Annotated in this window: 59 protein-coding genes and 1 tRNA gene (1 of these 60 running past the window's edge); 22 read left to right on the top strand and 38 right to left on the bottom strand. The window is 37.2% G+C overall.

What is annotated here, in order from left to right:
- The 6 genes from LCM02_RS08130 to LCM02_RS08105 all read left to right on the top strand — a co-directional run.
- Positions 1-321 carry the 3' portion of a M23 family metallopeptidase gene (locus tag LCM02_RS08130; protein ID WP_224927868.1) on the top strand. 651 nt of this gene lie to the left of the window's left edge, so the window shows 321 of its 972 coding nt (coding positions 652-972); its start codon lies off the left edge, out of view; the stop codon is at positions 319-321.
- Positions 321-650: a MerR family transcriptional regulator gene (locus tag LCM02_RS08125; protein ID WP_224927866.1), complete on the top strand. Its 330-nt coding sequence runs from the start codon at positions 321-323 to the stop codon at positions 648-650. The genes LCM02_RS08130 and LCM02_RS08125 overlap by 1 nt, the downstream gene beginning before the upstream one ends.
- Positions 651-665: 15 nt before the next feature.
- Positions 666-1,256: a LemA family protein gene (locus LCM02_RS08120; RefSeq protein WP_224927864.1), complete on the top strand. Its 591-nt coding sequence runs from the start codon at positions 666-668 to the stop codon at positions 1,254-1,256.
- Positions 1,257-1,333: 77 nt separating this feature from the next.
- Entirely contained in the window at positions 1,334-1,771 is a 438-nt protein-coding gene (locus LCM02_RS08115; RefSeq protein WP_224927861.1) for a TPM domain-containing protein, read from the top strand.
- A 64-nt stretch (positions 1,772-1,835) separates the two neighbouring features.
- Positions 1,836-2,888, top strand: coding sequence for a 2Fe-2S iron-sulfur cluster-binding protein (locus tag LCM02_RS08110; protein ID WP_224927859.1), 1,053 nt, complete (start codon positions 1,836-1,838; stop codon positions 2,886-2,888).
- A gap of 27 nt (positions 2,889-2,915) precedes the next feature.
- On the top strand, positions 2,916-3,593 hold the full coding sequence (locus LCM02_RS08105) for a LysE family translocator (protein ID WP_224927856.1): 678 nt from the start codon (positions 2,916-2,918) through the stop codon (positions 3,591-3,593).
- On the opposite strand, the gene LCM02_RS08100 is transcribed toward LCM02_RS08105, so the two are convergent.
- From LCM02_RS08100 to LCM02_RS08075, 6 genes are all read right to left on the bottom strand, one after another.
- Positions 3,590-4,471 (bottom strand): tetratricopeptide repeat protein, encoded by an 882-nt coding sequence (locus LCM02_RS08100; RefSeq protein WP_224927854.1) that lies wholly within the window; start codon positions 4,469-4,471, stop codon positions 3,590-3,592. The two genes, LCM02_RS08105 and LCM02_RS08100, sit on opposite strands and share 4 nt — an antisense overlap.
- A 24-nt stretch (positions 4,472-4,495) precedes the next feature.
- A complete protein-coding gene (gene dut, locus LCM02_RS08095) occupies positions 4,496-4,936 on the bottom strand; it encodes a dUTP diphosphatase (protein ID WP_224927852.1) in 441 nt (146 codons plus the stop codon).
- Entirely contained in the window at positions 4,924-6,378 is a 1,455-nt protein-coding gene (locus tag LCM02_RS08090; RefSeq protein WP_224927849.1) for a lipopolysaccharide biosynthesis protein, read from the bottom strand. Before LCM02_RS08090 ends, dut begins: the two co-directional genes overlap by 13 nt.
- A 135-nt stretch (positions 6,379-6,513) precedes the next feature.
- Positions 6,514-6,774, bottom strand: a complete 261-nt coding sequence (gene rpmA, locus LCM02_RS08085) for a 50S ribosomal protein L27 (protein WP_224927848.1) — start codon at positions 6,772-6,774, stop codon at positions 6,514-6,516.
- A gap of 24 nt (positions 6,775-6,798) precedes the next feature.
- On the bottom strand, positions 6,799-7,305 hold the full coding sequence (gene rplU / locus LCM02_RS08080) for a 50S ribosomal protein L21 (RefSeq protein ID WP_224927846.1): 507 nt from the start codon (positions 7,303-7,305) through the stop codon (positions 6,799-6,801).
- Between the two features lie 144 nt (positions 7,306-7,449).
- Complete coding sequence (locus LCM02_RS08075; protein WP_224927845.1) at positions 7,450-8,319, bottom strand: DMT family transporter; 870 nt, start codon at positions 8,317-8,319, stop codon at positions 7,450-7,452.
- 67 nt (positions 8,320-8,386) lie between these two features.
- Here LCM02_RS08075 and LCM02_RS08070 point away from each other — a divergent pair, with 67 nt between their 5' ends.
- From LCM02_RS08070 to LCM02_RS08055, 4 genes are all read left to right on the top strand, one after another.
- Positions 8,387-8,779 (top strand): heavy-metal-associated domain-containing protein, encoded by a 393-nt coding sequence (locus tag LCM02_RS08070; protein WP_224927844.1) that lies wholly within the window; start codon positions 8,387-8,389, stop codon positions 8,777-8,779.
- An 80-nt stretch (positions 8,780-8,859) separates the two neighbouring features.
- Positions 8,860-9,585, top strand: coding sequence for a lipid-binding SYLF domain-containing protein (locus tag LCM02_RS08065; RefSeq protein WP_224927843.1), 726 nt, complete (start codon positions 8,860-8,862; stop codon positions 9,583-9,585).
- Between the two features lie 139 nt (positions 9,586-9,724).
- The gene (locus LCM02_RS08060) at positions 9,725-10,399 is read left to right on the top strand and encodes a hypothetical protein (RefSeq protein ID WP_224927842.1); all 675 of its coding nucleotides are present in this window, start codon (positions 9,725-9,727) and stop codon (positions 10,397-10,399) included.
- A gap of 177 nt (positions 10,400-10,576) precedes the next feature.
- Positions 10,577-10,909 carry a hypothetical protein gene (locus LCM02_RS08055; protein ID WP_224927841.1) on the top strand — a complete coding sequence of 111 codons (333 nt, stop codon included), beginning with the start codon at positions 10,577-10,579 and terminating at the stop codon, positions 10,907-10,909.
- 25 nt (positions 10,910-10,934) lie between these two features.
- Here LCM02_RS08055 and LCM02_RS08050 read toward each other — a convergent pair whose 3' ends face one another.
- Genes LCM02_RS08050 through mutY form a run of 5 tightly spaced genes read right to left on the bottom strand, consistent with a single transcriptional unit; the run spans position 10,935 to position 15,482 of the window.
- On the bottom strand, positions 10,935-12,017 hold the full coding sequence (locus LCM02_RS08050; RefSeq protein WP_224927840.1) for a COX15/CtaA family protein: 1,083 nt from the start codon (positions 12,015-12,017) through the stop codon (positions 10,935-10,937).
- A 17-nt stretch (positions 12,018-12,034) separates the two neighbouring features.
- Positions 12,035-12,601, bottom strand: coding sequence for a gliding motility lipoprotein GldD (gene gldD / locus LCM02_RS08045; RefSeq protein ID WP_224927839.1), 567 nt, complete (start codon positions 12,599-12,601; stop codon positions 12,035-12,037).
- Positions 12,598-13,908 carry a gliding motility-associated protein GldE gene (gene gldE, locus LCM02_RS08040; protein WP_224927838.1) on the bottom strand — a complete coding sequence of 437 codons (1,311 nt, stop codon included), beginning with the start codon at positions 13,906-13,908 and terminating at the stop codon, positions 12,598-12,600. The genes gldD and gldE overlap by 4 nt, the downstream gene beginning before the upstream one ends.
- A gap of 33 nt (positions 13,909-13,941) precedes the next feature.
- Positions 13,942-14,379, bottom strand: a complete 438-nt coding sequence (locus tag LCM02_RS08035; RefSeq protein ID WP_224927837.1) for a single-stranded DNA-binding protein — start codon at positions 14,377-14,379, stop codon at positions 13,942-13,944.
- A 41-nt stretch (positions 14,380-14,420) separates the two neighbouring features.
- Complete coding sequence (mutY, locus tag LCM02_RS08030; RefSeq protein ID WP_224927836.1) at positions 14,421-15,482, bottom strand: A/G-specific adenine glycosylase; 1,062 nt, start codon at positions 15,480-15,482, stop codon at positions 14,421-14,423.
- 121 nt (positions 15,483-15,603) lie between these two features.
- Between mutY and LCM02_RS08025 the strand changes: the two genes are divergently transcribed.
- Both LCM02_RS08025 and LCM02_RS08020 read left to right on the top strand, forming a co-directional pair.
- Entirely contained in the window at positions 15,604-15,894 is a 291-nt protein-coding gene (locus tag LCM02_RS08025; RefSeq protein ID WP_224927835.1) for an HU family DNA-binding protein, read from the top strand.
- Positions 15,895-16,188: 294 nt separating this feature from the next.
- A complete protein-coding gene (locus LCM02_RS08020) occupies positions 16,189-17,727 on the top strand; it encodes an Rne/Rng family ribonuclease (RefSeq protein ID WP_224927834.1) in 1,539 nt (512 codons plus the stop codon).
- A gap of 45 nt (positions 17,728-17,772) precedes the next feature.
- Here LCM02_RS08020 and LCM02_RS08015 read toward each other — a convergent pair whose 3' ends face one another.
- Positions 17,773-21,396, bottom strand: a complete 3,624-nt coding sequence (locus LCM02_RS08015) for a lamin tail domain-containing protein (RefSeq protein WP_224927833.1) — start codon at positions 21,394-21,396, stop codon at positions 17,773-17,775.
- A gap of 66 nt (positions 21,397-21,462) precedes the next feature.
- Between LCM02_RS08015 and LCM02_RS08010 the strand changes: the two genes are divergently transcribed.
- The 3 genes from LCM02_RS08010 to LCM02_RS08000 all read left to right on the top strand — a co-directional run bounded on the left by LCM02_RS08010 (position 21,463) and on the right by LCM02_RS08000 (position 22,542).
- The gene (locus LCM02_RS08010) at positions 21,463-21,957 is read left to right on the top strand and encodes a regulatory protein RecX (protein ID WP_224927832.1); all 495 of its coding nucleotides are present in this window, start codon (positions 21,463-21,465) and stop codon (positions 21,955-21,957) included.
- A gap of 53 nt (positions 21,958-22,010) precedes the next feature.
- Positions 22,011-22,457 carry a GatB/YqeY domain-containing protein gene (locus LCM02_RS08005; RefSeq protein ID WP_224927831.1) on the top strand — a complete coding sequence of 149 codons (447 nt, stop codon included), beginning with the start codon at positions 22,011-22,013 and terminating at the stop codon, positions 22,455-22,457.
- A gap of 11 nt (positions 22,458-22,468) precedes the next feature.
- A tRNA-Arg gene (locus LCM02_RS08000) sits at positions 22,469-22,542 on the top strand.
- Positions 22,543-23,824: 1,282 nt separating this feature from the next.
- On the opposite strand, the gene LCM02_RS07995 is transcribed toward LCM02_RS08000, so the two are convergent.
- The 5 genes from LCM02_RS07995 to LCM02_RS07975 form a co-directional block, all read right to left on the bottom strand.
- A complete protein-coding gene (locus tag LCM02_RS07995; RefSeq protein WP_224927830.1) occupies positions 23,825-24,787 on the bottom strand; it encodes a hypothetical protein in 963 nt (320 codons plus the stop codon).
- A 4-nt stretch (positions 24,788-24,791) separates the two neighbouring features.
- On the bottom strand, positions 24,792-26,240 hold the full coding sequence (locus LCM02_RS07990; RefSeq protein ID WP_224927829.1) for an MBOAT family O-acyltransferase: 1,449 nt from the start codon (positions 26,238-26,240) through the stop codon (positions 24,792-24,794).
- A gap of 468 nt (positions 26,241-26,708) precedes the next feature.
- A complete protein-coding gene (locus LCM02_RS07985; RefSeq protein WP_224927828.1) occupies positions 26,709-27,470 on the bottom strand; it encodes a hypothetical protein in 762 nt (253 codons plus the stop codon).
- A gap of 76 nt (positions 27,471-27,546) precedes the next feature.
- A complete protein-coding gene (locus LCM02_RS07980; RefSeq protein WP_224927827.1) occupies positions 27,547-28,458 on the bottom strand; it encodes a hypothetical protein in 912 nt (303 codons plus the stop codon).
- A 182-nt stretch (positions 28,459-28,640) separates the two neighbouring features.
- Complete coding sequence (locus tag LCM02_RS07975) at positions 28,641-29,504, bottom strand: sialate O-acetylesterase (protein ID WP_224927826.1); 864 nt, start codon at positions 29,502-29,504, stop codon at positions 28,641-28,643.
- Positions 29,505-30,048: 544 nt separating this feature from the next.
- Between LCM02_RS07975 and LCM02_RS07970 the strand changes: the two genes are divergently transcribed.
- The 4 genes from LCM02_RS07970 (at position 30,049) to LCM02_RS07955 (ending at position 33,624) form a co-directional block, all read left to right on the top strand.
- On the top strand, positions 30,049-31,200 hold the full coding sequence (locus LCM02_RS07970) for a putative porin (protein WP_224927825.1): 1,152 nt from the start codon (positions 30,049-30,051) through the stop codon (positions 31,198-31,200).
- 67 nt (positions 31,201-31,267) lie between these two features.
- The gene (locus tag LCM02_RS07965) at positions 31,268-32,557 is read left to right on the top strand and encodes a neutral/alkaline non-lysosomal ceramidase N-terminal domain-containing protein (protein ID WP_224927824.1); all 1,290 of its coding nucleotides are present in this window, start codon (positions 31,268-31,270) and stop codon (positions 32,555-32,557) included.
- Between the two features lie 23 nt (positions 32,558-32,580).
- On the top strand, positions 32,581-33,081 hold the full coding sequence (locus tag LCM02_RS07960) for a cupin domain-containing protein (RefSeq protein WP_224927823.1): 501 nt from the start codon (positions 32,581-32,583) through the stop codon (positions 33,079-33,081).
- 126 nt (positions 33,082-33,207) lie between these two features.
- Positions 33,208-33,624, top strand: coding sequence for a CBS domain-containing protein (locus LCM02_RS07955; protein ID WP_224927822.1), 417 nt, complete (start codon positions 33,208-33,210; stop codon positions 33,622-33,624).
- Here the strand turns inward: LCM02_RS07955 and LCM02_RS07950 are convergent.
- On the bottom strand, positions 33,603-34,562 hold the full coding sequence (locus LCM02_RS07950) for a 2-hydroxyacid dehydrogenase (RefSeq protein WP_224927821.1): 960 nt from the start codon (positions 34,560-34,562) through the stop codon (positions 33,603-33,605). The two genes, LCM02_RS07955 and LCM02_RS07950, sit on opposite strands and share 22 nt — an antisense overlap.
- A 73-nt stretch (positions 34,563-34,635) precedes the next feature.
- Between LCM02_RS07950 and LCM02_RS07945 the strand changes: the two genes are divergently transcribed.
- Positions 34,636-37,206, top strand: a complete 2,571-nt coding sequence (locus tag LCM02_RS07945) for a M14 family zinc carboxypeptidase (protein ID WP_224927820.1) — start codon at positions 34,636-34,638, stop codon at positions 37,204-37,206.
- A 92-nt stretch (positions 37,207-37,298) separates the two neighbouring features.
- Here the strand turns inward: LCM02_RS07945 and atpG are convergent, their stop codons facing one another.
- From atpG to pheS, 15 genes are all read right to left on the bottom strand, one after another.
- A complete protein-coding gene (gene atpG, locus LCM02_RS07940) occupies positions 37,299-38,159 on the bottom strand; it encodes an ATP synthase F1 subunit gamma (RefSeq protein ID WP_224927819.1) in 861 nt (286 codons plus the stop codon).
- 56 nt (positions 38,160-38,215) lie between these two features.
- Positions 38,216-39,793 (bottom strand): F0F1 ATP synthase subunit alpha, encoded by a 1,578-nt coding sequence (atpA, locus tag LCM02_RS07935; protein ID WP_224927818.1) that lies wholly within the window; start codon positions 39,791-39,793, stop codon positions 38,216-38,218.
- A gap of 21 nt (positions 39,794-39,814) precedes the next feature.
- On the bottom strand, positions 39,815-40,372 hold the full coding sequence (gene atpH / locus LCM02_RS07930) for an ATP synthase F1 subunit delta (RefSeq protein WP_224927817.1): 558 nt from the start codon (positions 40,370-40,372) through the stop codon (positions 39,815-39,817).
- Position 40,373: 1 nt separating this feature from the next.
- A complete protein-coding gene (locus tag LCM02_RS07925) occupies positions 40,374-40,874 on the bottom strand; it encodes a F0F1 ATP synthase subunit B (protein WP_224927816.1) in 501 nt (166 codons plus the stop codon).
- Positions 40,875-40,953: 79 nt separating this feature from the next.
- Complete coding sequence (gene atpE / locus LCM02_RS07920) at positions 40,954-41,145, bottom strand: ATP synthase F0 subunit C (RefSeq protein WP_142784445.1); 192 nt, start codon at positions 41,143-41,145, stop codon at positions 40,954-40,956.
- A gap of 34 nt (positions 41,146-41,179) precedes the next feature.
- Complete coding sequence (gene atpB / locus LCM02_RS07915) at positions 41,180-42,262, bottom strand: F0F1 ATP synthase subunit A (RefSeq protein ID WP_224927815.1); 1,083 nt, start codon at positions 42,260-42,262, stop codon at positions 41,180-41,182.
- A 75-nt stretch (positions 42,263-42,337) separates the two neighbouring features.
- On the bottom strand, positions 42,338-42,715 hold the full coding sequence (locus LCM02_RS07910; RefSeq protein WP_224927814.1) for a DUF6168 family protein: 378 nt from the start codon (positions 42,713-42,715) through the stop codon (positions 42,338-42,340).
- Between the two features lie 5 nt (positions 42,716-42,720).
- Complete coding sequence (locus LCM02_RS07905) at positions 42,721-42,939, bottom strand: AtpZ/AtpI family protein (RefSeq protein WP_224927813.1); 219 nt, start codon at positions 42,937-42,939, stop codon at positions 42,721-42,723.
- Positions 42,908-43,306 carry a bactofilin family protein gene (locus tag LCM02_RS07900; protein WP_224927812.1) on the bottom strand — a complete coding sequence of 133 codons (399 nt, stop codon included), beginning with the start codon at positions 43,304-43,306 and terminating at the stop codon, positions 42,908-42,910. Before LCM02_RS07900 ends, LCM02_RS07905 begins: the two co-directional genes overlap by 32 nt.
- A gap of 12 nt (positions 43,307-43,318) precedes the next feature.
- Complete coding sequence (gene porW / locus LCM02_RS07895; protein ID WP_224927811.1) at positions 43,319-45,529, bottom strand: type IX secretion system periplasmic lipoprotein PorW/SprE; 2,211 nt, start codon at positions 45,527-45,529, stop codon at positions 43,319-43,321.
- Positions 45,530-45,698: 169 nt separating this feature from the next.
- On the bottom strand, positions 45,699-46,394 hold the full coding sequence (locus LCM02_RS07890; RefSeq protein ID WP_224927810.1) for an ABC transporter ATP-binding protein: 696 nt from the start codon (positions 46,392-46,394) through the stop codon (positions 45,699-45,701).
- Between the two features lie 6 nt (positions 46,395-46,400).
- Positions 46,401-47,879 carry a DUF5687 family protein gene (locus LCM02_RS07885; protein WP_224927809.1) on the bottom strand — a complete coding sequence of 493 codons (1,479 nt, stop codon included), beginning with the start codon at positions 47,877-47,879 and terminating at the stop codon, positions 46,401-46,403.
- Between the two features lie 59 nt (positions 47,880-47,938).
- Positions 47,939-49,111, bottom strand: coding sequence for an AIR synthase related protein (locus LCM02_RS07880; RefSeq protein ID WP_224927808.1), 1,173 nt, complete (start codon positions 49,109-49,111; stop codon positions 47,939-47,941).
- A gap of 2 nt (positions 49,112-49,113) precedes the next feature.
- Positions 49,114-49,563: an aspartyl protease family protein gene (locus LCM02_RS07875; RefSeq protein WP_224927807.1), complete on the bottom strand. Its 450-nt coding sequence runs from the start codon at positions 49,561-49,563 to the stop codon at positions 49,114-49,116.
- Between the two features lie 3 nt (positions 49,564-49,566).
- The gene (gene pheS, locus LCM02_RS07870; protein WP_224927806.1) at positions 49,567-50,586 is read right to left on the bottom strand and encodes a phenylalanine--tRNA ligase subunit alpha; all 1,020 of its coding nucleotides are present in this window, start codon (positions 50,584-50,586) and stop codon (positions 49,567-49,569) included.
- 217 nt (positions 50,587-50,803) lie between these two features.
- Between pheS and gdhA the strand changes: the two genes are divergently transcribed.
- Positions 50,804-52,147, top strand: a complete 1,344-nt coding sequence (gdhA, locus tag LCM02_RS07865) for an NADP-specific glutamate dehydrogenase (RefSeq protein WP_224927805.1) — start codon at positions 50,804-50,806, stop codon at positions 52,145-52,147.
- Between the two features lie 69 nt (positions 52,148-52,216).
- On the opposite strand, the gene LCM02_RS07860 is transcribed toward gdhA, so the two are convergent.
- A complete protein-coding gene (locus LCM02_RS07860) occupies positions 52,217-52,639 on the bottom strand; it encodes a c-type cytochrome (RefSeq protein WP_224927804.1) in 423 nt (140 codons plus the stop codon).
- A 146-nt stretch (positions 52,640-52,785) separates the two neighbouring features.
- Between LCM02_RS07860 and prfA the strand changes: the two genes are divergently transcribed.
- Positions 52,786-53,862, top strand: a complete 1,077-nt coding sequence (gene prfA / locus LCM02_RS07855) for a peptide chain release factor 1 (protein WP_224927803.1) — start codon at positions 52,786-52,788, stop codon at positions 53,860-53,862.
- Between the two features lie 100 nt (positions 53,863-53,962).
- On the opposite strand, the gene rplT is transcribed toward prfA, so the two are convergent.
- From rplT to thrS, 4 genes are all read right to left on the bottom strand, one after another.
- Positions 53,963-54,307 (bottom strand): 50S ribosomal protein L20, encoded by a 345-nt coding sequence (gene rplT, locus LCM02_RS07850; protein WP_224927802.1) that lies wholly within the window; start codon positions 54,305-54,307, stop codon positions 53,963-53,965.
- 96 nt (positions 54,308-54,403) lie between these two features.
- The gene (gene rpmI, locus LCM02_RS07845) at positions 54,404-54,601 is read right to left on the bottom strand and encodes a 50S ribosomal protein L35 (RefSeq protein WP_224927801.1); all 198 of its coding nucleotides are present in this window, start codon (positions 54,599-54,601) and stop codon (positions 54,404-54,406) included.
- A 44-nt stretch (positions 54,602-54,645) separates the two neighbouring features.
- Positions 54,646-55,149 (bottom strand): translation initiation factor IF-3, encoded by a 504-nt coding sequence (infC, locus tag LCM02_RS07840; RefSeq protein ID WP_224930191.1) that lies wholly within the window; start codon positions 55,147-55,149, stop codon positions 54,646-54,648.
- Between the two features lie 94 nt (positions 55,150-55,243).
- Positions 55,244-57,184, bottom strand: coding sequence for a threonine--tRNA ligase (thrS, locus tag LCM02_RS07835; RefSeq protein WP_224927800.1), 1,941 nt, complete (start codon positions 57,182-57,184; stop codon positions 55,244-55,246).
- Positions 57,185-57,671 lie beyond the last annotated feature (487 nt).

The raw sequence follows: 57,671 nt of genomic DNA, 5'->3' as shown, positions 1-57,671 counted from the left end.
GGAAACGGAAAAGTGATACGTGCTGATGCCGGATCATCTGGTTTTGGGAAGCATATAAGGATCGATCATGGATTTGGCTATGTTACGCTTTATGCTCACTTGTCAAAATACAATGTGAAAAGAGGGCAGAAGGTAAAGAGAGGTGACCTGATTGGTTATGTGGGAAGTACGGGACGTTCCCAGGCTCCTCATTTGCATTATGAAGTGAGGTATAATAAGAATCAGGTAAATCCGATTAATTTTTATTACGGAGACCTTTCTCCCGAAGAATTTCAGGAAATGTTAAAAATGGCCTCACAGGAAGGACAATCACTAGACTAATGCATATAGACCTACCAGACAAACGATATTATAAAATTGGAGAAGTGGCAAAAGCCTTTGGGGTTAATACCTCTTTGATACGATTTTGGGAGAACGAGTTTGATGTTTTAAAACCCAAAAAGAACAAAAAGGGAAACCGCCTGTTTACTCCTGAAGATCTTCAAAATCTGAAACTGATTTATTTCCTGGTGAAAGAGAAGGGATTTACCCTGGAAGGAGCAAAGAATAAATTGAAGGAAAATCCTGAGGAGGTATTTTCCAAACATAAAATCATTCAGAGGCTTGAAGAGGTCAAGAATGAATTAATTGCTATTAAAAATCAACTTTAATCTAAATATATTATTATGAAAAAATGGCTTCCCATAATTGTAATCGCCGTTATTATCATTGGAATATTCCGATGGGGTGTAGGTTTGAACAATACTATGGTGGAAAAGCAGGAAACTGCGAAGACCCAGTGGGCAAATGTTGAGAGTGCCTATCAAAGAAGGTCGGATTTGATTCCAAATTTGGTAAACACCGTAAAGGGATATGCAGATTTTGAAAAAGAAACCCTTGAAGGTGTGATTCAGGCCAGGGCAAATGCGACGAAAACAACAATTGATCCCACGAATATTACCCCTGAACAAATGGCGGCTTTTCAGGAATCTCAGAATAATCTGTCAGGTGCTTTGAGCCGATTGATGGTGGTTGTTGAAAGATACCCCGACCTTAAGGCAAATCAAAATTTTCTTGAACTCCAGAGTCAGCTTGAGGGAACTGAAAACAGAATCAATGTAGAACGAAACAGATTCAATCAGGTAGCCAAAGATTATAATGTTTATATAAGGAAATTTCCGGCAACAGTTGTTGCAGGGTTTTTGAATTTTGACCCAATGGCCTTGTTTCAGGCGGCACCTGGAAGCGAGCAGGCACCTACGGTTGACTTTAATTAACAGAATACAAAATCACATAAGGTCAAAGCCAGTTTTTGGCCTTTTTTAGTACCTTAATGTTTTAGTACCCAGATGTTATGGAAGTAGAAGAATTTTTAACGTCGGCCCAGGAAAATGAAGTAATCGAGGCTATTCGTGAAGCTGAGAAAAATACATCGGGAGAAATACGTGTACATTTTGAAAACGGACCCGATCACGATGCTTTGAAAAGAGCTCAAATTATCTTTCATGAATTGGGGATGGATCAGACTAAATTCAAAAACGGTGTTTTATTCTATGTAGCAGTTGATGACCATAAATTTGCCGTAATAGGAGACAGGGGAATTGACGAGGTAGTTCCGGATGATTTCTGGGAAAGTATAAGGGATGAGGTGATCTCAGAATTTGTCAGGGGAGAATATGCCAAGGGCCTGGTCATGGGTATTCTTCATGCCGGTGAAAAATTGAAGGAATTCTTTCCGGTATCTGATGAGGATAAAAACGAGTTGCCAGACGATATTTCAAAGAATCATTAATGATTAATTAGGCCCTTTAAACACAATCATTTTTGTATTTTTGCAAGAACTTTAATTTACTTAAATGTCAATATTCCATAAACTCCGCGTAAAGGAGGTAAGAAGGGAAACTTCAGATGCTGTTTCTGTAGCTTTTGAAGTCCCAAATGAGTTAGAAAATGAATTCAAGTTTATTCCCGGTCAATATATTACAGTTCAAAAGGACTTAGAAGGTAACCTTCTAAGAAGGGCTTATTCCATTTGTTCCTCTCCAAATAGTTCAGAATTAAGAGTTGCCATTAAGGAAGTGGAAAAAGGAAGGTTTTCTCAGTTTGCGAATAAGAGGCTTAAGGAGGGAGATCTCCTTGATGTTGCCGGCCCAGAAGGACGATTTGTTTTAGAGGCGCAACCCGAGGAAAAACGAGATTATCTTGCTGTTGCCGCAGGCAGCGGAATTACACCTGTCATTTCCATGATAAAATCGGTGCTGGAGGATGAGGGAGACAGCAGGTTTGTTTTGCTTTACGGCAGTAAATCAGGCGATAAAACTATTTTTAAGAAGGAGCTTGACGCCTTGGCTTCTCGCTATGAAAAACGCCTTAAAATCATATATGTTTACAGTCAGATTATAAGCGATAAGGCATTGTTCGGAAGAATTGACGGCACTATGATCAAGGAATTACTGAAAGGAGAATTTTCAGAATATAAATTTGACAATTATTTTATTTGTGGCCCTGAAGAGATGATAGATGCAGTTAAGTTGACATTGATTCAGCTGGGTGTAAATGAAGATGATGTAAAATTTGAATTATTCACAAGTACTTCGCACAAAAAGGAAATTAACAAGTCGCTTGACGGGAATGCTGAAATCACTGTGATTCTTGATGATGAGGAAACCACATTTCAAATGAGAAAGGATGAATTGATTCTGGACGCTGCATTGGTTAAAGGCCTTGATGCACCTTATTCCTGTCAGGGAGGAGTTTGCAGCAGCTGCCTTGCTAAGGTAATTGAAGGATCGGCGGTTATGGAACGAAACACCATTCTTGACCAGGATGAGATCGATGAAGGATTGATCCTTACTTGTCAGGCTCATCCAACTTCATCTCAAATAAAAATTGATTACGACGACGTTTAGATCGATATAATTGAATTAGATTTAACTATGTTCAATGAATATGTCAATGCGGTATTACTGGGTTTCGGACTCGCTTTTATGGTGGGGCCGGTCTTTTTTACGTTGATCGAAACCAGTATCACAAAGGGGATGAGAGCGGCAATCACCTTTGACATAGGAGTAATTCTTGCCGATATTATGTTTATTATAGTCTCCTATTTTGGCAGTATTACCATTTTAGAGCGAATTCAGGATGATCCGAGAATATTTATGGTTGGAGGATTGGCCCTGGTGAGTTACGGGCTCTATACCATCTTTTACAGAAAGACAAAGAAGATAGTTACCGATGAAGAACTGGTTGTTGTAGAATCCAATAATTACCTCACCCTTTTTCTTAAAGGATTTTTTTTGAATACGATTAACTTTGGTGTACTTGCTTTCTGGCTCGCCATAGTAATTGCCGTAAGTTCTAATTTTCAAATGGATACTGGAAGAGTATTCAAGTATTTCGTCCTGGTTATACTGACCTTTTTAATTACTGATTTTTTTAAGATCCTTGCCGCGAAGCAATTAAAGGCAAAACTCACCCCCGTGGTATTGAGAAAGATACGTCATGCACTTGGGGTGTTTTTTATCATCTTTGGAATTATTCTGGCTGCAAAGAGATATATTCCTGAAAAGACGATGGATAAAATAGACGATGTGATCGAAAAGGTAAGGTCTTAATTACTCTGCACCTTTAAATTGTACTTGTCGGCTACCTTGTGAAAAATATCAAGTTTGTTCTGATTTTTCAGATCCTTGTACATGTAACCAATTTTCTTTGCGGCATCCGCACGATAAGGTGAATTCTGATTGGTGTAAATTGTATATGCCCTTATCAGGTTGTCAAGTCCGGCTTCTTCCTGGTCCTGGGTGTAAAGGATCAATCCTAAGCCATAGTACCCCTCCGGATCGTCCGTGTAGATCTCAATAAATTTTTCATAATACACAACGGCCTTTTCATACTGCTGATTCAGATTGTAAGTTATTGCAATATTGAGCAAAGGAAGTCTTCCCTCAGGATAAATTTCAAGAGATTTCAGGTAAGCGTTGATCGCCTGCTCGTATTGTTTGTTTTTTCTGTAGCTGATACCGAGATTGTCCCAGGCAAAAGCGAACATAGGATCAATATCAACCGCTTTTGAAAATTTTAATATAGCATTCTCTGTGTCTCCCTGGTTTATGTATTCCATTCCATCATCATAGGCAAGTTGGGCCAGGACGTTATTTGAAGAAGCATATTTGAATTTCTTGTTCTCTGTAAAAGCAAGTTCTTTTAGGGGTTTACAATGCTGAACAAGATAATTTTCAACCATTTTGTAGTTGACTGCTTTTGATGAACTTGTATTATCTTTTGACTCATTTGTTGATGCTGTATTGGCATTTTCCAAAGAATTTGTGATACAGTCTTTGATCCTGTCATTTTTATCTTCAGAAGACAGTTCAATTTTTGCGATGCAGTCACAGGCACCGTTTACTGAAGTTAAAAGCTCTTCATTGTTTTGTTCCTGGGCATATCCGAGCCAGACAGAGAACAGAAAGATATATTTAATAATTTTCAAAAGCAGAATATTTAAGTCCAAATTTTAAATTCCAGTACTGCCGAAGCCACCGGATCCACGTTCGGTCTCATCTAAAACGTTTACTTCATCCCATTTAGTATGTGCATACCTTGCAATTATCATCTGAGCAATTCTGTCACCGTCGTTAATCGTGAAGTTTTCATTGGATAAATTGACCAAAATCACCCCTATTTCACCTCTGTAATCTGCATCGATTGTCCCTGGAGCGTTCAGGACGCTTATACCAAATTTAGCTGCCAGACCACTTCGAGGCCTTATCTGGGCCTCGAACCCGGGAGGCAATGCAATGTATAATCCTGTTTTGACGATATGCCGGTCCAGGGGTTTCAATACTACGGCTTCATTTAAAACCGCCCTGAGGTCCATACCCGCAGAAGCATTGGTTTCATAAGCCGGGGTAGGATGATTAGATTTATTGATGATTTTAATGGTTACGTTTTCCATATCTTTTTTATTTCAGTTTTTTGGGTCAGGATGATTCCGGTCAGAAAGATCAGAACAATTGCTACAGATGCAAGATAGTTGGCTCTAAAGTAATAAAATGAAATAAAACTTCCTGCTGCTGCCGAGATCAACGAGAAAAAATTAATTGATAAATTATAGGGTATGCGATAATATTTTCTACCATACAGGTAGCTTAATAAAGCCACCAGAATATAGGTTGCCAGCGTTGCCCAGGCCGAGGCCATATATCCGTACTTGGGGATGAAAACGATATTTAAACCAATGGTAAGTGCTGCTCCCAGTACAGAAAAGAACATTCCGTACCTTGTTCTGTCCGTGAGCTTAAACCAAACAGACAGATTGTAATAGATGCCCAGAAATAGGTTTGCCAGCAGAATGACCGGGACGATTTCCAGGGCTGAGAAATATACTGACCTTCCTAAAAGTAACTGGGCAAAAAGGTCAATAAAACAAACGATGATCACCATAAACAGAGATCCGAAAACCACAAACCAGTTCATGATTCTTGAATAGGTGATTTTTGCATCTGATTTTTCGGCCTGATTGAAAAAGAAGGGTTCGGCCCCCATCTTAAAGGCCATGATATAAAGGGACATAAAAACACCAAGTTTATAACAGGCGGCATAGACCCCCATTTGTTCTTTCCCCAGATACCGTGTAAGGAGTAATTTATCCAGATTTTCATTGGTAACATAGGCAAGGCCGCTGATCATGATTGGTAATCCATAGCCCAGCATTTTGTATAACAAAGCTCTGTCATAATTAAGTTTGAACTTGAAAACGAGTGGGAAAAGCAATAGAAATGTGATCACGCTTCCCAATAAGTTGGCCATAAAAATATAGAGTACAAGAGGCTGTTCATAAAAGCGGTCTGCTAAAAAACCCGGGACATAGTTACCATATTCCAGAGCGTTTGGAACGTAAAGAAGGAAATAAAGGTTAAATATGGCAAAAATGACAACGTTCAAAACCTTGTAAAAAGTAAACTTTATGGGCCGGTTTGTCACTCTTAAATAGGCAAATGGAATTACCAGAAGCGTGTCGAAGGTGGTTACAAGAATCAGGATCTGCAATGCCAGAGGACTCGTGAAACCCATATGAACCGAAAGCTCGTTACTGTAAAATAAGGCGAGGGACATAAAAGCCAGCGTCGTTCCGAGTAAGGTCAAAAAAGCGGTTGAGATGACTTTTCCTTTTTCCTTTTCGCCGGTGAAAAACCTAAAAAATGCTGTTTCCATACCATAGGTCAGCAATGCATTTAAATAAGCGGCATAAACAAAATAGATCGTGCTGTCTGCATAACTTGAAGAAATAAGGGTATGGGTATGAAGTTTTACAAGTACAATATTTATGGCTCTGGGTAAAACGGCGGCAATTCCGTAAATTATGGTATCCCTAAAAAACCTTTTTAATGTGCTCAACGTGTACTTGATTGAAAATCTTCAAACAAAAATATAATTTATGGCATATAAATGAAGATTTAAGGGTAAAATCTTTTAAAACAAAAAAGCCCTTGCATCTGCAAGGGCTTTTCAATGATTTATTCTCTGTATATACTAAGCTTCGATTGGTTCAATCGATACGTAAGACCTATTATCTTTCTTCTTAGTAAATTTAACGATTCCATCTACCTGTGCGTGAAGTGTATGGTCTTTACCCATATATACATTTTCACCAGGATGATGTGTTGTGCCTCTTTGACGTACTAGAATGTTACCAGCTAATGCGCCTTGACCACCAAAGATTTTTACTCCTAATCGTTTCGATTCTGATTCTCTACCGTTCTTAGAACTACCTACACCTTTTTTATGAGCCATGATCTACTATTTTTACTGGGTTAATTATTTTTTTGGGCTTTCCTTTTTAGCTGCAGGTTTCTTGGCTGCAGTCTTTTTTGCAGCGGCCTTTGGAGCGGCTTTTGCAGGAGCCTTAGTTTCTTTTTTAGCAGCTGGTTTTTTAGCAGCAGCTTCCTTTTTGGCAGCAGGTGCTTTTTCAGCTTTGGCTTCGTCTTTTTTAGCAGCAGCCTTTTTAGCTGGAGCCTTTACTGAAATACCATCAATCTGGATCTCAGATAAAAACTGACGATGACCATTTTTCTTTTTAAATCCTTTTCTTCTTTTCTTTTTGAAAACGATTACTTTATCACCCTTTAGGTGCTTCAATACCTTTGCAGTAACCACTGCATCTTTTATAACCGGGGCGCCAATGGTAACTTTTCCATCATTCATTAAAAGAACTTTGTCAAAAGAAACTTTTGATCCTTCTTTTTCTTCCAAACGATGAACAAAAACCTTTTGGTCTTTAGCAACTTTAAATTGCTGCCCTGCTATCTCTACAATTGCGTACATGATAAATGTTTTTGCTTTTTAATTTTAAATACTGCCCTTTTCATTTAGGCGGGTGCAAATATACATCTTTTTATTAAATAGGAAAAACTTTTTAAATTCATTATTTGAAGAAAAACAAAGGACAATCCTCTGGTTCTGAGCTTGTCATTTTCCTTTATTGGTGAGATAAACTCCAAATAAGATTATTAATCCTGCGATAATCTGACCCGGAAAAAGTCTTTCCCCGTCCAAAACTCCCCAAAAAATAGCTACAATTGGTATTAAATAGGTAACTGAACTTGAAAAAATAGGAGAGGATATGTGAATAAGCCTGTTAAACAGTGTTTTTGCCATTGCCGTTCCAAAAACAGACAATAAAATCAGGTAGCCAAGTGAACTTTTTGCCTGCATAATATAGGACGCTTTGAAGAAATCAGTGAACCAAAGCACAACTATTGCCGGGATAAAAATCACTACAAAATTTCCTGTTACAATGGTCAGGGCTGACAATTCACTCAAATGCTTTTTGATAATATTTACGTTGAACGCATATCCCAAAGAAGCAACAACTATGGTTAAAGCATAAAGGTAATTTTGATCCGGGTTGAGCTCGGCTCCTTTTAAAATAAGGAACAAAGCACCCAGCAAACCTATTATTACCCCGAGAAATTGTTTTCTTAAAAAGCTGAACCCAAAAAATACTGCTCCTACCAGGAGTGTATTAAGAGGAGTAAGAGAATTTAATATAGATACGATAGAACTGTCAATGTTTTCCACGGCATAGGCAAAAAGGAAAACCGGGAAAAATGTACCCAGAAGAGCTGTTAAAACAATATAGACCCATTCCTTTCGGCTTATTTGTTTAATTTTTTTCAAAGCGATAAGAAAAAGTGCCAATGCAGAGAAAATAATACGCAGGGCTCCAACCTGAACAGGGCTGAGATCTATTAATGCAAGTTTCATCAAAATAAAGGAACTCCCCCATATAAGAGACAGAACAATTAAGATAAACCAGCGCGACTGTTTGCTATTCATGGATCAATAGTTCTGATTGAAAATAATATCCGTATTTTTGTCTGATAATTTTTAAAAATCAGAGGTGGTGAAATTACACATTAAATATTTGTCTGTTGCCTTGTTTTTATTGTTTTTTATGGCATGTGATTCATCTAAGAAGCAAGGTCAGGATATCAGGGAAGAAGTCAAGAGTGAGGAAATTGCCGAAAATATTCAGGAGGTCAAAGTTGATATAAAAGGAATGACATGTGAAATTGGTTGTGCTCGATTGATTCAGTCTAAATTGTACAAAGCAGATGGAATTAGTTACGCAAAAGTATCATTTGAGGATAGTTCAGGGGTAGTTCGATTTGATCAGAACAAAATTGACAGCAAAAAAATAAAGGACATAATAGAAGGAACTGCCGGAGGAGAGATATATTCGGTAACTGGGATACAGGAAATTTCAATGGAAAGTCCTGTTGAAGACGCTCAGTAAATAATAAATGAATTGAGTTGCATTTCCGTGTTAAATGTCATTTCTTTGTAAATATACTTAACCTTTAAAGAATTAAAATTATGAAATTATCGAGAATATTTTTTACTCTCTTAGTTGTAATGGCAATCAGTTTTTCATGTAAATCTGAAAAGAAAGAAGCAGGTGAGGCTGCTGATACGGCTGTAGAAGAAACTACTGAGGCGGCGGAAGAGGTTTCCGAAGCAACGGAAGAAGAAACAACCGAGGATGCTGAGGCTGGTGAAGAAGCTACTGAGGAAGTAGCAGAAGAAGCGGTTGAGGAAGCTACAGCGGAAGAAAAGAAAATCACCGTTGTTTTTCCAAAAGACACAAAACTTCAAAATGAGGTGAAGGATGCAATGAAGGAATTGACTGCTGGTAATCCGGAAATGGAAAAACATTTTCATGATGCTTATGCCTTTGCGGTTTTCCCAAAAATTACAAAAGGAGGCCTTGGCATTGGTGGTGCAGGTGGACATGGACTGGTTTTTGACAATAAAACCGTAATTGGACAGTCTAATCTGGCACAGGCAACCTTTGGACTTCAGGCAGGTGGCCAGCAGTACATGGAAGTGATCTTTTTTGAGGATCAGCCAGCCTTGGATAGATTTACCGGTGGTAAGGTGAAGTTTTCAGGACAGGCCTCTGCTGTTGCCCTTAAAGATGGTGCCTCTGTTGATATCGATTATCAGGACGGGGTAGCTATTTTCACCAAAACAATTGGAGGATTTATGGCTGAAGCTTCTGTTGGTGGCCAGACATTTAAATACAAGCCGGGAATTAACTAATTCATCCTGAGAAGAATAAAAAAAAGCGCCTTTTGGGCGCTTTTTTTATTTGTTCATTTAATTTTTAACAATTCAATTCGCTTTTTGTTAAAGAAAGGTTTATTTTTGTTTGTATAGTTAACTAAATCGTTTTATTACAATGAAAATTTTAAAATTATTATTCGTATTTGCTTTGGTGAGTATGATATCGATTTCTTGCAAGGAATCTAAAAAAGAGGAAACTCAGGATGATGCTTCAACAGAAGTAACAGAAGAAAGTTCAGATGCTTCGGCTGAAACTGGCGAAGCTGCCAGCTATGATTCTGAAGAATCAGAAGATGATGCCGCTGCCGCTGGAGCCGCTGCCGCAGGAGCTGCTGCCGCTGCAGAAGGATCCGAAGGAGAAGCGGAAGCTGTGGAATCAGTAGAAGCGGAGACTAAAGACCTTGAGCCAGTTGCCGTTCCGGAAGGAGTAATTGCCGAAGAACTGGCTGATACACCCGTTATCTATCCTGGATGTGCCGCATCAACAACTGATGAGATCAGGGCCTGTACCAAAGAGAGTTTTATTGCTTATTTAAAAAGTGAATTTAATCACGACATTGCTAAAGAGGCCGGTTTGAAACGCGGAGATTATCAGATTGGGGTTGTTCTTCATGTGAATAAAGCTGGTAGAGTATTTTCTCTTAGGGTAACGGCTCCAAAAAAGGCTTTGGAAACTGAAATGGTAAGAGTAATAAATAGTACTCCAAAAGTTACTCCGGCAACCCATAAGGGAGAGCCTGTTGGAGTTAGTGCTAAGTTTCTTGTAGATTTTAGAGTTGAAAAACTTTAGGAGTAAGAAATTTAGAAACCCATGTCTGTAAACAATGGGTTTATATATCTTCTAAAAAAAAACCTGATTCTATATCAGGTTTTTTTCATTTAGTCCCTAATTATTTACATTTCTTCAGAATTTCTTCAAATTTGTTTCTTTATCTTGCGCCTTAATATTAACTTAAAATTAACAACTATGAAATTGATCAAAGGATTTTTTGTAATAGCAGTTCTAGCTATTTTAACTGTTTCATGTGACCAGACAAAAAAAGAACAAGCAACTGAAGCTGCTGAGCAAGCTGTTGAGGCAGTAGAAGAGGCTGCTGATAAAACTGCGGAAGCGGTAGAAGAGGCTGCGGATGCTGCAGAAGCAACTGCTGAAGAGGCTGAAAAAGTAATCGATTCAGCTGCTGCTGAAGCTGAAAAAGTTGTTGACTCTGCTAAAGCCATGGCTGACTCATCAATGAAAAAATGCGAAGGTAAATGTTCAAAGGAAGGTAAGTCCTGTGACAAGAGCTGTCAGGCTTAAACCATTTTTTGCATAAAATATAAAGCTACCCTTGTGGTAGCTTTTTTTTGCTCCAAATCGAAATTTTCTTTCTCAACGAATAATAAAGAAACAAAAGGCTGATCACATAAAGCAGCCCTACCAGCTGGTGCAAGGTCCCGTAAACGAGTGGAATTCCGGTTTTTATTTTTAAAAGAGTCATTATTCCTAAAAAAACCTGAAAAACAACAAGAACGTAGGATACGGTGAGCCATTTGATGGCACTTGTATGCACATGATTCCTTTTTTTATGATAGTAATATACAGTAAGTGCCAGGATAATATAGGCGAGTATCCGATGAACAAACTGAACTAGTGCAGGTGCAAAAGAAAAGGTATCATAATTGGTCATATTATCCCAGGTCCAGTTGCTGGCGTCAAGAAGGACAGCCGGAATAAAGGTTCCGTTCATTGAGGGCCATGTGGCATAGTATAATCCCGCTCTCATACCCGCCATTAGGCCTGCAAATACCAATTGTACAGTGGTGAAGGCCAATAGGATCATTACAAATTTTGTATGACCTTTTTTAGGCTTATTTTCCATAAGATAAACATCGGCAATGCATTTGACCATGGCACCAATAGTGGCTATGGCCAAAAGGAAATGAAGTGTTAATTTATAGGCATTAACCCAGGGTCGATCCACTAATCCGCTCATTACCATAATCCATCCCGCTGATGCGGTTAACCCGGCAAGAACCACTACAAGAAGGAGCCTCTTAACCAGAAAGGTGTCAATCTGCTTTCTGATCAGAAACACGACAAATGGAATCAAAAAGATAATTCCCAGAGCCCTTACCCAAAGCCTGTGAAAATACTCCCAGAAATAGATAAATTTAAACTGCTTTAAAGTAAAGTCAGAGTTTAGTTTATGGAACTGGGGTGTTTGCTTGTATAGCTCAAATGCTTCCAGCCAATCCGCTTTGTTCAGAGGCGGAATTACCCCTGTGATAATATCCCAACTTGTTATTGATAATCCTGAGCCGGTTAATCGAGTAATGCCACCAAGTATGACCTGTCCAATTAACATAATCAGGCCGGTCAAAAGCCAGAATCTGATCGTCTTTGTATATAAATATTGTTTTTTCAAGATAAACAGGATTTAAATTATTTGTTCTTCCATTGCATTGATTCGATCATTCTCATAATATCCTGTCGCAAATAATTTATTGCGGGTTTAATTGAATCATAATTGGGCTGAACGTTGAAGTAAACAGCTCCGGTAATAAAATTATCTGTGCTGTCAGTCACATGAAACTGGATAGGTGACGCAGCATTACCGGTTACCTCAAAAACTGCGCCATATACTCGTTTTTCTTCATTGGAATAGGGTATTGAACTAATGCCGTCGGCTTTTATGGTATGATTAAAAGTCAGTTTTTCCGCTTCTATCAATAATTCTTTTAAATTTCCTTCCACCGGCCTGTAAGTCATGTTTACAGATGCTTTTAGATCCGGATAATCAAGATTCGCCCAGCATTTATTGTTAATTCGTATTTTAGAATTCGTAGAAATTTCAAAAATATAGGGACAATCACTGTTGATCTCTTTGTATTCTGGTGTTGGATACTCCAATCTCAATTGGGCTTTGGGCTTCGGCAGGACTTCATCCTTGCAGGATGCTAAAAGCATTAAAAGCAGGAATAATACGGCACTCTGTCTTAACAATTTCATTTTATTGTTTTTTTTATCATAGGTAATGTGACCTTCACCTGTTTGATACGTTTTTTGTCAATTGCTTCTATGGTAAACTCGTATCTTTTATAGGTAATATGGTCGTTTTTTTTAGGAAACTTTCCGGTAATTTCCAAAATCAAACCGGCTATGGTTTCTGCCTCGAATTTCTGATCTTCAAAAAGGGTTTCGTCAATTTGTAAAACTTTATAGAAATCCTTTAATGTGGTTTTTGCTTCAAAAACATAGTTATAATCATCTAGTTTTGAATAGGACAGGTCGTTTTGATCAAATTCATCGGAAATGTCACCTACAATCTCTTCGATAATATCTTCAAGCGTAATAAGTCCTGAAGTTCCCCCATATTCATCTACCACAATCGCCATGTGGTTTTTCATTTCCTGAAACTCTTTTAAGAGATCGTCCAGCTTTTTATTTTCCGGGACAAAGAAGGCTTCACGTATGATCTTTCTCCACTGAAAAGTCTTTTTGTTAATATGTGGAATCAGATCCTTAGTATAAAGAATTCCGACAATACTGTCAATATTTTCATCATAAACAGGGATCCTCGAATGCCCTTTTTTAATTATTTTTTCTGTGACATCATTGAATTCTTCATCAGATGCCAAAGCAAAAATATCCATTCTTGGACACATGATCTGAGAGGTTTCAGTGTTTCCGAAATTGACAATACCCTGAAGAATTTTTTTCTCCTCTTTTGTAGTGGCCCCTTTCGAAGTCAACTCCAAAGCCTGTGATAAAACTTCAACGGAAATGTCTGAATTTTTTTTCCTCAATTTATTTTCAACCAGATTGGTGAGGTTTAGCATTGGATTACTCACAAAGGTAAGCATAGACCTAAGTGCTAACATTGGTTTAGCCATAAAAGATGCAAAGCCAAAGGAATTTCTTGTGGCATAGATCTTTGGGAGTACCTCACCAAATAACAAAATTAAAAATGTCACAACAACAATTTCAATCAGGAACTTTACAAGGGGAGAGGTGAGTCCCTGAAAATAATAATCACCCACATAGGTAAACAGCAGGATGAATAATATGTTGATGAAATTATTTGAAATAAGAATTGTGGCCAGAAGCTTCTTGGGATCTTCCAGTAATTGTTTTATATGATTGATATTGGAATCATCATCTTTGTCAAGATCGGATTTTGATAAGGAGAAAAAGGCTACTTCTGTCCCCGAAATTACAGCAGAAAGAATCAGTAAAATCAATAGTGCCAAAAGGCCAAGAGAGGCTTGCCAGTCAAAATCAAATGCCGAGAAGAAACTTGCGGGTTCAGGATCCAAAGAGTGATGGTTTAATTCATACTTTAACTAAGATCAAAATGGCAGATCATCCGAAGTATCGTTTACAGCACTAATACCTGGAGTCGTTTCTGCTTGAGGATCATGTGATGTAGCTGTCGTAGGGTTTGAAAGATCCTTTTTCGTTGTTAAAAAGGTCATGTCAACAGCGTGAATTTCTGTAGTATATCTTTTTGCTCCTTCCTGCTCCCACTGACGCGTTTTAATTTTACCTTCAACATAAACCCTGTCGCCTTTACTAAGAAATTTTTCACAAAGTTCAGCAAGTTTATTTCTTACAACAACATTATGCCATTCTGTCGTTGTAACCTTTTCTCCTGTTTGCCTGTTGCTGTAGGACTCATTTGTAGCAACGGGAAACCTGCCAATGCAGTTTCCACCTTCAAAATAATGCATTTTTACTTCATCACCCAAATGCCCGATAAGCATCACTTTATTCAATGAGTTTGCCATAAGATTCTAATAAGGATCAAAGATAATCAAAATGAAGAAATTCATGGATTAAGGCCTTTATATTTATCAACAAAATTCTGAATCAGAACCGGGAGGGCATAGTCATTGAGCTGCTCCCAGGACATGCCGTTTTCCATGATACTTTCGCTGTGAACGATCCAGAAAGTAGTGTAAAGCGTTTGATGTGACAATTTATGGACCACTGGAATCTGATTAAACTTTTTGATGTGAAAAGTGCCTGTAAAATTGAATTCTTTTTCAATGAAAGTTAGAAGATCTGAGGTATCATAAAGTTCTTCTGAGGTTTCCAAAAGGGGGAACTCAAACAAATTTTGCCAGATATCTTTATGAATTCGCTGTCTTATAAAGGTGTTTTCATTCTTGTCATTCAACACAAGAAAGTTAAAGAATCTGCTTTTTATTTTTAATGCCTTTTTCTTTACCGGCAATTCATCCACTCTGCCGGTTCTTAAGGCTTCACATCTGTTGTTGAACACGCAGCTGCTACAACTAGGGCTTTTAGGAGTACAAACCACAGCACCAAATTCCATAAGGGCCTGATTGTGGGTTCCCGGATCTTCCAGATTAAGCAACTCCTGTGCGAGTATTTTGAACTCTTTGACACCTTTGGATTCATTGATCGGCGTATCAATTCCAAAAACACGAGACAAAACACGATAAACATTTCCATCCACAACCGCATGCCCTTTATCAAAGGCCATTGAAGCTATGGCGGAGGCTGTATAATCGCCAATTCCTTTGAGTTTGATGAGGCTTTTATAATTGTCGGGAAATTTTCCATTATAAGCTGCAACAATTTCCCGGGCAGTTGAATGAAGATTCCTCGCTCTGGAATAATATCCAAGACCCTGCCACATTTTCAAAATTGTCTTTTCATCCGAATCTGCCAGAGCAAAAACATCTTTAAATTTGTCTGCAAATTTTTCATAATATGAGGTTCCTTGGGCGATACGAGTCTGTTGCAGGATTATTTCGGATAACCATATAAGATAGGGGTCCTTTGTTTTTCTCCACGGCAAATCACGTTTATTGATTAAATACCACATTATTAATGCGTTAGAAAATTTTTCATTTTGCCTCATTTTGCAATAGTACAATTTTTTTATCTAATTAAATTTTAATCATTTAGCTTTCCGAAATTGATTTATTGTATTATATTTGCCGACTCAAATAAGGAATTAAATAACGTATAAATAATTTAAAATGACAAAAGCAGAGATCGTAGCTAACATTTCAGAAAAATCTGGTATTGAAAAAGCTGATGTTTTAAGAGTGGTAGAGGATTTTATGGTAGAAGTAAAGGACTCATTGAACCAGGGAGAAAATGTTTATTTAAGAGGTTTTGGTAGTTTTATTGTGAAAGAAAGAGCTGAGAAAACTGGAAGAAATATTTCAAAGAATACGACGATTAAAATACCTGCTCACAACATTCCTGCGTTCAAACCTGCAAAAGTTTTTGTAGAGAGCGTTAAAAAAAGTGTAGCAGTCAAATAATAAAAATCTTATAATTCAGTTTATTATGCCAAGTGGTAAAAAAAGAAAACGCAGCAAAATTTCGACCCATAAGCGGAAGAAAAGAAGCAGACAAAATAGACATAAGAAGAAAAAGTAACAAATAGGTGAGCAATCACCTATTTGTTTTAAATTTTCAGTTTAGTACGTTCATTGACATAAAATTTGCTTAGGCAAATATGAGGTTATCAAGAATAACCACAACTATTTATTAATCAATCTATCCATTTGATGGTTTAATGATCATGGATGAGATAGATGCAAAAATATAACAGAGTGAAAACAGAATTAATAATAAGATCGAATTCCTCTGATATAGATTTTGCCTTATTAAGAGATGGAAAACTTGTTGAGTTACATAAGGAAACTTTAGACAATAATTTCTCGGTAGGAGACATTTTCTTGTCAAAAGTTAAGAAAACATTATCCGGCCTGAATGCAGCTTTCGTAAATGTAGGAAGTGAAAAAGATGCCTTTCTGCATTATCATGATTTAGGCCCACAATTATCATCTTTAAAAAAATATACTCATCAGGTAAGTACTGGTAAAAGAAAAGATTTTACCCTAAAAGGGTTTCGTTTTGAGAAAGATATTGACAAGCATGGCAAAATTGATGATGTCATAAAGGCTGGTCAAAACTTATTGGTTCAGGTAGTAAAAGAACCAATTTCTACCAAAGGACCCAGGATAAGTTCTGAATTATCCATTGCCGGTAGATATTTAGTACTGGTTCCCTTTTCTGATCGTGTTTCTGTGTCACAGAAAATAACGAACAACAAGGAAAAAGAACGATTAAAAAGGTTGGCTCAAAGTATAAAGCCAAAAGGATTCGGAGTAATTTTAAGAACAGTTGCACAAGGGATAAAAGTAGCAGAACTGGACAGAGATTTACAGTATTCGATACAGAGATGGGTCAATATGTGCAAACAGATACCAAGTGCAGAGGCTCCTCAAAAAGTATTATCCGAATTGAACAGAGCTTCATCAATTCTTAGAGACGTTTTCAATGAGTCTTTCACAAGTATAATTACAAATGATTTATCTCTTCATCAGGAGATACTTGATTATCTGGAAAGAATTGCACCGGAAAAAAAATCAATAGCGAAGCACTACAAATCGAGAGTGCCAATATTTGATTACTACGGTATTGAAAAACAAATAAAATCGGCTTTTGGAAAAACTGTTTCAATGCGTAAAGGAGCGTATTTGGTCATTGAGCATACTGAAGCATTGCACGTGATTGATGTAAACTCAGGAAACAGATCAAACAAAGCCAACTCTCAAGCAGATACGGCACTTGAGGTGAATCTGATTGCGGCCAGCGAAATTGCTAGACAGCTTCAGTTGAGAGACATGGGTGGTATCATTGTCGTAGATTTTATAGATATGCATATCGCTGATCACAGAAAAAAGCTTTATGATCATCTGAGGAAAGAAATGAGTAACAGCAGAACCAAACACAAGGTGTTGCCACCAAGTAAATTTGGTTTAGTTCAAATTACTCGACAGCGAGTACGTCCAGAGAGAAATATCAAAACGAAAGAAGAGAATCCAAACAAGAATGGAGAAGTAGAAGCTCCGATAGTTTTAATAGATCGAATAGAGTCCAAATTGGTTAAGATCATGGAAGAAGATAGAACAGGAATTGCATTACATGTGCATTCATTTGTAGCTTCCCATCTTACAAAAGGGATAAATTCAATCCAGATGAAATGGTTCTTGAAGTATAAGAAATGGATCAAAATAGTACCAAGAGATGCATTTCCGTATTTAAAATATGAATTTGTCGATCAGAACGATAAAATAATAAGGTAAGAATATATCATTAAGCCCCGCAGAAGCGGGGCTTTTTTTTTGCCCTCATGGCAGGATTTTTTTGACGATCAAACTGGAATCCTCCAACAGAACACGAATAATATAGATCGCACGTTCAGGAAATCCATACCACGGGATGCGGGCTGTTTTATCCCCAATTTTTGAACCGGTCAGTTTCCGGCCGTTAAGATCATATACCTCAACACTTGCAATATTTCTTTCGGATAATGTGTCAAGCCATAGTGCATTGTCAAAAATCCTCCAAAAAAGATCATCGGATCTAGAAAGTTGAACTGTTGTTTCATCCTCGAGGCTATGGTCCTTGCTTATAAATAACTTAAAACGATCATTGTATTTACCTGGTTTTGACAATTCAAAATGATACTTTCCCTTCCTCAGATCTTTTTTTAAATTAAGGTACTCGTCAATGAGTATTAAACGGTAGTTTGAAAGCCCGTCCGTAACTTTTTCCAAACCTATTTCCAGAAAAACAGGCTCCTCAGCTCTGATCTCGAGCCCAAGCTGTACAAATTTGTTACCCTGTAATGGAGGAAGGCCCTGAATAGCCAGTTGAAGATCTTTGGAAAGAGTGTAGAAATTCACATGGTTCCCGGACTTCATTCTTAATCCGTCATACATTTGATCTATTCCAACGGTTGCCCCATTTATAAAGCCGATCAATAACTGACTGAAAGCACCAAGATTGTTAGAGAGGTTTAACCAGATTTTCTTTTCTTCGACGGGAATTTTATCCTTGTTGGGTTTAAAGAAATTATCGGTTCCGGCCGTCGTTCGCATCTCATTCTTAAAAACCGCTTCACCTTCATTGAGTGCCTGGATAAAAAACCCCTGGCAACTACTAATATATTTTGAAGGTATTTTTCCATTTTCATTGGCCTTTATACCACCTGTTCCCAGGGTAAACATGGCATAGTCATCGGCAGAGTATTTCATGGAATTTGTATCGGAGTCTAAAGCGGCGGGTGTGTCATGGGTCCAGAAATAAACGGTTTTGCCCAATATTTCATTATTTGTTTCATTGTTTAGAAATTCTTCAATATCAACCGAAGACGGATAGGGGTTGCCCATAAGGGTCCATTGGGGTTTATCACCAAATGTATTTCTATTGATTTCCGTTCTGACCTTAATGATTCCGTTATTCACCTTTCCGTCAAAAACCGCATATTGATAATTATCAAACGCTTTACCCAACGGAGCCATTACCGTATAACCAATACCGGCCTCCATAACACCAAGCTTGTTCTGCCAGGAATCTTGATTATCGTCGATCCCGTCATCATTCAAATCTTCAAACAGAGATGCGGAAAATGTATAAAAAGAGTTTTTGGGCGAGTTATAGAAAACATCTTCAAGTTTGTTTCCCTCAACCGGACTTGACCAGAAGGTATAGTCATATGGCTCTAAATATGTACTCTTTTTATGAATTAGAATTTCACCGTTTTTTTCGATTCTACCATGATCATCTTTGTTGACAAGAGAAGCATTATTCTCTATTTCAAGTGATCCGTCAACGATGAGGTCTTTTTCAACGACCAGGCTGTTCCCGCTTGCTATCAGCATTCTGGCACCCTCCTCAATTTTCAAGGAACAGACCTCTAAACTTCCTTCTGTAAGGCTGGAGTAATCAGATTCAATAAACACGGCCTTACTGGCATCGGGAATTCCATTGGTCCAACCTCCTTCCCTCCATGAAGTTGTTCCCGGGTCATGAATACCAATTCGTAAATTTGATCCTGCCAGGGCCGTGTCAATTTCTTCCAGTGTATGTATTTCCCATTCTGATAACAGGAAACCTGTATTTGCTGTGGAAGCCCTGCAACCGTATTTTCTGACCATAGACAAGTCTTTACCCCATTCTTCTGCCAGGCCGATAATATCCACTTTATCTCTCCAGCATTTTTCTGAGCCTGAAGTTGAAATCACTATAATGTCATCTCCTGAAAAACTACACACATTCGTTTTTATTTCATCTCCGTTAAGGGCGTAATCGGGAGTGTTTACGTTTAAAGAGGCACAATATTTAATGGATGCTCCAGGTAGAATTGATGGAATTGGAATTTTGCTGCTTGGTTTTCTGTCAACAGGGCTAAAGGCATCGTTGTTTCGAAACAATGCCAGGTAGTATAGGTTTTCAGGGCTGCTTTTGTTGCTGATATTGGAAATTTCCACCCATTTATTATTTGATTCACCTTCATAATATTGTGATATGATCAAAGGGCTTGAAACCGAACCTGTCGTTTCTCCGATTATAAGAAATTCAAAAGGATTTTCCGAGGAATCAGAATTCAGGATATTAACCACTGCCTCATGAAAACCGATTTGAGTTGGAAAATAATTAATAAAAAGCTGAAGGCTGTCATTTACAGGAATAACTGCCGGACTGTTGAAATTTGTATCAAAGTTGACTTCATCAGGTCCGGTTATTTCAATTGAATTAATCGTCAAAGCATCATTTCCCTCATTCTTTATATAAAACTCTTTTTGAACTTTCTCATCAAAAGATTGAGGAAATGCTCCAAAGTAAGTTTGATCCAGAATTGAAGTTTTATTGTTACCATCTGGAATTGATAATCCGTTTCCGGATACTTTTATTTCAGGTATAGGGCCCTCGCAGACACTTGTGTGAAGATCCAGATCGCCTGTTTCTTCCATGGGATATACATCCCATTCCAAGGGGTCAAACTGGCTGTTTGGAGAACGAATAGTTGATTTCCTTCTCAAGGTGATATCCTTTCCAAAATAAGCAGAATCGCCAATCTTGCCAATGGCGTCTATTGCTATTTGATTCTTTCCAAGAACGATCTTATCATCACCGTTAAAATCCATTACAGAACTATTGGAACTGAGATCTGATGTTAATCCCAAGTTTTCTGTGTAGTCTTCAATTAAAAAAGTCTCACCTGAAGCTAACATACCTGATAATGATAAGACAGAGGATGGATTCAAGTTTTTACCGGTGTATTTTGAGAGCTTGTAAGAAGACAGGTCAATAACTGAATCACTTGAATTGTAAATTTCTATAAAATTATTTCTATGCAGGCGAGAAGAGCTTCCCTCTGCATATTCGGATATCAACAGTTCGTTGCAAAGTTCAACAGGATCTCCTGTAACAACCAGGTTGTCCAGCCCTCCAAGATCAGAGCCATTTTGTTTGACACTGATCCTAATTTTCACGGACTTAACAGTATTCGGAACAGGAAGCTCCAGTGTTGTCCATGGCCTGCTTAAATTATCCTGGCCATCTGCAAAGAGAACCTCTTCCTGGATTTCGCCATCAAACCATAATTGATATTTCATGTCATCGCCTTTATCATAGCCTGCAACCAAATAGTCGAACCTAATTTTTACCTGTCGATATTGCCTGATATCTATGGCTTCGAATTCCATGTATTCAAAATCGGAAGAACCACAATTCCCATTTAAGTCTTTGATCCCCCAGAACTGATTTCCATGACTGGGTTGAATGGTGTCCAGTTGAGTATGGTAATTCCAGCTGTCATTGTCTGCGGTGCAAGGCGGGGTGCTAAAGCTTATTACTGACCAGTTATCTCCGGAAATTTCAAAGCTGTTTCTGGCAATCAATGTTGACTGAGCCATAGTCTGAATCATATATAGTAGAATATAAAGACATAAATAGTACCTGAGCATGTTATAGCAGATTAGTTTTGGAAAAATTAACTGATGCGAGTACTTTTGGAATGTACTATTTAATACATGAAACAGAAGAAGTCAACATATACTCTGGAAGAAGCCAAGAGGTCGCTTGAAAAATATTGTGTCTATCAGGATCGATGTCATAAAGATATTGAGCGCAAATTGATGGATATGAGAATGATTCCGGAGGCAAGAGAGTTGATTCTACTCCACCTGATGCAGCACGATTTTTTAAATGAAGAAAGATTTGCCAGAAGTTTTGCTCGAGGCAAGTTCAAAATAAAAAAATGGGGATATGTAAGAATTACAAACGAATTAAAGATTCGCGAAATATCCAGTTACAATATTAAAGCCGCTTTAAGTGAGATCGATAAATCAGAATATGAAGAAACCCTTAGAGATTTAGGCAAAAGAAAGTTTAACAGTACTTCTGAGCCAGTTGTGCTGAAGAAGAGAAAAAAAGTGGCGGATTACCTTTTGAGAAGAGGTTTTGAGAGCCCAAAGGTCTATGCTTTGATCCGGGAGCTCGAATTGGAAAATAATTCGTCAAAGTAGCTAATTTAGGCTGAATGTTTTTAGTATATTTGTTGCCCTAAAAATGAATTAGTATGAGTGTACAGGCCCAGGTTATGGAACAGATGAAGGCTGCTATGAAATCGAAAGATACTGTGGCGCTGGAGGCATTAAGAGCATTAAAATCTGCTTTTCTTTTGGCTAACACAAGTGGAAGCAACGTGGATCTTTCATCGGAGGATGAGATCAAAATTGTTCAGAAACTAGTGAAGCAAAGAAAAGACAGTGCTGCTATTTTTCAGGAACAAGACAGGAATGACCTTGCTGAACCTGAACTCGCCCAGGCAAAAATATTGGAGCAGTTTCTTCCGGAACAAATAAATGAAGAAGAATTGACTTCTGCGATCAATGAAATTATTTCTCAGACCGGAGCCAGCTCAATGAGGGATATGGGAAAAGTTATGGGAATAGCTTCCAAACAACTTGCTGGAAAGGCTGATGGCAAAGCGATTTCTACAATCGTAAAACAACTACTCAGCTAATCATATTTACAGGCCCCGTAGTTCAACTGAATAGAATATCAGATTTCGGCTCTGAGGGTTGCAGGTTTGAATCCTGCCGGGGTCACTAAGAAAAGAAAGCTCAGCGGAATGCTGGGCTTTTTGTTTGGTGCTGAGTCAATTTTAAATTGAACGATAACAATAAACAAAAAGCCCATTCGACGAAGGAGAGCGATTTCTTTTCGGAATTCGGAGCATTTAAGGATCATGTGAATAATCCTCGGATTACTCCTGAAGATTTTTATATCCACAGCTTAATTTTTTGATTTTGCGGCGCATTGAATTTCGAATCATAGCTTTGTCAGGATGCCACAGGCAATCCTGTTTTAGCTTGGACCGAACTCATTCTTTTTGAGACAGCAGGATATTTCAATAATAAAACTTTCAAAAAAACGTTTATAAAGTGCTATGGATTAATTAGTTAATGATTAATCCCCTCAATTTAGCTTTTTAAATTGAAAGCGGCCCCGTGTTTTTTGACATGGGGTTTTTTATTAATTAATTATCACTATCTTTGCGCAGCTTATTCGTTTTCTGAGGGGATGATGAAATGAGCGCATACTAAACAAATTCCAATTTATGAACCCGTTTGATGAAAATCATTCGGGTTTTCCTTTACCATAACCCAGCTTGCTATTTTCCGTATCCACTGCTCACTTCTGAGAAGATAACGGAATGAATATCTCGATAAATAATCTATCCCTTTCGGAAGTGATTTGATACCGTTCCCCTTAATGAGTAAAGTGAATTAACCACTGGCTATATTAGTTATCAAACTTACCATATGCTCCCCTTTTTCCTTAAAATAAGCTGGGCTAGCTTAGAATAATAAGTTCTTCAAATACTTTCGATATACCTGGGGATATAGTTCTTATGGCTGTAGTAGTACTCATTCCGCTTTAGATCAATAATTGGCATGAATTTGTAAAATAAAACAAACATAAATAAGTTTCTTTGAGGAAATCAGAACGGATTTATTAAGCGATACACTGAATTCAAATTTCAATGTTAGATTAGATAAAAATCAAAAAGAAATTGATTGTTTAAACGAAAAAAAATAAAGATCAACAAATCAAGAGCAATAAGTTTTTAGAATGTTGTTCTTTCAATTTTCATTCCAGTTGTTAATAAATAGGTAATGAGTATCCCATGAACTTTAAGGGTAATTTTTCGTTTGCTTATTTGAAGTATTTAACAGTTTTACCTTCTGAAATTAAAGTTTGTCTGATTCTTCTGAAGATTTATCATTGGTTTTAGGTTTCTTGAAAGACATTATAAAAAATTAACTCAAGTTCTGAATATTGAAGTATTGAGCAGTAAATATTGGTAGTCGCCACAAAAAAGAGCTATTACCGTTTCAGCCTTTGATGTGAATTCGTGTTTAATAGATCACAAAGAAGAGAATCTAATTTAATTGAAAATATTTTAGCCCCTTTTGGATTTAGATGGTCCGGATCCAGAAACATCTCAGATTGATATTCATATGTTTCCTCAAAATTCCAGATATAAACATTTTCGTAATTATGATACGATTGCAGAAATTTGTCTTTTCTTCCTAATTTATCAAATAACATTTCATCATTATATGTGTAATGTTTTGGTGGCGAAAGGAAGATAACTGATATGTTATTTTTTAAACATTGCGTAACCATCTTCTTCAATTTCATCGTGTTCTCTAAATAGTATTGATCTGATACTCTTTTATGCTTATTTTCCAAGTAGTTATTTGCTAATCTTTTAATCTGTAAGCTATCGTACATGACACCCTCAAACATATTGTCCGACTTTGGACCGTCTGTAATAAAACCATATTCATTATATCGCCCAAACTGTTGATTTTTTATTGGTAGAATGAATCTTTTTATATATTGACGAGGATTCACTGCTAACAAAAAATTATCTATTAAGGGAGGCTGCTTATCATAATTGTTAATGCCATAATATATATGGAAAAGATGATTTTTATTCCAATTCCTATCTCTATAATCTTCTAAATTGTGGTAACCAAGTTCTAAAATCACAAACTTCAAATTTGGGATCAATTCTAAATATTTTTCCATCAAAATCAAGTCTATATTGATTGCACTACCTCCGTGGGCTAATGGAGCAGTTTTAAAACTAAGGTACTTTGGATTAACGGCTCTCCAATTATGAGAAGAACCCAGAATCATTACTTCAATATTCTCTTTATTTTTCTTTATATAATCAGCTTTTGCTTTAAACGTGTTATTTCGAACGGTAAGTTCGACTATTACAAATAGGAGAGCCACTGGAAAAAAAAAAGAAATTGCTCTAAACAGGAACTTTTTCATAGCATTAAAATTGAAAATAAATAAATTGTTGTTCATTCCCGCTAAACCAAAATATTGCAATCATTATGGCATAATACATCGCGTATCTTATAGGGCGTTTCCACCTAATCCCTAAATTCTGGATTGCAAATTGTTGTTCTCGACCGACCCATTCAATTAAAACGAAGATAAAAGTTATAAAAATGGTAATTAAGAATTTTCTCATTTCTGATAATTTTGGAATTTCAAATAGAGATGGAGATAAAATCTCTGAAATATAGCTGAAAGCGTGATCTACATTTTCTGCTCTAAAAAATATCCATGCAATTAGGGTCAACCCAAAAGTCATCAGCATCAAAGAAAGTTCTTTTAGGCTTGGAAATAACTTTCCTTGGGCTACTATTTCTAGATTGTTTCGGTTCTTGTTGGTCAATAATAACGGCATAAAGTATATTGCATTTAATACGCCCCAAATAATAAAAGTCCAATTTGCTCCATGCCAGAAACCACTTACGATAAAAATGATAAATGTGTTTCTAACTTTCATCCAGGTTCCACCTCTGCTGCCACCTAAAGGAATGTACAAGTAATCTCGAAACCATGTGGAAAGTGAAATATGCCATCGTCTCCAAAATTCGGCAATATCTCTTGAAAAATAAGGAAAGTTGAAGTTTCGCATTAAATCAAATCCAAAAAGCCTAGAAGTTCCGATTGCGATGTCTGAATACCCTGAAAAATCTCCGTAAATTTGAAATGAAAAGAATAAAGCCCCTAAGATAAGAGTGCTACCGTTCATATCTGCCGAGTTATTAAAAATTTGATTTGCGTATTCAGCACAATTGTCTGCAATTACTATTTTCTTGAATAATCCCCAAAGTATTTGACGCATTCCGTCAACAGCTTTTGAATAATCGAAAATTCGTTTTTTGTAAAATTGAGGAAGTAAATGTGTCGCCCTTTCAATTGGTCCGGCAACCAATTGAGGAAAGAAACTCACAAATGCTGAGAATGCTATAAAGTCCTTTGTCGGCTCAAGTTTTCTTTTGTAAACGTCAATCGTGTAACTTAAGGTCTGGAAAGTATAAAAGCTTATCCCGACAGGCAAAATGATATTTAGAGAATTACCTTGAATTTCTTGCCCAAAAAATAAAAATGCAGTTATAAAGTTGTCAAGGAAGAAATTGTAGTATTTGAAAAAACCCAAAAATCCAAGATTGACCAAAATACTCGACCATAATAAAGCTTTTCTTTTAATTTTATTTTCTTCATTTCTCAGTTTTTGTCCAACGGTGTAATCAACTATTGTACTGAACAAAATCAATGAAAGAAATCTCCAATCCCACCAACCGTAAAACAAGTAACTTGCTGCAACAATGAGTAAGTTTTGCAGTTTCAAGTTTTTGTTTGTAACAAACCAATAGAGAATAAAAACGATTGGTAAGAAAATCGCAAAATCAATAGAGTTAAAAAGCATTTATTCTTTTATTTATTATGTTAACTTATTACACTCATTTTGACTAATTGCAATTTAAATTTTTTAACTTGATTCACATCAGTTACTTAAAAGATTGGAGCGCATCACCACGAACCTCTCCAATAAAGACTGGCTTTGAAAAATTCTCATCTTTTCTTTAAGTTGTTTATAAGTTCTATTCATTTCTTTACACAACCCAATATCAATAGTTAATACATTTCTGAATTCAATATTACTAAATTATCTTTTTTCCATATACCAAAACCTTAGAAATTTTGGAATAATTTGATATGTGTTTTTCATGTAATTTTTAATAGCTGTAGCGGAACGGTCGGAAGTATCAATTCGCAGCAAACTATGGTGCTAACTCTTTCTCAAGTTATAACGATTTTAGTTTCAGAACTGAAGCTAAAATAAACACTTCTGCCTCAATGTTTTAAGGACGAATTTTAGTTGCTGTAATCCATATTATCTGATTTTTTTGTAAATCATTCTTGCATATCTGTAAAAATATGATTGCTTTAGAGGCCTTATAATCTTATAAATTCTATAACGACGTAATGCACGTTTACTAAATCGATATATCAATCCTTCTTCTATAGTGTAAATACAAGGATTGCATACTCCACAAGGGGCGTTATTTTTTGGGTGATGACAGAACCAAGTCATATTCATAATATCAAGTAGTCCCATACTTTCCGCCCATAATTTCATTTTCAATTTACTAGAATCCAATATTGGGAATCGATAATTCCCAAAAACCTTGATTAGGTCTTCGGATGACTTTTCTTTGTCCAACACATAAAATCGAAAATATAATTCATCATGTGTTTTTTTTATTTCACCATATTTTTTAATAATTGAAAATGCTTTATCTTCTTGATGAATAGTTAATTCTAAATTTTCAACAGTCTTTGCAAATCTTGCTAACCATTCATATTGACTACCATAGAAATCAGATTTCAATATATTGACATAAGAATTTGTTATTTCTTTGTCCTTAGCAATGTCTGAAACATATATGGTAACGAGTTTTAAAAGGTTACATTTTGTCCGAGGATGATTCCTAATCTGTTCTGTAATTGTTTCAATGGCTTTTAGCTCAAGTCCTTCTGACTTTCTATTGTCTTTAAGATAATAGGGTTGAATTGTGACTTTTTTATCTATTAGGCTTAAGACTCTGTATGTTGAATCCCATCCACCAGTCCAGAGAATGTTAATTATTCGCATATATTTTTCTTGCTTATTAAGGATTAACTGATTTTGTTCGAATTTTAAGATTAGTCAACTCAAAAATAGTTGATGTTTAATTAATTTTGTTCAAACAGTATTCAGTATAATATTTTGATCCTTCTTTGCTAAAATGAGAATAATCTATAAATAAACTATCTTCCCAAAAAGTGAACTTAGGGTTGATGAATAACTGGTTCCTTTTATTCAATATCGATTTAATTTTATTTATATGAGTCCCTAAAAGATTTAATGCCTGATCATCTAAATTTAAGTAATAATTTTTCCGAAAGGGGTTTTGGATAAAAACTAGCTTAATATTTTTTTTCATACAATATTGAGAAATACTATCAAGATAATTATATTGATTTATATTTAGCTGAAGATTCTTGATGTCAATACCTTCCCAGCGTTTGGGATCTATATTAAAATTACTTTTTTGAAGGTTTATTCCGCCACAATCATCAAATGTTAAACTCGTATAGTTCAGGGTATCCTTCTTTTTGAGGAAATAATCTTTTGATTCTTTAATTAAATATTTTAAATTAATATTTCTATAAACTAAATTTCCATTTTCAAATAAATAGTTTTCGACCAAGTTATAATCTATTGATTTGGAATTATTTTTGAAATCCATGTATCCACTGTTAATTATTATTATCCTTGGTTTGTAATGACTGTCAAAGATTTTTATTAATCTAAAATCTTCTTCGATATTCTGGCCCCACGAAGAAATATTCAGAAATTTATTATCAAATTTATTTTTCAATGTTTCAGTATGTAAATTATTCAAACTCATTGAAGACCCTATGGCTAAAACATCTATTTCGCTTTGTAAATGGTTTTCTTTAATAAAGAGTATTTTGGCATTGAAAGATAAACTTGATGATAATTTTGGGGGAGGGTATCCAAAACGAACAATAAAAATAATTGGAACGATAATAAAAGGAAGAGAAATCATGGTTAATTTGGATATAAATTTCTTCATGTTTAGATCGTCCTTGAATTGAAATTAATTAACTTTCTGGTCATTCAACCAGATCACGATATTAGTATTATAATTTTCTTAAATAGTCCTCAAAATATTTACCGTATTTCGTCTATGGCTCTTACATTATTTAGAATCTTCAAAAACGAAGAATTAAATAATTGAGTTTTTTTCATATTTTTTTATTTCAAATTATTGTTTATTAATGATTCGACCCACAAATCTGAAAACATATCATATCCGAGCATTGAGAAATGACAACGATCAGGAAGACGGTATTTTTTATCACTTAGCAAATCTGTGTTGGGGCCTTCGTAGACGTTTTCAAAGTCTCGAATAATTTTATTCTGTTTTTTAATTAATTCATCATCATGAGAAGATGGATCTCCACAAAAACTAACTCTTGATAAATAAATAGGAATATCAACACCATTCTTTTTTAATTCACTTAATAATTTGACAAATTCATTATAATAATTGTCGTTTCCCGCATTATTGTTGTTATTAGATTCCCCTTGATGGAATAAAATACCATCAACTCTTCCAAACTCTCTCATTTGATATTCGAAGTTTTCTATAAGATATTTTAAATTTGCACCACTATTAAGCTCTTCTATTTTAGCCGAACCCATTCCGCAGCTGGAGAAAATAACTTTGTCATGAACTCCTTTGTTAATCAGCTTATCACCAACCATTCCCCAAACGGAGCCACTATTTCCTGTGCCGCCTAAAGCTGGGTCTTCATAAATATAAGTAATTCCTTTAAAAAATTGATAAACTTGATTCTTCACTACATAACCTATTTGGCCATGGTTTGTAGAGTTTGATTGCCCATATGTCAAATAAATACCTGTGTTTTTCGTGATGTCAATTGCTTTAGCATCATATAATGAAATGTCATAATTTCTTTTATACGGAGTTGTTGAACTGTTAAATTTTGATTTGATAAGATAAACAAAATTAAAGGGGAAATGTTTATAGTATCCAGTTGATATTCCAAAGAAAAATATAATTAACAGTATAATTAAAAATTCAAACTTTTTCATATCCTAAAATTACAATTATAATGGTTTCTTCAGTAATATTTTTATCAATTTTTAGAATCAAAATTCTATTATTACGGCTTCACCGAGTATCTTAAAAAGAATCTTGGTCAGAAACCAATCAAGTGGCTTGAATTAATTTGTTAACGATGACATGAGATAGCCCGATATATTATTCTCACCCGAAGAGATATGGTAGTATGGAAATATAGGCTATCTTTTGCCGACTACAATTATAAACAGAGTTTCAGGAATGCCTTTTATTCAATATATAAAGGGAAATATTTTTTTGACCCTGAAAGAAATATGCTTGAAAGGGTCTTTGGTTACAGTATTGCATTTAAAGGAGATAAGAATGAAATTCCTTGGATTCTACTATGACTTACTCATTGAGAAAAGCTGAGAAAATTAAGCAGCAATGATCTTATAGGGGTTCTTGGCGAGGTTTACATACATTTTTAAGTAGGTTGAACGAATGATTTTAATCATATGCATTGTTTGTTAATTCAATTATGTTTGCAATCATTTACTATATGAGTTGAACTTTTTGAAAAGATACGCATCCCGATCCATTCTCTTCCTGCTGTTTGCTGTGATGTATTCAGGAGCTTCCTTTGCCCAGGAAGAAAGCAAACAAAAAAAGCTCACATTTCAGGCGGATGCCCGGATAAGGGGAGAACAAGACTGGAATTCACGGAAATCGGATGGAACGTATCGTGATGACAGGTTTCGGGTTCGATTTAGAGTTCGGGCGGGCATGAAGTATAAACCCAGGGACTGGGCTGAATTTGGAATACGGTTACGAACCGGCTATCCCGAAAAACAGCAGGACCCGCATTTGACAATTGGTGATGGTTACCATGAATTTGAATCTGTACCCGTAGGATTTGATAAACTTTTTTTTAGAATGCAGTACTTTCGATACGATTTCTGGATCGGAAGAAATACCTTCCCATTTGAAAAGAAGCATGAGCTTTTCTGGGGTGATAATGTCTGGCTCGATGGATTTTATCTGGGTGCATCATTTGACTATGAAGATACAAAATGGATAGATTCAGTAAAATACAGTGGAGGCCTTTTTACAATCATTAATAATTTTTCGACCTTCAGTAGTGAAAGTTTTATTGGTATGCTCCGAGTTTCTTCCAAACATTTGGACAGCAGATTGAGTGTTTTTCCCTCTTTTTATTACTTTTCTCAAATGCCGGACATTCCGGATGGTAACGAAAACTATCGATTTAATTATGCCATTTTTCACATCGGAGCAGAGTATCTTATGCAAGAACCAAGATTGACTTTTGGCCTCGATATTTATCAAAATTTGAAGAACTATCAAAATGATGAAAACATTCCTGACTTCCTTAAGGATCAGAAATCAGGTATAGTGGGACATATTGTATGGGGCAGACTCAGGAAAAAGGGAGATTTTTCAACGGGAGTTTATTTAACCTATCTTGAAAGGTATTCCGCTGTAGATTTTTTTGCTCAGAATGACTGGACGAGGTGGGATTACAGCGGTCAGGGATCTCGAGATGGGAGGCTTACTAATTTTAAAGGAATCGAACTCGTTGCGGCATATAAGATTTCTAAGCGTTTCCAGTTAAAAATGCGTTACTTCAAAGTTGAACAGTTGCTGCCTTATGGATCGGCCCTTGAGACAGGAGACAGAATACGGCTTGATCTGGACTTTAAATGGTAGTTCAATTCTTCAAAATTTTAATTAACTTCGACCCTCACTAGATTATAAATTGTTTTAATTGAAATTCATGATACGATATCTCGGGATTAAAATATTTGGTGCAGCCGTGATTATTTTTTTGGGATTGCTGCTGGGATGCGATGCAAAAGTAAAGGATACCGATACAGCTAAGAGTGAATTTTGGGCGGGAGCATCTTCTGAGTCTATTAACCCGGATGTAGGGATGTTTATAGCGGGAGACAAACCCAACAGGCGTTTTACGGGGATTCATGATTCTTTATATGCTAAAGCGGTTGTTGTAAGAAAGGATAATGAAATATTAGCTTTAGTAACCTTGGATTGCATAGGGTTGCTCTATCCTGATACCCAGAGGATCAGGAAAAAAACTCTTGAAATAATCAATGATACTTTAATTAAGCCTGAACGGATCATCGTAACCTCAAACCATGTACATTCAGGGCCGGATGTGGTTGGTATCTGGGGTCCTAATCAGCTGGAAAGCGGAGTGGACTCTGTATATATGAATAGAATGATCGAGGCTACCGCTATGCAGGTGAAAAAGGCATTCGAATCGATGAAGCCGGCCAATATATTTTCAGCCTCCGGAGAATTTGGGGAGGAATGGGTCAGTAATATTTGTGAACCTGAGGAAATAGACAGGGCTCTTGAGGTTATTCAATTTTCTGATATTTCAGGGCGGAGCATTGCTACATTGACCAATTTCGCCTGTCATCCCACATTTTATGATGCTGTACAGAATGAGGTATCTGCCGATTATGTTGGTGCTTATTACGAGGATTTGTCGAAATCTATGGAAGGAGAACATATGTTTTTTCAAGGAGCTATAGGAGGATGGGTGCAGCCTCTTAAGGAAGATCAGTCATTTGAAGTTGGCCAAAAGAGGGGAGAAGAATTATCCAAAGAGGTTCAGCGTTTACTGAAAGAAAAACAAGAACTTGTACATAATGATATCGATTTTAGAAATGAAGTTTTTGAATTACCGGTTTCAAATCCGGGTTGGGCTCAGTTATCGGCGGCAGGAGTTATTAAAAGAGATATTTCTTCAACGACCAAAACCGAAATGGCCTGGTTTAAAATTGGTGAGGCCCAGTTTATAACCCACCCGGGTGAAACACCTCCTGCCTTTTCGTTTGCCTCGAAGAATTTTATGGATAAAGGGCCTAAGTTTGTCATTGGTTTAGGGCTTGATGCCATGGGATATATATTAAAGCCCGAATATTTTGATCCTGAATCCAGTTTGCCTCATGCTGAATATTTAACCAGAATGTCCCCGGGAAGGGAAGCAGGCCCTTTGATTCTGGAAAAAATTGAAAAGTTAATAGCTCAACCTGAATAATTCAATTACTCAGTAATTTCAAGATGAACAGTATAGAAAACATTTTAAGGGAATTAGAGCTTTTACCTCATCCTGAGGGTGGATTTTATAAAGAAACCTACAGGAGTGATAATAGTATTGAACCATATGCACTACCCGGCTCTTATAAAAGTAGTAGAAATTTTTGCACCGCTATTTATTTTTTGCTTACCTCGGACAATTTTTCTGCTTTTCATAAGATCAAACAAGACGAAATCTGGCATTTTTATGGCGGCTCAGCAATATCCTTGCACATCATTACCAAAGAAGGTGCTTATGAGAAGCATTTGATTGGTGCAGATATCAGCAAAGGAGAGGTGCCTCAATTTGTTGTTAAAGGGGGAGACTGGTTTGCTTCTGAAATAGAGGCCAGAGACAGTTTTGGCCTTGCAGGTTGTACGGTTTCTCCAGGTTTTGATTTTGAGGATTTCGAAATGGCTGACAGACAGGATCTCATTGAAAGATATCCTGATCACGCAAGGATTATTACGAAACTTACACGCTGAACTAACCATTCATTGAATTCTAATAGAAGTCTTGTTTTATCACCCAAATTTGATTGGGTATGATTTAAATCATTTTATTTCTGACAGATTTTTAGGTACTTTATCATAGATTAAAGGCCATGTAGGATGAAAAAAAATGAACCGATTTCAAGTATTATGACCAGGGAGGTTGTTACTTTGAGTTTAGAGGATTCGCTTTATTCAGCGGAGAAGAGAATGAAAACCAATCATATCAGGCATATGCCTGTAGTTGAAAACGATAAACTGATCGGACTGATCAGCCTTTCCGATTTACAGCGTATCAGTTTTATTGATGCCTACGGAAAGGAAGGTACTGAAGATACACCCATATATAACATGCTTGACATCAAAGACCTGATGATCAAGGAACCTTTAACTGCAAGTCCTCAAACCACTATTCTTGAGGTTTCTAAACTGTTGGCCAGTAAAGAATTTCACTCTTTACCGGTTGTAGAAGAAGAAAAACTGGTGGGAATAATTACCACTACGGATCTTTTGCATTATTTCATTGAATTGTGCTGATCCAACATGGCGGCAACTTTGTGGAGAATGGTTTCTGCCAGTTTAATTTTTGATTCTACTGTCCATCCGGCCACGTGAGGACTTAAAAGTACCTTATCCGAAGATATCAAATATTGGAAATCCTCGGGTAAGGTACTTTCATTTGAAAAGAAGTTTTCAAATGAGGCTTTTTCGTATTCGAGAACATCCAGACAGGCTCCAAGAACCTTTCCCGATTTAATGGCGCTAACCAGGTCTTTGGTTACAACAGCTGAACCCCGGGCCGTGTTTATCAAATAAATATTTTTCTCAAACTGATTTAAAAATGTGGCATTGATCATTTGCCTGGTAAGTTCTGTCTGAGGAGTGTGCAGACTCAGGACTTCTGTTTTTAAAAATAATTCCTCAAGATCTACCTGCCGGGCATTTTCATCTCCTACGTCAGGTTTTATATCGTAGCAAATGACCTCACAGTCAAATCCCCTGAGTTTTTTGGCAAATGCCTTTCCCATATTACCATATCCAATAAGTCCTATTGTTTTGCCCTCGAGTTCGATTCCGCGGTTATCTTCTCGCAACCAGATGCCTTTTCGTATTTCGCTATCCGCTTTTTTTAGTTTATTAAAAAGGGCAAGGATCATGCCTAAAGCATGTTCGCCAACGGCATTTCTGTTTCCTTCAGGAGCTGCCAGTAAAGAGATTCCTTTGCTTTTTGCGAATTCAATATCTATATTTTCAAGACCTGCTCCCACCCGGCCTATGAATTTGAGTGAGGTGGCCTTTTTTAGAAATTTTTCATCAATTGAAAAGCGGCTTCTTATGATCAATCCATGGTATTGATGGATTTTACTTTCTATTTCAGATTTAACAGAATTGTAATCTTCATGACATTCAAACCCCAACTGTTTTAAGCCATCGATGAGGCAAGGATGATTCGTATCTACAAAAAGTACCTTCATGGTCAACTCAGATTTTTTACAAAAATATACGAACCCGTTTATTAAAAGATGCTTAATTTTAAAAAAAATAGAGATGAGAATGAATTTGTACAACTATGTTTTAGTAGTTTTCCTTTTTATGACAAGCTTCGCCGGGGCTCAGGATTATTATTTTGAAGAATTTCAGCCATTTGATAAAAGTATCCCCAGTCCTGAAGAGTTTTTAGGCTATCCCATTGGAGAGTATCACACAAGACACGATCTTGTTGTTGCCTATATGTACACGCTGGCTGAACTTTCTGATAAGGCCGCTGTTTATGTTTATGGAAAAACCCATGAAAACAGAAAGCTGCTATTACTTCAGGTGAGTGAAGCAGGACATATCAACAATCTTGAAGATCTGAAAAGGAAACACCTGGAAGTTGTTGATCCTTCGACTAAAGTTACGAACCTTAAAGACCTTCCGTTGTTTGTCAATCTTGCCTACGGCGTTCATGGAAATGAACCTTCAAGTACAGAAGCAGCCATGCTTATGGCTTATACCCTGGTGGCCTCTGAAAACGAGGAGGTTAAAAATATGCGCAAGGAAACAGTTGTTTTTCTGGACCCAACCATTAACCCTGACGGAAGAGACAGGCATAGCAATTGGGCAAATAGTTATAAAGGTTCACCTTTAATTGCCGATAAGTTTGATATAGAGCATAACGAAGCATGGCCAAGGGGAAGGACAAATCACTATTTGTTTGACCTTAACAGAGACCTTTTGCTGGGAGTTAATCCTGAATCACAGGGAAGGTTGAAATGGTACCATGAATGGTACCCAAATGTCGTTACAGATTTTCATGAAATGGGTACCAACAGTACATATTTTTTTGAACCTAAGAATAAATCAGCCTCAATGAACCCCGTAACACCCTCAGAGAACAGAGATGTACTAAATAAGGTATTCTCAGACCAGTTTGCTTCAGATCTTGATAAAATAGGCTCCCTTTACTTTACTGATGAGATCTATGATTCAACCTATCCAGGTTATGGATCTACCTATATGGATCTTCAGGGAAGTTTGGCGCTTCTTTTTGAACAGGCAAGTTCAAGAGGCCACTTGCAGGAGACTACAATAGGTGAGATCTCGTTTCCATTTACCATTCGGAACCAGTATGTTTCCAGTATTGCCACTTTAAGGGCGGCCGTTAAGAACAAGGATTTACTATACGATTACCAGAGCCGATTTTTTGCAGATGCCCTTAAGAAAGCTGGAAATTCAAAGGTGAAAGGCTATGTTTTTGGTGATTCCTATGACAGGGGCAGGGTAAAGGCTTTTATCGATGTATTGCTTCAACATCAAATTGAAGTGTATCCCCTCAGGCAAAAATTAAAAGCAGCAGGTTCAGACTTTGAACCGGATCATTCCTATGTAGTTCCGGTCAGACAAAATCAGTATTACATGGTTCAATCCCTGTTCGAGACTTTTGATAAATACAGAGACAGTGTTTTTTATGATGCTTCCGCTTGGTCTGTGGTGAACTTTTATAATATGAAGTATAAATCTCTCGACAAACTTCCATCCATGGGAGAAAAGGTAAGCTCTGAATCCAATACCATCTCCATCGAACAAGTGCAGAAAAGCAAATATGCCTATTTGATTCCTTATGAAGATTATTATGCCCCTGCAGTTCTATTCAACATACAGAACAGAGGATTGGTTGTTAAAGCCTCCAGTAAAGATTTTTCAATGAAAACCGAAGAAGGAATTGTTGATTTTTACAGGGGGACCTTAATGGTGCCTGTTGAGGATCAGTTTGGGATTCCGGCAGATTCCGTTTACCGGTGGGTCAAAGAGGCCTGCTCGGAATTCAGGGTCAAAGCGTATTCGGTTTCTACGGGAATGACAGAGAAAGGCAATGGTTTGGGCAGTGGAAGTTTTAAGACGCTTACCAAGCCCAGGGCCATGCTTGTCGTTGGAGGATCCGTGGGAAGCTATGAGGCCGGGGAGGTCTGGCATTTGTTTGAAAACAGAATGAAAATGCCTCTGGTTAAGGTGCCTGAGGAACGTTTTTATCTAACCGATATTTATCGGTACAACGTTATTATCATGGTGTCAGGGAATTATCTGATGTTAAATAAAAAGGAGCAGAACAGGTTAAAGCAATGGGTGGCGGACGGAAACACTTTAATAACCATAGCCAAGGCCTCTTCCTGGGTTATCAATCAGAAAATAGCCGATGAGAAGCTGATCGTTAAAAATAAAGATTCGTTAGGCATTCCTAAAAGAAGTCAATATGCTGATGCTAAGGGTAGTCTGGAAAAACAATACCTAGGGGGAGCTATTTTTGGAATTGACCTGGATATTACCCATCCGGTCGCATACGGTTATCATGACAAACAGGTTCCTGTTTATAAAAACAATGGCATCTGGATCGCTCCTTCTAAAAACCCGTTTTCAACAGTAGGAAAATATCTGGATGACCCCCATATTGATGGATATATCAGTGCAGAAAATTTGGAAAAAATGAAACATTCAGCATCAATTATTGTAAGTAAAAGAGGCAAGGGGAGAATCATACTCTTTGCCGATAATCCAAACTTTAGAGGAGCCTGGTATGGAACAAATAAATTATTTATGAATGCTGTTCATTTTGGATCCCTTGTCCGGGTTCCGCAATAGTTACAGAACATAAAACAGACAGAACAGAAAACAGCTGTATAAAAAAACTCCAAAGAATTCTTTGGAGTTTTTTATGCTTTATAAAAGCTTTTTTAATTTTTCAATGCCTCGGCACCACCTACAATCTCAAGTATTTCATTGGTAATCGAAGCCTGACGCGCCTTGTTGTATACAAGTAGCAACTCATCTCTAAGCTCTGTTGCATTATCAGTAGCTTTATGCATTGCAGTCATCCTTGCCCCATGTTCAGAAGCATAAGAATCTCTGATTGCCTTGTACAACTGCATCTTTAAAGATTTAGGGATAAGGCCCTGAACAATCTCACTTTTATTCGGTTCAAAAATATAGTCAGCTTCTCCTTCACTTTCTTCGTCAGAAGATGCAATCGGTAAATACTGTTCCTCTGTAATAATTTGAGTTGCTGCATTTTTAAACCTGTTGTATACCAAATCAATTTTATCGAAATCACCCTCTTCAAATCTTTGCATCAGGTCTTCAGCAAAAGGAGCCGTATTTTCAAAAGTCAGGTCATCATACAATTCACTCTCAAATTTGTAGATGTTAAATTCTTTTGAAAGAATATCATTCCCTTTTTTACCAATGGTCAGAACCGATATGTCCTTTCCCGCATATTTGGTTTTAGCCAAATGGTTTACTTCTTTTATAACAGAAGAATTGAATCCTCCACAAAGACCCCTGTTCGAAGTGATGGCAACGATCAATACTTTTTTAACCTCTCTTTCCTGTGTATAAACCCCACCGTCTTCAACATCCAGGGTTGCACTCAGGTTTTGTAATAATTCGGTTAATTTATTAGAATAAGGACGCATTTGCACAATCGCATCCTGGGCTTTCTTCAACTTTGCAGCAGATACCATTTTCATGGCACTGGTGATTTTCATCGTTGATCCAATGGATGAGATTCTGTTACGTATTTCTTTTAAATTTGCCATTCTTTATTCAGTTATTCGTTGAGAATCCAGGATATTGAATTCAAAACTTAAAGGTTTTACTCAAACTTTGCAGAAACTTCTTTAGCTACTATTTCCAATGTGTCAGTAACTTCGTCAGTCAATTTACCTGCTTTCAATGTCTCAAGTACTTTGGCGTGTTTTGCACGCAAGAATTCCAGATAATCTTTCTCAAACTCTTTTACACTTTCAACCGGAACGCTTTTAAGTAAATCTTTAGAACCTGCATAAATGATCGCGATCTGGTCCTCAACGGCAAACGGATCATTTTGAGCCTGCTTCAAGATCTCAACATTTCTCTTTCCTTTTTCAATTACGCTCAATGTAGCTGCATCAAGATCAGATCCGAACTTTGCAAAAGCTTCAAGTTCACGATACTGAGCCTGGTCAAGCTTTAAGGTACCTGCAACCTTCTTCATTGATTTGATCTGTGCATTACCACCAACACGTGATACAGAAATACCCACGTCAATTGCAGGCCTAACACCCGAATTAAACAAGTCAGAAGTCAAGAAGATCTGACCATCCGTAATCGAAATCACGTTTGTTGGAATATAAGCTGATACGTCACCTGCCTGAGTCTCAATAATAGGTAACGCAGTCAGAGATCCGCCACCTTTAACTTTTCCTTGTAATGAAGGTGGAACATCGTTCATTTTAGCTGCAATCGCATCGTCATTGATTATTTTCGCAGCTCTTTCCAACAATCTTGAGTGAAGGTAGAATACATCACCAGGATACGCCTCACGACCCGGAGGTCTTCTTAACAGCAATGAAACTTCACGATATGCCACAGCCTGCTTGGAAAGGTCATCATAAATAATTAATGCCGGACGGCCTGTATCTCTGAAATATTCACCGATAGCAGCTCCTGCGAATGGAGCGTAAAACTGCATTGGAGCAACATCAGAAGCGTTTGCGGCAACAATTGTTGTATAAGCCAGGGCTCCTTTTTCTTCAAGCATTTTAGCTATTGCTGCAATTGTCGAACCTTTTTGTCCTATGGCAACATAAATACAGTAAACAGGTTCACCTGCATCATAAAATTCTTTTTGGTTGATGATCGTGTCAAGAGCAACAGTTGACTTACCCGTTTGACGGTCACCAATGATCAATTCACGCTGTCCTCTTCCAATTGGGATCATGGCATCAACTGATTTCAAACCAGTCTGCAACGGCTCTGTTACAGGCTCTCTGTAAATTACACCAGGAGCTTTTCTTTCTAATGGCATTTCAAAAGTTTCTCCTTCAATGGGTCCTTTACCATCAATTGGCTCACCCAATGTGTTTACAACTCTTCCAAGAATTCCTTCACCAACATTGATCGATGCAATTCTATCTGTACGTTTTACAGTAGCACCTTCTCTAATTTGAGTAGAATCACCTAACAATACCACCCCAACGTTATCTTCTTCCAGGTTAAGAACGATTCCTTCAAGTCCTCCCTCAAACTCTACAAGCTCACCATACTGCACATTTGACAGACCATAGATTCTTGCAATACCATCACCTATTTGTAATACAGTTCCTATTTCAGTCAACGAAGCTTTACCTTCAAATCCTGTTAGTTGTTCTTTTAAAATTGCTGATACTTCAGCTGGTTTTATTGTTGCCATTTTTACTAGTTATTATCTTAGTTAGATTTTAGATATATATTGATTATCCTCGAATTGAGAAAGAAGGTCTTTCAAACGGTACGCTACACTTGAATCATACAATTCATCACCTACCCTTAATACGAAACCTCCTATAATCGAAGGATCCACAATATTATTCAAGGAGATTTCTTTTCCTACAGCTTCCTGAACTCTCTTCAGAATAGTCTTTTCCAGTTCTTTTGTCAGGGGAACCGCAGAGGTCACCTGAGCTACTTCAACTCCCTGAAGGAAGTCGTAAATTACAATGTATTCTTTTGCCACTAAATTCAATAAGGCGGGTCTTTTGTTTTCAATCAAAAGTTTCAGGAGCCCTATGGTAATAGGATTGACCTTTTTCTCAAAAACCTCTTTCAAAACAGATCTTTTCAGGTCTGATTTGATCACAGGACTTTTTAGCATTACCTCAAGGTCATGATTTTCTTCAATGGTTTTTTGAATCAAAATCATGTCATTGTTTACCTCTTTGGCAAGGCCTTTTTCCTTGGCAAGATTTAAAGTTGCCCTGGCATATCTTAGTGCTGCTCTCGTTCCTACCATGTTATTTTAGCTTGGCTTCGTCCAACATTTTTTCAATCAACTTCACTTGCTTGTCTTTATTGGATAATTCATCCTTAATGACCTTTTCAGCAATACCAATTGATAATTCAGCTACCTGATTCTTCAATTCTGTTATTGCGGCAAGTTTTTCGTTTTCGATGGTTTGTTTAGCCTGTTCAATGATTTTATTTGATTGTGCTTTCGCTTCATCTTTTGCTTCAGTGATCATTTTTTCTTTGATAGCCCTTGCATCTTTTAGCATCGAATCTCTTTCCGCTCTGGCTTCTTTAATGATCTTCTCATTGCTAGATTTTAGATCAACCATTTCCTGACGTGCCTTATCGGCCTCATCCAATGCATTTTGAATGCCTTCTTCTCTGCTGTTCAGAGCATCTAAAATCGGCTGCCATGCATATTTTTTCAATAAGAACAGCAAAAGCACAAATAGTAGCGTTTGCCAGAAAAAAAGTCCAAATGAAAAATCGTTGATTAATTTCTCCATGTGTTTATTTTGTAAGTATTAATATTTTTTTTTAAACAATAGCTGCAACCAACCGTTACAGCTATTGTTAATGTTTAGATTAAACTGCGAATAAGGCAGCAAATCCAATACCTTCAATAAGCGCCGCTGCAATAAGCATTGCTGTTTGAATTTTTCCAGTAGCTTCAGGTTGACGAGCGATAGCGTCCATTGCTGAACCACCAATTCTACCGATACCGATACCGGCACCAATTACAACCAATCCTGCACCTACAATAGCTGGAATCTCCATAATATATATATAATTAAAAATTAAACGTTCTTATTTAATGTGCTTCATCATGATCATGCTCTTCAACCGCAAAGCCAAAATAAAGGGCTGACAGCATGGTGAAGATATAGGCCTGAAGTAAAGCAACCAATAATTCAATCATTGAAATGGCAAAGGCGAGTACAAATGACAAGCTACTTCCAATCCAATTCTTAAAAACAAAAATCAAACCGATCAAACTCATCAATACAATGTGTCCGGCCATGATGTTCGCATACAAACGAATCATAAGGGCAAAGGGTTTGATAAATACCCCTAATAATTCAATAGGGGCCAATATGATCTTCATCGGAACCGGTACTCCCGGCATCCAGAATATGTGTTTCCAGTAATTTTTGTTCCCTGAAAATTGAGTAATCAGGAAAGTCAATAATGCCAAAGCGAATGTAACAGCAATGTTTCCGGTTACGTTTATTCCAAGTGGTGTTAGACCAAAAAGGTTAAGGAACCAAACAAAGAAAAATACGGTAAGCAGAAAGCTCATGTATTTTTTATAGTGTTTCTCACCAATATTTGGGATGGCAATTTCATCGCGAATATAGACAACAATAGGTTCAAAGAATCTACCGGCACCTGTCGCAATAGGACCTTTTTTAAAGGACTTGGCAAGACCGGTGAAAAGCAGGAACATCAATATCCCCGTAACAATGATCATAAAAACACTTTTCGTGATTGAAAAATCAAGTGGTTTTACATTTGTTGGATGGTGATGGTCATCAAAAGTCAGTGTGCCTTCCGCATCTGTCCTGTAGATTTTATTATGGTATAATTTGTAGTATTTACCATTGCTCTCTGCAACGGTTTCACCGTGATGAAATTTTGATGATGAAAATAAATGAAATCCTTCATCGATTAGAATCACAGGCAGAGAAAACCCGTAATGAATATTATTTTCATAGTCACTGGTTAAGATAAAATCGTAAGAATCCTGTATATGGTGGTCAATACTCTCCTTGATTTCCGTTTTTATATCTCTTTCTTCTTTTGTTCCCTCATGCTCTTCATGCTGGGCATTCAGGCTCAAGCTAAAAACTAAAACTGTGATTGTAAGGAATTTTACTAAAAACTTACTTTGCATCTTTAACAAATTATGTTGGCTAAAAAAATCGGTGCAAATGTAATATATTTATTTGGATAGATTATAAATAAAAACTTATTTTTTTAGAAATTCAATCACTCCAAAAGTTTCGAAAATCAAGCTGATTACATACGGTACAAAAAAGGCTGCAAATTCAAGAGAATCAAGACTCCCGTCTTGTTTGTAGAATGGGTAGAAAAAGATGAAAAAAATTAAAAATTTGATAAAACTTCCGCCCATGTATAAAAAGCCCAATTGTTGGGCCATTTTATTCCTCAGGGCATACAATAAAAAATAAATCAAGAGGGCCAGTGAGCCATTTACAAAGTAAGCCTCAGTAATCCTGTTTTCAAAAAGTGGAAGGTCAAACTTATTCAGGATGTATATGTGTATGCAAAAAACCGCTGACAGGATAATAATCAGGCCTGATGAAAATTTGAATAAAGGACGCATATCAGTTAGTTATCCAGGTTTTTTAATTGTCTTAGCAAGCTGTAAAAAGACAATACAATTGCCAGCAGGGTAAAGATTATGGTGTACACATTATTGTCAGAATATTTTGCGTCCAGCCATTTTCCCAACTGGGCACCCAAGTAAATTGTGATACCCATTTGGAGTCCTATTCCGGTAAGGACAATATACCTGTTAAGCTGTTTTTTTGGTTTTTTCCGAGTCATTCTGTATCACTTTGACAGAGCCTTTCATGGCACAGGTCGCGTTAAAGGCAGCACCTGGTTCTACAGAAAGTTTTCCCATGACCACATCACCGCTAATGTCTGCTGTGCTTTTTAAAGAAAGAACCTGATCTACAATGAGTTTCCCGGAAAAAGAGCCTTCTATATCAGCATTTGTGCAATCAATGGTTCCGGATACAAATCCATCTTTCCCAATGACAACTCTTCCAATGGTCTTGATGGTACCTTCAATTTTACCGTCCACCCTAAAATCACCATCTGATTTGATATCACCTACCAATGAGGTGTTTTTGGCAATTGTGTTTCGTTCTCCAACCGGGCTTGAATGATCTTTTTTTTCGTTGAACATGATAGTTTAGTTTTAGTTTTGTTGCGGTATTTTTTTTAATTCATTTAGTTTGGAGAGAGCTTCTTCCGCATGTTCGCTCTCTTCTGTGTTGGGGAAGTTTAATATGATGTCATTTAGTTTTGTCCTAAAAAGTTCTTCGCCTATGGTCTTATACAGTAGATAAGCTTTAAGCAATTCAAATTTTCGTTCAATTTCCAGGCCTTTAAAGCGTTCGAGACCCTCGTTAACCGTTCTGAGGGAATATTCAAAATCTTCTTCTTCATAACAGACAAAAGCCAGCTTGTACAAATAATCAGGCCCGTCATCAGAATTTCCTTCGGACAGAACATCACTGGGGTTGATTATGATCTGTGCGTAACGGGAATCTGGATAATTAGTAACGATATCTTCTCTGTATTTATTGCTCTTTTCCTGATCAAAATTAGCATAAGTTCTGAACAATTGGTACTTGGTGGGCAATATTAGATTTTCTATCGGATCATTTTCAAGAAATTTCTCGAAATCAACTGCGGCTATCTCATATTCCCTAAACTGCTCTTTGTAGATGAGACCCAGATTGTAGTAGGCGTCATTTCTAATAAAATTAAGGCTGTCAATAACCTTTGCCTCCTTAGGAATCTGTTCTTTGTAATACGCTGCGTTAAAAAGGAGGCTTGTATCAAGAGCTACGGCTGTCTCTTTGATCTGCACATCCGAACTCAGCCCAACGTTATTTGCTATGAGCCAGAAGTCGCCGTGTGATCGGTTACCGTATTTGTCTTTGAACTGCTGTTTACCAAATCCTACAACCTGAGCATTGTAAAAATAAAAGGTTCCGCCATCGGAATAGTTGTTGTTCGTAATGGCAAACTCACCCAGTCCCGTATCTGCATTCCTCTGCTCTTCAAGTTGCTTTTGTGCCTCGTATTCAATTTTTAACTGATCAATATACCCCTTAAAATAAATATCCCGTTCTTCTTCTGACATATTTACCAGTCCCAAAATACTGTCATTTCTTCTGGCAATTCCTTCATAAAAGATAACATCATTGAGACTCTCACGTTTTCGAATAATCTTTCTAATACGTTTTGTGTTCTGATCAATTGGAATTTGTAATACGCTGTCGTAATAGGCCCCTGCAATTTCAAAATTGTTCCTGTCAAAATAAAAATCTCCTAATCTTTCATAGGAAAGGCTTTTTTGATAAGGTTTTCGTGTGTTGTGAATCAAGGAAAGTTCAAAAAGACCTCTTGACCTCTCATAACTCTCATTTTTTAATTCGATGAGGCCGGCCTGATAATAGAGTTCATCCAGATAGGGCCTGTTGTCTCTGTCTTGGATAAGTTCCTGCAAGGTGAATGCTATGATGCTGGTACTGTCAGCTTCTGAATAGTTTTTGGCCCGTTCCAAAACCGCATGAACTTTGTATTTTCTGGGAATTTTTTTCATGTAGGTCAGGGACTCGAAAACCATATTTGAGGAGTCTATTTTTTGTTGCTCCCTGTATATCTGGCCGAGGATAAATAAATTTCTTGCCCCCTGATTCTGATCTGTAAAATAGGTTGTAGCCTGTTTTAAATGATCAACTACTCTGTCTGTACTGTCCAGTTGAGTATAAGCCATGGCCATTGCCGTATGTGCCTTTTCATACTCCTCTTCAGTAATTTCAAAATTTCTAAGAACAGATTTGAGCGTTTCAATAGCTAATTTTTCATTTTGAAGCCTGACATGTGCTTTTGCTTTCCAGATTTTTGTTTCTCGGTATAAATTGGCATCCGGATAATTTTCAAGCCCAAAGGTAAAGGCCTCGAGAGCGGGAATAAATCTTTGTAAATAATACCTAGATTTTCCCAGTAAGAGGTAAGATTCATCGATTTGACTGTTTTTCTCAAAACCATCAATAACCATGGAATGCTTTTGAATGGCTTTTACAGCTTTTTCTTCAGCCTTTTCAAATCCGGTGGCTTCGTCATCATTTCCGGAACTTTGACCCGGAAATGGAATAAATTTTTCTTCGATTTTCAGAGGCTCGATGGGCAGACGTTCCCAGAAATTATCTTCATAAGACCGATCGAGTTCCGCTTTAGCCTCGTTAAAAGCAATGTTCCCGTTAAACAGTACATTGTATTTTGCGCTCATCGAATGGCTGGTTCGATTGATAAAACTATCTTTTTTAGTAGAACAGCCTATCAGCAGTACAATTGCCGCGAGTAATGTAATAATACGTTTGATACCTTTTTTCAAAATTTTAGCCTGAGCTTAACTTAATGAATGTTTTAACGACGGGGATGGAGTAAAAGTACAAATTAATGATAAATCTTTTACTTATAACATATGCTAAACTCAACATTTAACAGATCATCTTGCTCGGCGAATACCCGGGATTTGAACTTTGCAGATCAATAATTTTAAATCAAGCCGAAAAAAACTGTTCTAATTCCTTTAAAGTTGCTTCCGAGGTCTGCAGATCTTTGATAACTTCTCCCTTGTTAAGCACAACAATTCTCTCGCAAACCTCAGTGATATGGCCTAGATCATGGCTTGATATCAACAAGGTTGAACTTGACTCTTCATTGATCTTTTTGAGGGTTTTCTTTAATCGTATTTGCGTTGTGGGGTCCAGATTGGCAAATGGTTCGTCAAGAATGACTACTTCTGGTGATCCAATCAAGGCCGCCACGATTCCTGCCTTCTTCTGGTTTCCTTTAGACAGGTCTCTTAGGTATTTTTTCTGACCGAGAATTTCATCATTGAATAATTCTTCAAATTGATCCAAAAATTCAGCAAGATCTGCCTGGCTTACCCCTCTGAGTTTCGCAATGAAATTAAAATATTCTTCCGGAGTCAGATAACCAACCAAAAAGCTTTCATCAATGAAGGCTGAAGTAAATGGTTTCCAATCCTCGCTCTGATCTACCTGTATACCCTGGTTCACAATGCTGCCCGTAGTTGGCTTTATCAAATCGAGCAATAAATTAAAAAAAGTAGTTTTACCTGCACCGTTGTTTCCTACAAGACCAAATGACTCTCCTTTTGATATTTCAAGGGCAGGAAGATGTAAGACGGTATTTCCGCTGTATTTTTTGCTGAGTTCAGTTGCTATTATCATAATGTATTAGTTGTCCTGATCAAAGGCGCTGATCATTTTGTATTTTGATTCTATATATTTATTAGTGATATATGCCATTAATTTTTCATGAAAGAGAATTCCTGAAATGCCAATAACAATTAAAATGGCTATGGCACTTTCAAAATTGAGTAATTTATACGGCAAGTAAAATAGCAACACCGGAATCAACAATAAGGGTATCCCAACCAGCCATTGAACGGCCCCGGTACCTTGGTAATTGAAAGCGGCACGTTGAGTCAGGTCGATTCTTTTTCGATTGAAGGAGCCGGCATAGAGCAATACATGAGTATTTATTCCAATGTTGTAAATCATAGCGGCGAAATGTATAAGTAAAATCTCCCATCCAAAATAAACATAAGGAATACTTAAAACAAACATCAAAAGCGCACTGCTTGCCATCAATAAGAATTTTGATTTAAGATAATCCTTGTAAGGAATGTTCTGACTCATCAGCATTTTGTAATATCCACTGTCCCAGGCCGGGATGAACTGACCAAAATTTATAAGAAAAATTCCGGTAACAAAGATGCCAACAAAAACGAACATTCCTTGCATGGATTGATAGGTTGGGTTTGGGTAAAAAATCAACCCGTAAAAAAGACCAATCAGAACTATAAAAAGAGATGACCGAGGTCTTTTGTTGCGCCACAACATTCGCAGATCCAGTTGTAAAAAAGGGGCACTTGCTCCAAAACGATCGGTCCAGGAAAGATCCGATGCAGATACCTCAACACGTTTGGACTGAAGGCTTTTATCGATATAGAGCTGAGAAAGCAGAAGCTTATAATTCATAAAATAACACAGTCCGAGTAAAAGAAGCGGTAGAGCAAGGAAAAGAGAATTCGATATGACCCAGTTGATGGCATCGTATAACAACTCATTAAATGCTATCAGTTGAAAATGATTGAGCAGATAGAGTCCCCCAACCAAAATGAGAATCGGGAGCATTGACAACTCGGTCTGAGCTGATTTGTTTTCGATGATAAAATTTAAAAAATTGATGATCAAAGAGGCAATCAACATAAAGATTATCCAGTTCAGGACCTTTAAAGTATCATAATCATTACTAATCAATATGATTCCAAAAGGAATCACGGCAAAAAGGGGAAGAAAATTAAAAAATGAAATTACTGATTTTCCCAGAACATAATGAACGATCTTACTTTTTTTCAAAGGTAGTGTCAACAGAGGTTTGATGCTCATGACAGGTAGTTTTTGAAAGAAAAAACGCATTAGCAAGTCTATGAGGAACCAATAAAAAACAAACTGATTTACAAGCTCAAAAGGGTCTTTCTCGGGAAACTGTTTTTTAAGAATTGGATAGAGTCCTAATCCCAGCCCCAGGAAAACCACAATAAAATAAAGCGCTATAAAAACAAGAAAAATATTTAGGGCAATGCTTTTTTGCCAGTAGGAAGAACGGATGAACTGTTTCCATTCCAATCTTGTAAAATCAGATACCATCAGGTTTGGTTTTTTTCTATTGGTATCGCTAAATTAAGATAAGTTACATCAAACGAATACTAATATTCAAAATTTCCATGTTCACTTCTGATGCTCAGCTTTTTGGATTCCGATTTTTCAACCCTTCCAATTATTTGTGCGTCCACCCCAAAAGATTGGGAAATGGAAATTAGACTATCCGCAATTTCCTCGGGTACGTATAATTCCATACGATGACCACAATTAAACACCTGATACATCTCGCGCCAATCTGTTTTTGACTGTTCCTGAATCAATTTGAATAAGGGGGGAACCTCGAACAAGTTATCTTTTATTACATGAACCTTATCGACAAAGTGAAGGATTTTCGTTTGGGCACCTCCGCTGCAATGCACCATGCCATGAATCTCTTTCCTGTGCTTTTCAAGCATTTTTATGATAACTGGTGCATATGTTCTTGTTGGAGATAAAACCAGTTTTCCCGCATCCAGAGGAACTCCTTCAACCGGATCAGTCAATTTTACATTTCCAGAATAGACAAGATCTGAAGGGACTGCATGATCATAGCTTTCAGGATATTTTGTCGCGAGATAATTTGCAAAAACATCATGACGGGCACTTGTCAATCCGTTACTTCCCATCCCACCGTTGTATTCCTTCTCATAGGTAGCCCTTCCAAAAGAGGCCAGGCCAACGATAACATCTCCGGCCTTAATATTGGCATTATCGATGACGTCATTTCTTCTCATCCTCGCCGTTACCGTTGAGTCAACGATCATAGTCCGTACAAGATCTCCCACGTCAGCAGTTTCCCCGCCTGTAGAATGTATCTTTACACCAAATCCACTCAGTTCCTCAAGTAATTCTTCAGTCCCGTTGATTATAGCTGAAATCACTTCGCCGGGAATTAAATTCTTATTTCTTCCAATCGTAGATGATAGAATGATATTATCCGTTGCACCTACACAAAGCAGGTCATCTACATTCATGATCAGGGCATCCTGAGCGATTCCTTTCCAAACCGAGATGTCACCTGTTTCCTTCCAGTACATGTAGGCAAGGGAAGATTTGGTTCCTGCTCCGTCTGCATGCATAACCAAACAATAATCTTTGTCATTTGTTAAATGATCAGGAACGATTTTGCAGAAAGCCTTGGGAAACAAGCCTTTATCTACATTTTTTATTGCTTTATGAACATCTTCTTTTTGGGCCGAAACTCCGCGCAAGTTATATCTGTTGTCCTGATCACTCATGATTAATTCTTTTTTTTCAATAAATAGAGGAACTTATTATTATAGTCAATGATTGACTTGCCCTTTAAAAGAATATCTGCTCCTAAAATTCCTTTAACGGGTTTGGCGTCCTGCTTTTCAAGTGCCTTATTGATATGACTCAGGTCGATCAATATAAGAGTCATTTTCTTCACCTTGAACTTCCCAACAACAACCTGATTGTCGTTAGAAATCAAAGTATCAATCTCACTTGGCCCGGCTCCGCTGGCTTTTTCTTCGGAGGCTTCTGTTTTTAAATTGAAATGCTCAATATCCTCTATGCCAACGCAGGATTTCGAGGCTCCCGTATCAAGAATAAAATTACCTTTTATTCCATTTATCTTAGCCTTTATTTCAAAATGGTTTGTGATGGTCTTTTTAAGTTTGATCCTCACATAACCCCGCTCAAATAAAAATTCTTTCAGGTCCTGCATCTCTTATATTTCTGACTTAAACTGTTCCAGAAATCGAATATCATTTTCGTAGAACATTCGAATATCGGGAATCTGATAGAGCAGCATGGCAATTCTTTCGATTCCCATTCCAAATGCGTATCCGGTATATTTTTCAGGATCGATATCAGCATTTTTCAAGACATTGGGATCCACCATTCCGCAACCCATAATCTCTAACCAGCCTGTGCCTTTTGTTATTTTATAATCCGTTTCTGTTTCAAGGCCCCAGTAAATATCAACTTCAGCACTTGGTTCAGTAAACGGGAAATAAGAAGGTCTTAATCTTATTTTGGATTTGCCAAACATCTCTTTTGTAAAATAGAGAAGTGTCTGTTTTAAATCTGCAAAAGAAACGTCAGTATCAATATACAGGCCTTCTATTTGATGAAATATGCAGTGAGACCTAGCAGAGATATCCTCATTTCTAAAAACTCGCCCGGGAGAAATGGTTCTGATAGGAGGTTTATGACTTTCCATGTATCTTACCTGAACCGATGATGTATGTGTTCTGAGTAAAATATCAGGATCAGTTTCAATAAAAAAGGTATCCTGCATGTCTCTTGCGGGATGGTATTCAGGTAAATTTAGGGCAGTGAAATTGTGCCAGTCATCTTCAATTTCAGGCCCTTCTGAAACAGTGAACCCTATTCTTGAAAAAACTTCTATGATCTGGTTTTTGACGATCGATATAGGATGTCTTGCACCAAGCTCTATGCTTTCGCCGGGTCTGGTAAGATCTCCATAGACTTTTTTCTCAGAAAGGTTATTATCTAGAGCATCCTTGAGTTCATTGATCTTGTCATTGGCCGCATTCCTTAAATTGTTGAGAGACTGACCTATTTCTTTTTTTAACGAAGGGTCAATCTCTTTAAATTCAGAAAACAGCTGTTTGAGGAGTCCTTTACTTCCTAAATATTTGATTCTAAAAGCTTCAATTTTTTCTATACTCTCTGCTTTAAAATCTTGAATTTCACTTAAGTGATTAGATATTTTTTCCTTCATTTCTCCTGAGAATTTTAGATGGCAAATTTACATTTTTTTGTCGGATTGACCTTTTAAACCTGTGCAATTTTTGACGGCGATTTATTTATGTGTCAATGTCAATTTTTTTGATAAAAATAAGTGCAAATTAAAAGGGCATTCAGTAGTTGGTTATTAGGAATTTGATTATTTTTGCTATGAAAAAATCAAATTTTAATAATTTAATCCCTACAAAATTATGAAGTCAAAAATTGATGCCTTTATGAAAGAAATTGAGGCGCGCAACGGACTTGAGCCGGAATTCATGCAAGCAGTTCAAGAAGTGGCCGAGACCGTTATTCCATATATTATCTCTAAAGAGATTTATCATGGCAAGAATATTTTGATGCGAATGGTTGAGCCTGAAAGGGTTGTTACCTTTAGAGTAGCATGGGTAGATGACCAAGGAGAAATCCGTGTCAACAGAGGTTATCGTATTCAAATGAATTCTGCCATTGGCCCATATAAGGGCGGGTTGAGATTTCACCCTACTGTGAACATGAGTATTCTTAAGTTTCTTGCTTTTGAGCAAGTATTTAAGAATAGTCTAACAACTCTTCCTATGGGAGGTGGAAAAGGAGGATCGGATTTTGATCCAAAGGGGAAGTCTGATAATGAAATTATGCGATTCTGCCAGAGCTTTATGACTGAACTTTACAGGCATATAGGACCTAACACGGATGTTCCTGCAGGAGATATTGGTGTCGGAGGCAGGGAAATAGGATTTCTCTATGGAATGTACAAGAGACTGAAGAATGAATTTACAGGCGTATTAACCGGAAAAGGAATTTCGTGGGGAGGATCTTTGATTCGTCCGGAAGCAACGGGTTACGGAACGGTGTATTTTGCTGAAAGTATGCTGAAGACCAAAGGCGATTCCATGAAAGGAAAAACAGTACTGGTATCCGGATCGGGTAATGTTGCACAGTATGCTACCGAAAAAGCGACACAATTAGGTGCAAAGGTTGTAACACTCTCTGATTCGTCAGGATATATCTATGATGCTGATGGTATTGATGCCGAAAAGCTTGCTTATGTCATGGAACTGAAGAATGTAAAAAGAGGAAGGATCAGCGAATATGTCAAGCAATATCCTTCCGCCAAGTATACAAAGGGAGAAACGCCTTGGAGAGAAAAATGCGACGTGGCCATGCCCTGTGCCACACAAAATGAATTAAATGGAGAAGACGCCAAGGTTTTACTGGCAAATGGTTGCACTGTGGTTAGTGAAGGGGCCAATATGCCATCGGATCTGGATGCTGTTCATGCCTTTCTTGATGCTAAAATACTATATGCTCCGGGAAAAGCCTCAAATGCAGGAGGAGTTGCTACTTCAGGTTTGGAAATGAGCCAGAATTCTTTAAGAATGAACTGGACCAGAGAAGAAGTTGATACAAAACTGAAAGAAATCATGAACAATATTCACGATGCCTGTATTCAGTATGGAAAGGATGAAAACGGATATGTTGATTATGTGAAGGGGGCCAATATTGCAGGATTTGTTAAAGTGGCCGATGCCATGCTTGCTCAGGGTGTTGTATAATCTGTATGATGTAAATAAAAAAACCTTTCGCCACTGCGAAAGGTTTTTTTATTTTAGAAGTAATTCAGATTATTTCACGTTTTTCATATAAGCTGCCAAAGCCTGTAACTCTTCCTCTTTTAAATCTTTAACAAACCCGTCAAGATTGGCCTGCATAATGGCAACCTGTCCGGCATCCGTGTCAACAATAGCTTCTTGATTTCCTTTTAGAAATTCCACCAAACTGGCATTTTTTTCTTCATATATCTTGACAATGTCTTTTACTGAAGGTCCAACGATTTTTGCATCCAGCTGATGACAGGAAACACATGTTTTGTCAGTAAAAAGCTTTTCACCCATGGCAACCAAATCATCTGCACTTTCATCAGAAGCTTCCTTTGCTACTTCTTTAGCAGGGGTTTCAACTTCTTTTTTCACTTCTTCTTTTTTTGTTTCTCCGCAACTCACAATGGCCAGAGAAAAAATGGCAAATACGAAAAGTATCTTTTTCATGGTACAAAATTTTTGTGGTTAAATTAATTACAAATTTATTCAAAAATTGCCATAAAACAGCATTATGAATCTTATAATTGCTCATATTTGTCAATAGATCTTTTAAAGATTAAAAAATGTTAAATTTGCAGGACAAGACATAGATAATGATAGATAAATTACAGATAGTAAAACAAAGATTTGATGAGGTTTCTGATTTGATCATCCAGCCGGATGTGATCATGGACCAAAAGCGTTATGTCAAATTGAATAAAGAGTACAAGGATCTGAAGAAGATAGTTGATAAAGGAACAGAATATAAATCTGCTCTTGCAAGTATTGAAGAGGCCAATGAGATTATTGCTGATGGTTCTGATGAAGAAATGGTGGAAATGGCAAAAATGGAGCTTGAAGAAGCTTCTGCCAAGATTCCGGGCCTGGAGGAGGAAATTAAATTTTTACTGATTCCGCAGGACCCTGAAGATGCAAAGAACGTCATTGTTGAAATACGGGCAGGTACCGGAGGAGATGAGGCCAGTATTTTTGCAGGAGATTTATACCGAATGTATACAAAGTTTGCTGCCGAAAAAGGGTGGAAGGTTGAATTGGAAGATCTTAGTGAAGGAACTTCAGGAGGATTCAAAGAGATCATTTTCAGCGTTTCCGGAGAAGAGGTTTACGGGACATTAAAATTTGAATCTGGTGTTCATCGGGTGCAACGCGTGCCGCAAACGGAGACGCAGGGAAGGGTTCATACCTCTGCCGCTACCGTAATGGTGCTTCCGGAAGCAGAAGAATTTGATATTGATCTTAAAATGAGCGATGTGCGTGTTGACTATTTTTGTGCTTCAGGGCCCGGAGGGCAGTCGGTTAATACCACGTATTCTGCAGTTCGCCTTACGCATATACCAACAGGAATAGTGGCGCAGTGTCAAGATCAGAAATCGCAGCATAAGAACAAAGATAAAGCGTTTAAGGTGTTGCGTACGAGAATTTACGAGGTTGAACTGGAGAAAAAACTCCAGGAAGATGCAGCTAAGAGAAAAACGCTGGTATCAAGTGGTGACCGATCTGCTAAGATCAGGACCTATAACTATCCGCAGGGAAGGGTAACCGAGCATCGAATTGGGTTGACTCTTTACGATTTGAACAACGTTATAAACGGAGATCTGACTAAGATTATTGAAGAGTTAAAGCTGGCTGAAAATGCTGAAAAGCTCAAGGCTTCGGAATCGGACTTCTAAACGAAGTGAGAGGGTGCGATCCAAAGAACAGGTCTTGATTTTAGGACATAAAAAAAACCTGAGGAATTCCTCAGGTTTTTTTTATAAGCAAGTATTTGTTTTATTTAATTTTATCTACAATCGCTTTGAAGGCATCCGGCTCATTCATCGCAAGATCGGCTAAAACTTTTCTGTTCAAATCGATATTATTTGCTTTGATTTTACCCATGAACTGCGAGTAAGACATACCGTGTTCACGAGCTCCCGCGTTAATACGCTGGATCCATAATGCACGGAAATTTCTTTTATTTTGTTTTCTGTCGCGGTAAGCATAAAGCATTGCTTTTTCAACTGCATTCTTAGCAACAGTGTAAACATTTTTTCTGCTACCAAAGTATCCTTTGGCCTGTTTGATAATCTTTTTTCTACGAGCTCTTTTAGCTACTGAATTTACTGATCTTGGCATGTTTTAAATTTTTTTTGTGTAAGGCAGATTCTTTTTAAATCATTTGATAAGCACTAACACATGGTTTATAATTAATTACCTCAAAAACCTCACGGTTTATTTTAACGTTAATTGTTGTCTGATGTTTGCTTCATCGGCTTTGTGAACCAATCCGGCGTGAGTCAGTTTTAATTTACGTTTCTTACTTTTTTTAGTCAAAATATGACTTTTAAAAGCATGTTTTCTTTTAATCTTACCAGTACCCGTTAGTTTAAAACGTTTTTTAGCACTGGATTTTGTCTTCATTTTAGGCATCTTCTTCCTATTTTTATTACTTGCTTATATAATTTTCCTACTTCTTATTTCTTCTTTTTGGAAGCGATAAACATTGTCATCCTTTTTCCTTCCAGCCTTGGCATCTGTTCAACAGTACCGTATTCCTCAAGTTCCTGGGCCAGTCTTAGCAAAAGGATCTGACCTTGGTCCTTAAATACAATTGACCTCCCTTTAAAGAACACATAAGCTTTAAGTTTTGCACCACTCTCAAGAAATTTGATCGCGTGTTTCTTCTTGAACTCAAAGTCATGTTCATCCGTATTAGGACCAAACCTGATTTCTTTAACAACAACTTTAGAGGCTTTTGATTTAAGAGCTTTTTCACGTTTCTTTTGTTCGTAAAGAAATTTCTTGTATTCAATAATCTTACAAACAGGAGGTTTTGCCTTCGGTGAAATTTCGACCAGATCGAGACCGAGATCATATGCGATCTCTCTTGCCTTTCTGATTGGATAAATACCGGTTTCAACGTTTTCGCCCACAAGTCTGACTTCGGGTGAGTCAATTTTATCATTGATCTTATGCAGATCTTCCTTGATAACTCTCCATGGCTTTCTGGCCCCTCTGTTTCTTCTTATTGCTATAGCTCTAAAATTTTATTCCCTAAGGATTGGTTTAACTTTAAAATTGTTGTAACGTTTTATCTATTTCATTCTGAATGATTTCGGCAAATCCTTCTATGGAATATGATCCTAAATCACCTTCACTATGTTTTCTCACTGATACCGTACCTTCTTTCTCTTCATTTTCACCGATGATCAGCATAAACGGGATTTTACTCAGTTCCGCATCTCTGATCTTTCGACCCACTTTTTCATTGCGGTCGTCAACGAGGGCGCGAATTTCGTAATTTTCTAGCAAATGTAAAACTTTTTTAGTATAATTTTCGTATTTCTCACTGATTGGGAGCAAAATAACCTGCTCAGGCGTAAGCCATAAGGGGAAATTACCTCCAGTATGTTCTATAAGGATGGCGATAAAACGCTCCATGGACCCGAAAGGGGCCCTGTGAATCATCACCGGACGGTGAAGCTGATTGTCAGATCCCTTATAGGTAAGATCAAATCTTTCCGGAAGGTTATAGTCTACCTGAATGGTCCCAAGCTGCCAGTTTCTTCCCAAAACATCCTTGACCATAAAATCCAGTTTAGGCCCGTAAAAAGCAGCTTCTCCGTATTCAATAACTGTTTTGAGACCTTTTTCATCCGCGCATTTCATTATGGCTTTTTCGGCCTTTTCCCAATTTTCATCACTGCCAATGTATTTGTCTTTATTATCAGGATCCCTTAAAGAGATCTGGGTCGTAAAATCCTTAAAGCCCAAAGCACTGAAAACATATAATACAATGTCGATCACAGCGTTAAACTCATCATTCAATTGATCAGGAGTACAAAATATATGTGCATCATCCTGAGTAAAGCCTCTTACCCTTGTCAATCCATGTAATTCGCCGCTTTGTTCATATCGGTACACTGTACCGAATTCGGCATAACGCTTTGGAAGATCTTTGTAAGAATATGGTTTTGTCTTGTAAATTTCGCAATGATGCGGACAGTTCATAGGTTTCAAAAGAAATTCTTCACTTTCTTTTGGCGTATGAATGGGTTGAAAGCTGTCCTCGCCGTATTTAGCGTAATGGCCTGAAGTAACATAAAGTTCTTTCTGTCCTATATGGGGGCTGATAACCATTTCATACCCGGCTTTCTTTTGCGCTTTTTTGAGAAAATTTTCCAAACGCTCCCTTAAAGCAGCTCCTTTAGGCAGCCAAAGAGGTAGTCCTTGGCCTACTTTGCTCGAAAAAGTAAAGAGCTCAAGGTCTTTCCCTAATTTTCTGTGATCTCTTTTCTTTGCTTCTTCAAGGAGTTGGAGGTATTCTTTCAGCTCCTTTTGTTTGGGGAAGGAAATACCATAAACCCTTGTAAGCTGAGGTTTGCTTTCGTCTCCCCTCCAGTAAGCACCGGCCACACTCATGATTTTTATAGCCTTAATGATACCCGTATTTGGAATGTGTCCGCCACGACATAAATCTGTGAAATCACTATGGTCGCAAAAAGTTATATCGCCGTCCTCAAGGTTTTCAATAAGTTCCACTTTGAATTCATTACCTCTTTCCTTATAGTAATTCAGCGCTTCGGACTTGGAAACCTCGCGCATCTCAAATTCAAATTTTTGACGAGCGAATTCAAGCATTTTATCCTCTATTTTTTTGAAGTCATTTTCAGAAATTGACTCATCTCCAAAATCAACATCATAATAAAAACCATTTTCAATGGCTGGCCCGATAGTCAGTTTAGCCTGAGGATGGAAAAACAAAATTGTCTGGGCAAGTAAATGCGCAGAAGAATGCCAGAAGGCCTTTTTGCCTTCAGGGTTGTTCCAGGTAAAAAGTGTAAGACTACCGTCTGTGGTCAAAGGTGTTTTGGTTTCAACGGTTGTTCCGTTGAAATCTGCAGAAATAACATTTCTGGCCAAGCCTTCGCTAATGCTTTTAGCCACTTCCATTGGAGTTGTTTCATTTGCGAACTCCTTAACACTGCCATCAGGTAATGTGATATTGATCATATGCTTAAATCTATAAGGTTGCAAAGATACATATCCGAATTTAAATAAAGAATAGAAGGTGAGTTGAAATTAGTCCGGATTTTTTACGAATAAAAAAGCCTTATATATATATTATGGTGTAATTAAATTTTAATATGTTTTTCGCAACTTCTCAATCAAAAAATATTTCATTTTTTTTTAATCCGAATCATCAGGTAATCAGCTCATTGCAAATAGTAAGAAAAAATTAACAAAAAAAGTGGAGAAATAATTAGGTTGGTATTCATATTTGATTGTATTTTTGCAGCCGCTTAAAAACAGTAAAGCACTTGTTTTAAAGCATAAGTTCAAGTTGAAATAAGGCCAAAAAAAAGCGACCGAAAAAAAGGTAAAATTATTTTCAGATTTTATTTGGTGGTTTTAAAAAATGGTTTTAGTTTTGCACCCGCTTTCAGGGTTAAAGAAATTTGAAGTAGGGAAGAGAGCGAAGAAAAGGATTTAGAGTTCA

It is taken from the genome of Lutimonas saemankumensis, assembly GCF_020171465.1.
Taxonomy (GTDB): domain Bacteria; phylum Bacteroidota; class Bacteroidia; order Flavobacteriales; family Flavobacteriaceae; genus Lutimonas; species Lutimonas saemankumensis.
Note: the sequence above shows the minus strand (reverse complement) of the source record. Positions and strands in the feature narration are given on the sequence as shown.

Coding starts and splice junctions, on each gene's coding strand:
- LCM02_RS08125 (WP_224927866.1), top strand. CDS start 321: ATGCATATAGACCTACCAGACAAACGATATTATAAAATTGGAGAAGTG.
- LCM02_RS08120 (WP_224927864.1), top strand. CDS start 666: ATGAAAAAATGGCTTCCCATAATTGTAATCGCCGTTATTATCATTGGA.
- LCM02_RS08115 (WP_224927861.1), top strand. CDS start 1,334: ATGGAAGTAGAAGAATTTTTAACGTCGGCCCAGGAAAATGAAGTAATC.
- LCM02_RS08110 (WP_224927859.1), top strand. CDS start 1,836: ATGTCAATATTCCATAAACTCCGCGTAAAGGAGGTAAGAAGGGAAACT.
- LCM02_RS08105 (WP_224927856.1), top strand. CDS start 2,916: ATGTTCAATGAATATGTCAATGCGGTATTACTGGGTTTCGGACTCGCT.
- dut (WP_224927852.1), bottom strand. CDS start 4,936: ATGGAAAACGTAACCATTAAAATCATCAATAAATCTAATCATCCTACC.
- rpmA (WP_224927848.1), bottom strand. CDS start 6,774: ATGGCTCATAAAAAAGGTGTAGGTAGTTCTAAGAACGGTAGAGAATCA.
- rplU (WP_224927846.1), bottom strand. CDS start 7,305: ATGTACGCAATTGTAGAGATAGCAGGGCAGCAATTTAAAGTTGCTAAA.
- LCM02_RS08075 (WP_224927845.1), bottom strand. CDS start 8,319: ATGAATAGCAAACAGTCGCGCTGGTTTATCTTAATTGTTCTGTCTCTT.
- LCM02_RS08065 (WP_224927843.1), top strand. CDS start 8,860: ATGAAATTATCGAGAATATTTTTTACTCTCTTAGTTGTAATGGCAATC.
- LCM02_RS08060 (WP_224927842.1), top strand. CDS start 9,725: ATGAAAATTTTAAAATTATTATTCGTATTTGCTTTGGTGAGTATGATA.
- LCM02_RS08055 (WP_224927841.1), top strand. CDS start 10,577: ATGAAATTGATCAAAGGATTTTTTGTAATAGCAGTTCTAGCTATTTTA.
- gldD (WP_224927839.1), bottom strand. CDS start 12,601: ATGAAATTGTTAAGACAGAGTGCCGTATTATTCCTGCTTTTAATGCTT.
- LCM02_RS08035 (WP_224927837.1), bottom strand. CDS start 14,379: ATGGCAAACTCATTGAATAAAGTGATGCTTATCGGGCATTTGGGTGAT.
- mutY (WP_224927836.1), bottom strand. CDS start 15,482: ATGAGGCAAAATGAAAAATTTTCTAACGCATTAATAATGTGGTATTTA.
- LCM02_RS08025 (WP_224927835.1), top strand. CDS start 15,604: ATGACAAAAGCAGAGATCGTAGCTAACATTTCAGAAAAATCTGGTATT.
- LCM02_RS08015 (WP_224927833.1), bottom strand. CDS start 21,396: ATGCTCAGGTACTATTTATGTCTTTATATTCTACTATATATGATTCAG.
- LCM02_RS08010 (WP_224927832.1), top strand. CDS start 21,463: ATGAAACAGAAGAAGTCAACATATACTCTGGAAGAAGCCAAGAGGTCG.
- LCM02_RS08005 (WP_224927831.1), top strand. CDS start 22,011: ATGAGTGTACAGGCCCAGGTTATGGAACAGATGAAGGCTGCTATGAAA.
- LCM02_RS07995 (WP_224927830.1), bottom strand. CDS start 24,787: ATGAAAAAGTTCCTGTTTAGAGCAATTTCTTTTTTTTTTCCAGTGGCT.
- LCM02_RS07990 (WP_224927829.1), bottom strand. CDS start 26,240: ATGCTTTTTAACTCTATTGATTTTGCGATTTTCTTACCAATCGTTTTT.
- LCM02_RS07985 (WP_224927828.1), bottom strand. CDS start 27,470: ATGCGAATAATTAACATTCTCTGGACTGGTGGATGGGATTCAACATAC.
- LCM02_RS07980 (WP_224927827.1), bottom strand. CDS start 28,458: ATGAAGAAATTTATATCCAAATTAACCATGATTTCTCTTCCTTTTATT.
- LCM02_RS07975 (WP_224927826.1), bottom strand. CDS start 29,504: ATGAAAAAGTTTGAATTTTTAATTATACTGTTAATTATATTTTTCTTT.
- LCM02_RS07965 (WP_224927824.1), top strand. CDS start 31,268: ATGATACGATATCTCGGGATTAAAATATTTGGTGCAGCCGTGATTATT.
- LCM02_RS07960 (WP_224927823.1), top strand. CDS start 32,581: ATGAACAGTATAGAAAACATTTTAAGGGAATTAGAGCTTTTACCTCAT.
- LCM02_RS07955 (WP_224927822.1), top strand. CDS start 33,208: ATGAAAAAAAATGAACCGATTTCAAGTATTATGACCAGGGAGGTTGTT.
- LCM02_RS07950 (WP_224927821.1), bottom strand. CDS start 34,562: ATGAAGGTACTTTTTGTAGATACGAATCATCCTTGCCTCATCGATGGC.
- LCM02_RS07945 (WP_224927820.1), top strand. CDS start 34,636: ATGAGAATGAATTTGTACAACTATGTTTTAGTAGTTTTCCTTTTTATG.
- atpG (WP_224927819.1), bottom strand. CDS start 38,159: ATGGCAAATTTAAAAGAAATACGTAACAGAATCTCATCCATTGGATCA.
- atpA (WP_224927818.1), bottom strand. CDS start 39,793: ATGGCAACAATAAAACCAGCTGAAGTATCAGCAATTTTAAAAGAACAA.
- atpH (WP_224927817.1), bottom strand. CDS start 40,372: ATGGTAGGAACGAGAGCAGCACTAAGATATGCCAGGGCAACTTTAAAT.
- LCM02_RS07925 (WP_224927816.1), bottom strand. CDS start 40,874: ATGGAGAAATTAATCAACGATTTTTCATTTGGACTTTTTTTCTGGCAA.
- atpE (WP_142784445.1), bottom strand. CDS start 41,145: ATGGAGATTCCAGCTATTGTAGGTGCAGGATTGGTTGTAATTGGTGCC.
- atpB (WP_224927815.1), bottom strand. CDS start 42,262: ATGCAAAGTAAGTTTTTAGTAAAATTCCTTACAATCACAGTTTTAGTT.
- LCM02_RS07910 (WP_224927814.1), bottom strand. CDS start 42,715: ATGCGTCCTTTATTCAAATTTTCATCAGGCCTGATTATTATCCTGTCA.
- LCM02_RS07905 (WP_224927813.1), bottom strand. CDS start 42,939: ATGACTCGGAAAAAACCAAAAAAACAGCTTAACAGGTATATTGTCCTT.
- LCM02_RS07900 (WP_224927812.1), bottom strand. CDS start 43,306: ATGTTCAACGAAAAAAAAGATCATTCAAGCCCGGTTGGAGAACGAAAC.
- LCM02_RS07890 (WP_224927810.1), bottom strand. CDS start 46,394: ATGATAATAGCAACTGAACTCAGCAAAAAATACAGCGGAAATACCGTC.
- LCM02_RS07885 (WP_224927809.1), bottom strand. CDS start 47,879: ATGGTATCTGATTTTACAAGATTGGAATGGAAACAGTTCATCCGTTCT.
- LCM02_RS07880 (WP_224927808.1), bottom strand. CDS start 49,111: ATGAGTGATCAGGACAACAGATATAACTTGCGCGGAGTTTCGGCCCAA.
- LCM02_RS07875 (WP_224927807.1), bottom strand. CDS start 49,563: ATGCAGGACCTGAAAGAATTTTTATTTGAGCGGGGTTATGTGAGGATC.
- pheS (WP_224927806.1), bottom strand. CDS start 50,586: ATGAAGGAAAAAATATCTAATCACTTAAGTGAAATTCAAGATTTTAAA.
- gdhA (WP_224927805.1), top strand. CDS start 50,804: ATGAAGTCAAAAATTGATGCCTTTATGAAAGAAATTGAGGCGCGCAAC.
- LCM02_RS07860 (WP_224927804.1), bottom strand. CDS start 52,639: ATGAAAAAGATACTTTTCGTATTTGCCATTTTTTCTCTGGCCATTGTG.
- prfA (WP_224927803.1), top strand. CDS start 52,786: ATGATAGATAAATTACAGATAGTAAAACAAAGATTTGATGAGGTTTCT.
- rplT (WP_224927802.1), bottom strand. CDS start 54,307: ATGCCAAGATCAGTAAATTCAGTAGCTAAAAGAGCTCGTAGAAAAAAG.
- rpmI (WP_224927801.1), bottom strand. CDS start 54,601: ATGCCTAAAATGAAGACAAAATCCAGTGCTAAAAAACGTTTTAAACTA.
- thrS (WP_224927800.1), bottom strand. CDS start 57,184: ATGATCAATATCACATTACCTGATGGCAGTGTTAAGGAGTTCGCAAAT.